At 60.5% G+C, this 47,161-nt stretch carries 35 protein-coding genes and 1 pseudogene; 20 read left to right on the top strand and 16 right to left on the bottom strand.

Annotation, left to right across the window (positions count from 1 at the left end; all coding sequences use genetic code 11):
- Positions 1 to 112: 112 nt before the first annotated feature.
- Positions 113 to 1,078, bottom strand: coding sequence for a LysR substrate-binding domain-containing protein (locus MSKU9_RS01310; protein WP_141259552.1), 966 nt, complete (start codon positions 1,076 to 1,078; stop codon positions 113 to 115).
- Between the two features lie 171 nt (positions 1,079 to 1,249).
- Between MSKU9_RS01310 and MSKU9_RS01305 the strand changes: the two genes are divergently transcribed.
- Genes MSKU9_RS01305 through MSKU9_RS01295 form a run of 3 tightly spaced genes read left to right on the top strand, consistent with a single transcriptional unit; the run spans position 1,250 to position 5,486 of the window.
- Complete coding sequence (locus MSKU9_RS01305; RefSeq protein WP_141259551.1) at positions 1,250 to 2,845, top strand: MFS transporter; 1,596 nt, start codon at positions 1,250 to 1,252, stop codon at positions 2,843 to 2,845.
- Positions 2,846 to 2,863: 18 nt separating this feature from the next.
- Positions 2,864 to 3,940 (top strand): HlyD family secretion protein, encoded by a 1,077-nt coding sequence (locus MSKU9_RS01300; protein WP_141259550.1) that lies wholly within the window; start codon positions 2,864 to 2,866, stop codon positions 3,938 to 3,940.
- Positions 3,927 to 5,486 (top strand): efflux transporter outer membrane subunit, encoded by a 1,560-nt coding sequence (locus MSKU9_RS01295; protein ID WP_193557603.1) that lies wholly within the window; start codon positions 3,927 to 3,929, stop codon positions 5,484 to 5,486. Before MSKU9_RS01300 ends, MSKU9_RS01295 begins: the two co-directional genes overlap by 14 nt.
- A 108-nt stretch (positions 5,487 to 5,594) precedes the next feature.
- Here the strand turns inward: MSKU9_RS01295 and MSKU9_RS01290 are convergent, their stop codons facing one another.
- On the bottom strand, positions 5,595 to 7,664 hold the full coding sequence (locus MSKU9_RS01290) for an FUSC family protein (RefSeq protein ID WP_141259549.1): 2,070 nt from the start codon (positions 7,662 to 7,664) through the stop codon (positions 5,595 to 5,597).
- A gap of 84 nt (positions 7,665 to 7,748) precedes the next feature.
- On the bottom strand, positions 7,749 to 9,470 hold the full coding sequence (locus tag MSKU9_RS01285) for an NAD-dependent malic enzyme (protein ID WP_141259548.1): 1,722 nt from the start codon (positions 9,468 to 9,470) through the stop codon (positions 7,749 to 7,751).
- Positions 9,471 to 9,587: 117 nt separating this feature from the next.
- Between MSKU9_RS01285 and MSKU9_RS01280 the strand changes: the two genes are divergently transcribed.
- Positions 9,588 to 10,493, top strand: coding sequence for a LysR family transcriptional regulator (locus MSKU9_RS01280; protein ID WP_141259547.1), 906 nt, complete (start codon positions 9,588 to 9,590; stop codon positions 10,491 to 10,493).
- Positions 10,494 to 10,537: 44 nt separating this feature from the next.
- Here MSKU9_RS01280 and MSKU9_RS01275 read toward each other — a convergent pair whose 3' ends face one another.
- Together MSKU9_RS01275 and MSKU9_RS01270 are read right to left on the bottom strand one after the other, a co-directional pair.
- Positions 10,538 to 11,563, bottom strand: coding sequence for an isopenicillin N synthase family dioxygenase (locus tag MSKU9_RS01275; RefSeq protein ID WP_141259556.1), 1,026 nt, complete (start codon positions 11,561 to 11,563; stop codon positions 10,538 to 10,540).
- Positions 11,564 to 11,825: 262 nt separating this feature from the next.
- Positions 11,826 to 13,016, bottom strand: coding sequence for a sensor histidine kinase (locus tag MSKU9_RS01270; protein WP_141259546.1), 1,191 nt, complete (start codon positions 13,014 to 13,016; stop codon positions 11,826 to 11,828).
- Positions 13,017 to 13,332: 316 nt separating this feature from the next.
- Here MSKU9_RS01270 and MSKU9_RS01265 point away from each other — a divergent pair, with 316 nt between their 5' ends.
- The 5 genes from MSKU9_RS01265 to MSKU9_RS01245 all read left to right on the top strand — a co-directional run bounded on the left by MSKU9_RS01265 (position 13,333) and on the right by MSKU9_RS01245 (position 19,234).
- Complete coding sequence (locus MSKU9_RS01265) at positions 13,333 to 15,060, top strand: carbohydrate porin (protein ID WP_141259545.1); 1,728 nt, start codon at positions 13,333 to 13,335, stop codon at positions 15,058 to 15,060.
- Positions 15,061 to 15,256: 196 nt separating this feature from the next.
- Positions 15,257 to 17,671 (top strand): TonB-dependent receptor, encoded by a 2,415-nt coding sequence (locus MSKU9_RS01260; RefSeq protein ID WP_141259544.1) that lies wholly within the window; start codon positions 15,257 to 15,259, stop codon positions 17,669 to 17,671.
- Positions 17,672 to 17,701: 30 nt separating this feature from the next.
- Positions 17,702 to 18,391 carry a Fe2+-dependent dioxygenase gene (locus MSKU9_RS01255; protein WP_141259543.1) on the top strand — a complete coding sequence of 230 codons (690 nt, stop codon included), beginning with the start codon at positions 17,702 to 17,704 and terminating at the stop codon, positions 18,389 to 18,391.
- A gap of 224 nt (positions 18,392 to 18,615) precedes the next feature.
- Positions 18,616 to 18,822 carry a cold-shock protein gene (locus MSKU9_RS01250; protein WP_007398099.1) on the top strand — a complete coding sequence of 69 codons (207 nt, stop codon included), beginning with the start codon at positions 18,616 to 18,618 and terminating at the stop codon, positions 18,820 to 18,822.
- Between the two features lie 64 nt (positions 18,823 to 18,886).
- Positions 18,887 to 19,234 (top strand): hypothetical protein, encoded by a 348-nt coding sequence (locus MSKU9_RS01245; protein WP_227000722.1) that lies wholly within the window; start codon positions 18,887 to 18,889, stop codon positions 19,232 to 19,234.
- Between the two features lie 15 nt (positions 19,235 to 19,249).
- Here the strand turns inward: MSKU9_RS01245 and MSKU9_RS01240 are convergent, their stop codons facing one another.
- Together MSKU9_RS01240 and MSKU9_RS01235 are read right to left on the bottom strand one after the other, a co-directional pair.
- Positions 19,250 to 20,152 carry a LysR family transcriptional regulator gene (locus tag MSKU9_RS01240; RefSeq protein ID WP_162851908.1) on the bottom strand — a complete coding sequence of 301 codons (903 nt, stop codon included), beginning with the start codon at positions 20,150 to 20,152 and terminating at the stop codon, positions 19,250 to 19,252.
- 33 nt (positions 20,153 to 20,185) lie between these two features.
- Complete coding sequence (locus MSKU9_RS01235) at positions 20,186 to 20,458, bottom strand: hypothetical protein (RefSeq protein ID WP_141259541.1); 273 nt, start codon at positions 20,456 to 20,458, stop codon at positions 20,186 to 20,188.
- A gap of 42 nt (positions 20,459 to 20,500) precedes the next feature.
- Between MSKU9_RS01235 and MSKU9_RS01230 the strand changes: the two genes are divergently transcribed.
- From MSKU9_RS01230 to MSKU9_RS01210, 5 genes are all read left to right on the top strand, one after another.
- Positions 20,501 to 21,454 (top strand): LysR substrate-binding domain-containing protein, encoded by a 954-nt coding sequence (locus MSKU9_RS01230; RefSeq protein ID WP_141259540.1) that lies wholly within the window; start codon positions 20,501 to 20,503, stop codon positions 21,452 to 21,454.
- A 110-nt stretch (positions 21,455 to 21,564) separates the two neighbouring features.
- Positions 21,565 to 22,851: a 4-aminobutyrate--2-oxoglutarate transaminase gene (gabT, locus tag MSKU9_RS01225; RefSeq protein ID WP_141259539.1), complete on the top strand. Its 1,287-nt coding sequence runs from the start codon at positions 21,565 to 21,567 to the stop codon at positions 22,849 to 22,851.
- Positions 22,852 to 22,891: 40 nt separating this feature from the next.
- On the top strand, positions 22,892 to 24,361 hold the full coding sequence (locus MSKU9_RS01220) for an NAD-dependent succinate-semialdehyde dehydrogenase (protein ID WP_141259538.1): 1,470 nt from the start codon (positions 22,892 to 22,894) through the stop codon (positions 24,359 to 24,361).
- Positions 24,362 to 24,447: 86 nt separating this feature from the next.
- Positions 24,448 to 25,707 carry a metallophosphoesterase family protein gene (locus MSKU9_RS01215; RefSeq protein ID WP_227002297.1) on the top strand — a complete coding sequence of 420 codons (1,260 nt, stop codon included), beginning with the start codon at positions 24,448 to 24,450 and terminating at the stop codon, positions 25,705 to 25,707.
- Positions 25,694 to 29,218, top strand: coding sequence for a YhaN family protein (locus tag MSKU9_RS01210; RefSeq protein ID WP_141259536.1), 3,525 nt, complete (start codon positions 25,694 to 25,696; stop codon positions 29,216 to 29,218). The genes MSKU9_RS01215 and MSKU9_RS01210 overlap by 14 nt, the downstream gene beginning before the upstream one ends.
- Positions 29,219 to 29,348: 130 nt before the next feature.
- On the opposite strand, the gene MSKU9_RS01205 is transcribed toward MSKU9_RS01210, so the two are convergent.
- The 6 genes from MSKU9_RS01205 to MSKU9_RS01180 all read right to left on the bottom strand — a co-directional run bounded on the left by MSKU9_RS01205 (position 29,349) and on the right by MSKU9_RS01180 (position 35,384).
- On the bottom strand, positions 29,349 to 29,837 hold the full coding sequence (locus MSKU9_RS01205; RefSeq protein WP_227002296.1) for a hypothetical protein: 489 nt from the start codon (positions 29,835 to 29,837) through the stop codon (positions 29,349 to 29,351).
- 22 nt (positions 29,838 to 29,859) lie between these two features.
- On the bottom strand, positions 29,860 to 30,714 hold the full coding sequence (gene nadC / locus MSKU9_RS01200; RefSeq protein ID WP_141259535.1) for a carboxylating nicotinate-nucleotide diphosphorylase: 855 nt from the start codon (positions 30,712 to 30,714) through the stop codon (positions 29,860 to 29,862).
- Entirely contained in the window at positions 30,711 to 32,273 is a 1,563-nt protein-coding gene (locus MSKU9_RS01195; RefSeq protein ID WP_141259534.1) for an L-aspartate oxidase, read from the bottom strand. The genes nadC and MSKU9_RS01195 overlap by 4 nt, the downstream gene beginning before the upstream one ends.
- The gene (nadA, locus tag MSKU9_RS01190; RefSeq protein WP_141259533.1) at positions 32,270 to 33,250 is read right to left on the bottom strand and encodes a quinolinate synthase NadA; all 981 of its coding nucleotides are present in this window, start codon (positions 33,248 to 33,250) and stop codon (positions 32,270 to 32,272) included. The genes MSKU9_RS01195 and nadA overlap by 4 nt, the downstream gene beginning before the upstream one ends.
- Before the next feature lie 142 nt (positions 33,251 to 33,392).
- Positions 33,393 to 34,283, bottom strand: coding sequence for an NUDIX hydrolase (locus tag MSKU9_RS01185; RefSeq protein ID WP_141259553.1), 891 nt, complete (start codon positions 34,281 to 34,283; stop codon positions 33,393 to 33,395).
- A gap of 162 nt (positions 34,284 to 34,445) precedes the next feature.
- Complete coding sequence (locus MSKU9_RS01180; protein WP_141259532.1) at positions 34,446 to 35,384, bottom strand: LysR family transcriptional regulator; 939 nt, start codon at positions 35,382 to 35,384, stop codon at positions 34,446 to 34,448.
- 295 nt (positions 35,385 to 35,679) lie between these two features.
- Here MSKU9_RS01180 and MSKU9_RS01175 point away from each other — a divergent pair, with 295 nt between their 5' ends.
- The 4 genes from MSKU9_RS01175 to MSKU9_RS01155 all read left to right on the top strand — a co-directional run bounded on the left by MSKU9_RS01175 (position 35,680) and on the right by MSKU9_RS01155 (position 42,295).
- A complete protein-coding gene (locus MSKU9_RS01175) occupies positions 35,680 to 37,068 on the top strand; it encodes an amidase (protein WP_141259531.1) in 1,389 nt (462 codons plus the stop codon).
- Positions 37,069 to 37,135: 67 nt separating this feature from the next.
- A complete protein-coding gene (locus tag MSKU9_RS01170) occupies positions 37,136 to 39,430 on the top strand; it encodes a TonB-dependent receptor (RefSeq protein WP_141259530.1) in 2,295 nt (764 codons plus the stop codon).
- Between the two features lie 313 nt (positions 39,431 to 39,743).
- Positions 39,744 to 41,117, top strand: coding sequence for a sodium:solute symporter family protein (locus MSKU9_RS01160; RefSeq protein ID WP_141259528.1), 1,374 nt, complete (start codon positions 39,744 to 39,746; stop codon positions 41,115 to 41,117).
- A gap of 56 nt (positions 41,118 to 41,173) precedes the next feature.
- Positions 41,174 to 42,295: a P1 family peptidase gene (locus MSKU9_RS01155; RefSeq protein WP_141259527.1), complete on the top strand. Its 1,122-nt coding sequence runs from the start codon at positions 41,174 to 41,176 to the stop codon at positions 42,293 to 42,295.
- A gap of 194 nt (positions 42,296 to 42,489) precedes the next feature.
- Here MSKU9_RS01155 and MSKU9_RS01150 read toward each other — a convergent pair whose 3' ends face one another.
- Positions 42,490 to 43,359 carry a diacylglycerol/lipid kinase family protein gene (locus tag MSKU9_RS01150; RefSeq protein ID WP_264371829.1) on the bottom strand — a complete coding sequence of 290 codons (870 nt, stop codon included), beginning with the start codon at positions 43,357 to 43,359 and terminating at the stop codon, positions 42,490 to 42,492.
- 490 nt (positions 43,360 to 43,849) lie between these two features.
- Between MSKU9_RS01150 and MSKU9_RS01145 the strand changes: the two genes are divergently transcribed.
- Positions 43,850 to 45,220, top strand: coding sequence for an amino acid permease (locus MSKU9_RS01145; RefSeq protein WP_141259525.1), 1,371 nt, complete (start codon positions 43,850 to 43,852; stop codon positions 45,218 to 45,220).
- A gap of 97 nt (positions 45,221 to 45,317) precedes the next feature.
- On the opposite strand, the gene arsC is transcribed toward MSKU9_RS01145, so the two are convergent.
- A complete protein-coding gene (gene arsC / locus MSKU9_RS01140) occupies positions 45,318 to 45,683 on the bottom strand; it encodes an arsenate reductase (glutaredoxin) (protein ID WP_141259524.1) in 366 nt (121 codons plus the stop codon).
- Positions 45,684 to 45,884: 201 nt separating this feature from the next.
- On the opposite strand from arsC, the gene trhO reads away from it, so the two are divergent.
- A complete protein-coding gene (gene trhO, locus MSKU9_RS01135) occupies positions 45,885 to 46,913 on the top strand; it encodes an oxygen-dependent tRNA uridine(34) hydroxylase TrhO (protein ID WP_193557602.1) in 1,029 nt (342 codons plus the stop codon).
- 131 nt (positions 46,914 to 47,044) lie between these two features.
- Here trhO and MSKU9_RS18005 read toward each other — a convergent pair.
- Positions 47,045 to 47,161: pseudogene (locus MSKU9_RS18005) on the bottom strand (IS5/IS1182 family transposase); the annotation flags it as partial.

Below are 47,161 nucleotides of genomic sequence, written 5' to 3'. Positions count from 1 at the left end.
TCCGTCAGTATGAAGCGATCCATATGGTCTTTGAAACACATCATGGCCCTTTAGAAAACTCAATTCCCAACAGCCCCCGAAAAGGCGGTGTTCTTTGAAGCTTTTTTATGTCTCAGGTTCTGGTTTCAGCCGCCACCGTGGCGGGGGAAAACCCGTCAGGCAGACCGCCCCCACGCTGGCGTACGACCTGATAGACCATATTGCGCAGCCAGCGATGCACCGGGTCGCTGTCGCGCCTTGGATGCCATGCCTGAAATGAATGCACCGGGGGCAGCTCGAACGGAAATTCGAACTCCTCAAGGTGCATCGACCTTATGGGCAGGTAATCAATGGCGATACCCGGCAGCGGCAGGATCATGTCCGTCATGCGCAGGGTTTCAACCATGGCATAATAGGTGGGCACGACCATCACCACCCGCCGTTTCAGCCCGAACCGTTCCTTCAGCACCGCATCAATCGGCCCATGCGGCCGTCCCCGGCGTGACACGCTTATATGTTCGTACCGTGCGACCGATACGGGCGTAATCCCTTCCGTCAGGATGGGATGGCCCGCACGCACCAGTGCGCGGAAGGACGTGGGAAAAATACTCTGCCGCCGTATTTCCGAACGCATGTCATCGGACGCACCCAGATAAAGGTCAATGCGCCCTTCGCGCAGGTCGTTGCTGGGTTCCTCATCCGTTTCCGGGGCGAAGGTTATGGTGCAGCCGGGACAGTCCCTTCGCAGTGCAGCAAGGATCGCGGCACCAAAGGCCCCCACGATCAGGTCATTCGCCCGCAGGGTAAAATGGGGGGACAGACCGGCAAGGTCGGGTGTGTCCTGTTCCTCCAGCAGGGAATCAGCGCCTTCAACCAGCGCCTGCACCCGTTCGCGGATGCCCAGCGCAAAGGTCGTGGCGACCAGCCTGCGTCCCGACGCCACCAGGATGGGGTCGCCAAAGACCACACGCAGCTTGGCAAGGGTGCGGCTCATCGCGGCCTCGCTCACCTGAAGCCTGCGCGCCGCGTGGGAGACACCTTCTTCCTCGATCAGGGCCTGGAGACTGCGCAGCAGGTCGAGATCGTAGCGTTTTCTCATGACCCTGCGTGACTTCCCCACAATGAAACCGGAACGCAGCCGTCCCGATTATCCTGAAAAAACGGATTTGACCAATCCGTAAAATGAAAGTGTCACCTTACGCGATCATGGGTATTCGCGCACGCCCCCTGCGCCGATCATATGTCTGTTTTCCCATCGGGACAGATAAATGTGAACGCCGCCCACGCCGCCCCTTCCTATATCCCGCCCTTTGGCATCCGCACGGTCGTGGGGTGCCTTGGGGTGCTGCTGGCCGTGCATGTCGCCGGTTTCAATGAACACATCACGGAAATCGGCCTGCCTGATATCCGTGGGGCAATGCATATCGGCCACGACGAAGGCACGTGGTTCATCTCCATCTATGAATGTTTCAACATCGCGGCGATGGCGTTCACGCCATGGTTCTATGTCACGTTTTCCATCTACCGCTTTACCCTGTTCATGACGGCGCTGCTGGGACTGCTGGCCATTCCTGCACCCTATATGCCTGACATGACCACGCTGTGCATCCTGCGCGCGGTGCAGGGGCTGTCAGCGGGATGCCTGCCGCCCATTCTCATGACCGTCATGCTCAAATACCTGCCTGCCCCGCTGCGGGTATTCGGCATTGGCGGATACGCCATGAGTGCGACCTTCGGCCCCAACCTTGGCGGCCCGCTGGAGGCAATGTGGTTCGAGCACGTCGGCTGGCGATGGCTGTACTGGGAAACGCTGCCGCTATGCGCGGTGGCAATACTGATGATCGGCTGGGGACTGCCGCGCGACCCGTCGCACTGGGACCGGTTCCGCAATTTCAACTGGCGCGGGTTCATGCTTGGTGTGCCGGCCATCATGTGCGTGGTGACGGTGCTGTATCAGGGTGACCGGCTGGACTGGTTCCGCTCCCCCGTCATCACGCACCTGACATTCTGGGGGGGGGCGCTGTTCATCGCCTTCCTGGCGCATGAATGGTTCCATCACAGCCCGTTCTTCCGCATCCAGTTCTGGGGTAACCGCAATATCGCCGCATCCCTGCTGACGCTGGTGGCGTCCCTCATGATCTGTGGCCTCATGACGGAAATTCCGTTCACCTACCTTGCCGACATACGCGGCTACCGGCCCATTCAGGCCGCACCGGTGGCGCTGGTGGTGGCGCTGCCGCAGCTGGTCCTGCTGCCGCTGACGGCGGCACTGTGCAATATCCGCGCGGTGGACTGCCGGTATGTGCTGGCCATAGGTCTTGTCTGCCTTGGCGTTGCGGCGTGGCTTGGCACATGGCTGACGCCGGACTGGGTACGCGACAATTTCATGGTCATCCAGATCCTGCAGATCTTCGGACAGCCGATGGTGGTGATTCCCACCCTCATGCTGGCGGCGCTGGGGCTGGGGCCTGCGGACGGGCCGATGATCTCGGGCATGGTGAACATGCTCAAGGGCATGGCCAACGCCATCGCCACCGCCTTGTTCGAAGTCATGCTGCGCCGGCGTGAACAGTATCATTCCACCATGCTGCTGGACCTGCACGGCACGCATGGCACGGCACTGTCCGGCATGGGCGACCCCATTTCCGGACAGATCGCCGCCACGTCACCCGATGCCGGGCACGTGGCGCGCAACGCACTGCAGATCTTCCATACCTACGTGCATGAACAGGCCACCGTGCTGGCGCTGGCGGACATCTATCTGCTGGTCATGTGGATCTGTGCCTTTTTCCTTGTCCTGGTGGCCATCCTGCCCGGACGTATCTACCCCCCGCGTGCGCCGGTCCCCGCACCCGCCGCGCACTGAATGATCGGGTCCGAAGCAATGCCCCATAAAAAACCCATCATCCTGGCTGGCGCCACGGTTGTTGTCCTGGTCGCTGCCGCCTGGACCGCCGACCGGCTGGTATCAGGCAATGGCACCAGCGAATATACCAACGATGCCTATGTCACGGCGGATTTCACCACCGTAGCACCGAAGGTACCCGGTCGCATCGACCGCGTGATCGCGCAGGATAACGAGGCCGTCCACCCCGGCGAGGAACTGGCCCATATCGAGGACGAAGACTATCGCGCTGCACTGGAAACCGCACAGGGCGAGCGGGAAGCAGCACAGGGTGACGTCGCGAACCTTGAATCCGAACTGGTGCGCCAGTCGGCCCTGATCGCGCAGGCGCGCGCCAGTGTCAGCGCTGATCAGGCGCAGCTTGTCTTTGCCCGGCAGAACGCACGGCGTTACCGCAACCTGTCGGCGGACGGGTCCGGCACACTGGAACAGAACCAGGACAGCGCTGCCCGCCTGCTGGAAGCGCAGGCACGCCTTGACCATGACAATGCGGCGGTTGATGCCGAAACCGATCAGGTCGGGGTCCTGCGGGCACAACTGCTGCATGCACAGGGCGCCCTGGAACAGGCACGCGGGCGGGAACATACGGCAGCGCTCAACCTGTCCTACTGCACCATTCCCGCCCCGGTTGAAGGCGTGGTGGGCGAACGTGGGGTGCGCGTGGGGGCCTATGTCCATGCGGGCACGGCCCTGCTGGCGGTGGTGCCGACACAGGCAGCCTATGTGCTGGCCAATTTTCAGGAAACGCAGTTGACCCATGTCCGCACCGGCCAGCGCGCGACAATATGGGTCGATACATTCCCCGGCCACCCGCTGCATGCCCATGTGGACAGCCTTGCACCGGCCACCGGCGTTGCTTTCGCCCCGATCCAGCCGGACAACGCCACCGGTAACTTCACCAAGGTGGTGCAGCGCATTCCCGTCAAGCTGGTGTTCGATCCCGGGCAGAATCTGGCTGCGCTGGTACGCGTCGGCATGTCGGTTGAAGCCCGTATCGACACCGTGACCGCGCCTGACGGTCCCCACGCGACGGAGGCCCGCTATGCCTGGCAGTAACGTCATGCGGACCACACGCCGCCAGCGCGCCGCACTGACCTTCGGCATGATCGCGCTGCTGGCCACCGGGTGCACGGTTGGCCCCGACTACCACCGCAGGCCCCAGCCCGCGCCTGCGACGTGGCATGACAGCCTGCCACCCGCCGAAAGCCATGTGACCGACGCCACGATGGGCGCGCAGTGGTGGACCATTTTCAATGACGCCACCCTGACCGCACTGGAAGCACAGGTGGCACAGGACAACCTTGACCTGCAGGCCGCATCATGGCGCTTTGCCCAGAGCATGGCCGAACGCCGTATCGCCAGTGCCGCCCAGTTTCCCCATGCCGAAGCCAATGCGTCCTATGCCCGCGAACGCGCCAGCACCAATGGCGTGCTGGGCCTGCTGGGCACCATGGAACAGCAGGGTGCGGGCACGATCGCCAGCGGCACGCAGGGTTTTGGTCCCACGGCCATGCCCGGATCAGTTGGCAACCCGTCTTTCAACCTGCCCCAGTATGGCATGAACGCGGCATGGGAAGTGGACCTGTGGGGGCATGTGCGCCGTCAGGTCGAAGCCGCCACCGCCGCCATGCATGCGACCGAGGACATGCGGCGAGGGCTTATGGTCTCGCTCATGGCGGAAACGGCGCAGGACTACCTTGACCTGCGTGGCGTGCAGGCACGCATGGCCATTGTCCGGCAGAATATCGATCTTGCCAGCCACACGCTGCACCTGACCACGCGCCGCCTGAACGAAGGGGCCGCAACACGCATGGATGTGGCCGACGCAGCAGGTCAGTACGAGGAATTCCGCTCGCGCCTGCCGGTGTTGCAGGACCAGGAAGCACATCTGCTCAACGCCCTGAGCTTTCTGGTCGCCCGCGAACCCGGCGCGCTGACCCGGACCCTTGGCCATGGTGGCGACGTGCCGCCGGTTCCGCATGAAATCCCGGTAGGGCTGCCATCGCAACTGGCGGAACGCAGGCCCGATATCCGCATGGCGGAAGAACGGCTGCATGCCGCCACCGCCAGCATTGGTGTCGCCATTGCCGATTTCTTCCCGCGCGTGACCCTGTCAGGCAGCCTTGATGTGCAGGCGCTGCAGTTCAGCGGGCTGGGAAGCTGGGCATCGCGCCAGTACGGTTTTGGCCCGACCGCGACCTTTCCCATATTCGAAGGTGGGCGGCTGACGGGGCAGTTGCGCCTGCGCAAGGCGCAGCAGAAGGAAGCGGCGATCATGCTGCAGCGCACGATGCTCAAGGCATGGCAGGAAATCGATGATGCGATGGCCGACCTGTCATCGGCGCAGAACCAGCACGACCGGCTGGCCGCCGCCGTGGACCAGAACCAGATTGCCGTGCGTACCGCCCAACGCCAGTATACCGAAGGTTCGGCCGCATTCCTGAACGTGCTGGAAATGCAGGACCGGCTGCTGGATACCCAGTCGCGCCTGATCGAGGCGGATGTCGCGGTTTCGACTTCCGTCACCCATCTGTACCGCGCGCTGGGTGGTGGATGGGAAAGCCGTTATCCCCTGCCCCAGCCCCGCCGGAAAAAGGTTTGAAAACAGAAGAAGTTTCTGGTGAAGTTTTTCCAAAAAGCTTCAAAAAATACCGCCTTTTGTAAAAGGTGGCATCCAAAAACTTCTATCGGTTTCCAGATATAACAGGTATTATTCCACTCCTGCCGCCATGGCAGTGACGCAGGCTGCAGCCGTGCGGCTGATCCCGTCAAGACAGGCCAGTACCTCCAGCAGCCTGCCATTGCCGGGATCGGCCTTTTCCATATGGGCCAGCCGCCTGCGCGTGGCCCGGACCATGGCAATGCCACGCGGACTGACCGGCCGGTAGCGCACCAGCACGCGCAACAGTTCGGTAATGATATCCGACACCGTATCGCGCCGCTGCCGCTTGATCTGGCGCAGCAGCAGGATATTCAGGCCTACGGAAGAAAACATGAGCATAAGCCGGATACCGGCAATGGCGGTGTGATCCCCCTCCTGCGTTGCATGGCGCACCATGCGCCCTATCCGGTCCACACTTGTGCCGATCCACCACTGGGGGGACGGCGGCAGGGGCACAAGGCACAGCCGCCGCAGTTCGCCACGTATATGCACGCCAAAACGCAGCCGTTCATCCCGCGCACGGAATGGCAGGACCAGCCGGAACACCAGCACGCTCAGCCCCACCGCCAGAACCGTGTGGAAAGCACCATTCAGGAACGTGATTTCATCCACCCGGCTCTGGTTACCGGGCATGAGCAGGTTGGGCATGAGCAATCCGTAGGCCGCAGCAGCCCCCGCCGTACCCCGGTTGCATTTGGCCAGGCCGCCCACAAACAGGAATATGCCCAGAACGAAGGCAAATTCCTCATAATCCGTAAGATATGGCAGGATCCACAGGTCAAGGGTGCCTGCGGCAATGGCTGACCACACCGCCCCCGACAGGAACCGGGTCGTGCCCACCACCGGGTTTTCGCGCGTGGCGAACAGGCCGCAGACCAGCGTGGTAATGGCAATGAACCCCATGCCACCGGGCCATGCGGTGCATTCATAAACGAAAGCCGCCAGCATGATGGCAGCAGCCCCCCGCAACCCATTATAGAGCGCCAGCCGGATATCGCGGTGCCCCCCCAGATGGAACCGGAAACGGTCATGCACAGGCGGGCTGAAAATGGCATGGCAGTGATCCAGCGCCGTTTCCAGATCATCCATCGTGGCCGCCAGCACCCCATGGGTAATGCGGGCCGTTTCCTGCTCGCCATGCGCCGAGCGCCGTTCAAACAGGGTACGCAGGTGCTTCACCTGGGCCTGCACGGCATCCAGCGCACCGGCTTCCAGCCGACAGGTCACCAGCCGGTCACACAGATGCAGCAGTTGCCCCCGTGTATCCGCCAGCACCCCGTCATCGGCCAGCATCGCGCGTTCCGCCCCGCCAGACAGACCGACAAGGCGGGTGACAAGGATCGAGACCTCCGCCAGCACGGCGCGGGCATGATCGCCCGCATGCACCTGTCGTCCCATTTCAATGGCCGGGAATTCAAGTCCCTGATGGACCGATACCACCATGTCCGAGAACTCACCGGCATGGACCAGCGTATCACGGTCATGCAACACGATTTCGCGCAGCAGCGTCGCCAGGCGGTGCAGCACATTTTCCACCTGCGCCACCATGGTCGCCTGCGCGCGCGTGGACAGGCTGACGGTGAACAGCATGGCCATTCCCGCCTCGCACACCACACCCAGAATGATATAGGTGGCGCGTGAAATGCTGATGAAAAAGACGTTATCCGGCGCGGATGCCGCCGCCACCGCAATGATCGAACAGGTATAGCCCGACAGCACGAAAGCATAGGAACGGAAGTTCAGGCAGAACGTGGCAAGGAAGCTGCACAGCCCGATCCATATGGCCACGGCGGGAAAGAACAGCCATGACTGCTGCGGAAAAGCGGCAATGAACACCACCGCGGCAATCGCGCCAACCAGCGTACCCACGATACGCCACCGCGCCTTGGACATGCTTTCGCCACGACGCACCTGTGCCACCGACCATACGGTGGCGACTGCCCATTGCGGGCTGTCCAGTTCCATCCATAGCGCAATGGCCAGCGCCACGACGGAGGCAACGGTATTGCGCAGTGCGAACGCCACGGCCTGTGGCGTAGGACAGAACAGCCAGCGCAGCATGTCCACCCCCACAGGCCAACGCATGACCGGCCCGGGCGTGAAGCGGGAAATATTCATCTGATCCTGCCCGTCATGGCGTGGCGGACACGTTTTACTTCCCCTTACGGAAGCTGTTTGCCCATGAAAATCGTCGTAACTGCCCTAGGGAACGGAATCTGCCTTCTCATACGGGCGGTACCGTGCCGTCCAGACTGCGGCCTTCAGCGCGGCCTCGAGCGTTTCAGGCGTTGCCTGCGGGGCGACACCTTCCACCTGCCCCTGACGGATCACGGCCCGCGCCACCGCCATGGCCACGGTGCGCAGTTCAGATACGGGCGGCAGCAGGGGCACGGTCGCCTGATCATCCACCCCGGCGGCGGGCGAAAGCCCGGCCAGAGCGTGGGCTGCGGCAAGGAACATGCCATCCGTCATGCGTGTGATGCCGCCCGCCACAACCGCAAGACCAACACCGGGAAAGACATAGGAATTGTTGATCTGGTCCACCGGACGGAGGCACCCGTCATACTCCACGGGTGCGAACGGGCCGCCAGTACCGATGATCGCACGCCCGTCCGTCCATTCCAGCAGGTCCGCGGGGGTTGCCTCTATATTGGCGGTGGGGTTGGACAGGGCGAAAATGACCGGACGGACGGACTGCTGTGCCATGGGGGCCACGATGTCACGCGTAAAGGCGCCGCCCTGTCCTGATGTGCCGATCAGCATGGTGGGACGGACATTCTTCATGACCTCGGCCAGCGTGACATGGGCTGCATCGGCCACGTTCCACGTCGCCGCGATATCGGCAGGCTGCACGAAAGGATGCTGGCCTTCGGTCACACCATCCATGCCCGCGCGTACAAGGCCGTTGATATCGACCATGAAGAAACGGCGATTGGCCTCATCGGGCGTCATGCCCTCCGCCACCATCATCTGCGCCAGCAGGTCGGCAATGCCGCAACCCGCGCCGCCCGCGCCAAAAATGACGATCCGCTGCTGCGCCAACGGGGCAGCACCTGCACGGATCGCGGCCAGCAGCGCACCCGCCGTCACCCCTGCCGTGCCCTGTATATCGTCGTTATAGGTGCACATCCCGTCACGATAACGGCGCAGGATACGCAGCGCATCCGCGCCCGACAGGTCTTCCCAATGCAGGGCGATATTGGGCCAGCGCGCATTAACGGCGTCCACGAATTCCGCAATGAAGGCATCATAATCCGCACCGCGCACGCGCTTGTGCCGCCAGCCAATATATTCAGGGTCTTCCAGCAGCGCCACATTATCGGTGCCAACATCCAGCAGAATGGGCAGTGCGCGCGCCGGATCCAGGCCACCGCAGGCGGTATAGAGCGACAGCTTGCCAATGGGGATGCCCATCCCATTCGCCCCCTGGTCACCAATGCCAAGGATGCTGCCGCCATCACTGGCCACGATCACGCGCACCCCGTCCCATTGCGGGTCGGACAGGATTTCGGCAATGCGGCCCCGATCCGTGTAATTCAGGAACAGGCCACGCGGGCGGGTCCAGATATGGCTGAATTCCCGACAGGCCCGACCGATTGCGGGCGTGTAGATGATGGGTAGCCATGCCTCCAGCGCCTGATCGATAATGGCGTAGAAAAGCGTTTCATTCCTGTCCTGGATTTCACGCAGCGCAATATGTCGCGAAAAATTGTCCGGCAGCGCCGCCAGTCGGGCACGGGCAAGATCGGCCTGTTCTTCCAGCGTGGCAATGCGTGCGGGCAACAGGCCATGCAATCCGAACAGGTCACGTTCACGACTGTCGAATGCATTTCCCTTGTTCAGAACTGGACAGTCCAGAAGTTCCCTGCCGGACAGCGCCGTTTTGAGGGAAGTGTGACAGGTGGACTGGACTGTATCCGACATAAGAACCCGATATTGCGATAACAGTGGAAGGATGCGCAGGATACGTATCTGCACATCTTCGTGTAGGGTATGCGACTGCACGCCAACCGTACGCCAGACGCAATCATGGGATGACATATGCCGGATGAAATCAGTGACCTGAAGTTTTTCTGCATCCTGACCGCATCGGGCAGCATTGCCGGGTGCGCACGTGCCATGGGTATGTCGCCCGCCGCCATGAGCCGCCGCCTCAGCGCCATGGAAACCCGCCTTGGCACACGTCTGGTCACACGTACGTCGCGCCATTTCGCCCTGACGGCGGAAGGCCAGCGCCTGCATGAACACGCGGTCAGGATCATGCAGGAAGTGGAAGAAGCCGAGGCCGAACTGACCGCGCGCGCCGGTATCCCGCACGGGCTGCTGCGCGTGGGCGTGCCATCTGAAATCGGGCGCAAGCTGCTGGCCGGTGTCGTGGCCGCCTTTGTCGGGCAGTATCCTGATGTCACCGTGCACCTGACCCTGTCGGATGCGGGGCTGGATGTGATTGATGACGGTCTGGACATCGCCATCCGCCCCGGCATGCCGTCGGATCAGGAAGTCATGACCACCAGCCTGATCAACAGCCGCCGCGTGGTGTGCGCATCCCCCGATTATGTCGCGCGCAGGGGATTGCCCGCCACACCGCATGACCTGCTGAAACATGACTGCATCTGCCTGATCCGCCGCCAGCGCATATTCAATGAATGGGCCTATCTGGATGGAAAGGCGCGTAAGGAAATCCACGTCACTCCCCGCCTGGCCACATCCAGCAGCGAGGTCGTGCATGACTGGGCCGTAAGTGGGCGGGGCATTGCGCTGAAGGTGCTGTGGGATATTGCCGATGACCTGAAATGCGGTCGACTTATCGAATGCCTCAGCACCTATGCGTGGGAGGACGTGACGCTGTATGCCGTCTATCCGTCACGTGCGCACCTTCCCTCCCGCACACGGTTTTTCCTTGATTTTGTCAGGCGTGAACTGCGCCAGAACTATTTCGGGACATAAGAGGACATTTCTGATGAAGCTTTTTTCAAAAAGCTTCAGGATATTCATGTCCCTCCACCGTAATTCGCCCGGATACGTTCATCCAGATAATCCCGGGCAGTAATGGGTGCGTATTTCTTCTGCGGACCCTGAATGACCGCATCACGGTTGGCCTGACAGAAAAACGGCAACGACAGGCGGGGGCCAAGATATTCATCACGCCGGGGCATGCGCACCCGGTGCAGGGTGGATTTCAGGCGGTCGTCGCTCCAGCGCATCAGCATGTCACCAATATTGCACGTAACCGCACCCGCCAGTGGCGGTACGTCGGTCCATGCCAGTGCGCCCGCATCCTTCATATCCGCATCCCTGCCGGGGCAGACCTGCAGGCCACCCTGTCCCGGGCGTTGATGCAGCAGGGTCAGACAGTCGAAATCGGAATGGGCGCCAGCACGCCAGAAATCAAAATCCGTGCCGCGGGCATTTTCCATGCTCATGTAATGAATCAGGCGCAGGGTACTCTGGTACCGTGCTGATGCGGGATCATGATTACGGGTGAAAAAATCCGCATCAAACCCCAGCCGGATCGCGAAACACGACAGGATTTTCATCCCCAGTTCCCAGTTCTGGCGTTCGAAACGCCGCATCCGAGCCTGAAAACCGGGCAGTGCGCTTTCGGCAGGCCATAGGTCATTCCCCATCTGCGGCAGGGTGATCTGGTAGGATTCCTTGTTATCCGGCGTGCCAGTGGAAGGACGGACCTGCGCACGGTATTCCCACCCGACGTTCGAACCGGGACGGCGGGCATAATGCGCCTTTTCCCCCAGCGGCAGGTCAAAGAACCGCCTGGCTGCGGCAAAGGCGGCATCCACGTCCGCAGCGTCAATGCCGTGGTTGATGACCTGAAAGAAACCGACCTGTGTTGCGGCTTCCCATAATGCATCGGCAATGGCAGGTTTGCGCCGGTCATAATCCGACAGGTCAATCTGCGGGATATCACGGGTCATACAGGTGCCCTGCCCGCCAATCATGGACTCACGATCAAGTTCGGACCGTGCGTTGCCACGTGGGGGCATGAATGAAGGGGGCATGCGGTTTTCTCCGGCCAGAAGGTTTTTCCTGCCGGGCACGCACGAGGTACGGGGCATGGCGCAGTCTTTCCGATCCGGGGCAACCGGATTGTGAAGAAAAAACGCCACCATATAAAATGCCATGCACGCCAGCGGCCCACAAATCAGGAACTGATTGGTGAGGAGCAATGCCCAGGATAAAATCCCGACCGCTTCTACTCGCCCCGGAACAACAGCATGGCGGGATATTTTCCGTCAAGCACGAAAACCACGCGGGCAGGCATTACCCCTGTGGCAGCCAGACGGTGCAGCATGTGCCCTGCCCCGGTGTGCTGGTTATGTCCAGACGGCCACCGTGGCGGTCCACGATATGCCGGACAATGGCAAGTCCCAATCCCGTCCCCTGATCCCCCCCCTTACGCCCGGCAGGCTGGGATACGCGATAGAACCGTTCGGTCAGGCGCGGCAGGTGCTGGGCCGCGATGCCCGGCCCGTTATCACGCACCGAAATCGCCAGCCCGCCGGTTTCCAGCCATTGCGCCGCAACATCAATCCGCGCCACCGCCGGTGGTGACGGGCGGCCATAACGCAGTGCGTTTTCACACAGGTTGACCAGCACCTGCAAAATCTGATCCGCATCCCCCCGCACGGTACCGGCGGGGGGAGCGTGAATGATGACCGCGGCGCGATCTTCTGCCGGTTTGCCCTGCAGTTCATCAGTCAGGCGTGCAAACAGGTCAGGCAGCACGACCTGCCCCTGCGGGCGCTGGTGTTCCAGCATCTGCACGCGCGACAGGTACAGCAACCGGTCAATCAGGCGCTGCATGCGGGCTGCCTGCCGGGCCATGATGGCAAGAAATTTCTGCCTTGCTGCGGCATCATTCGCAGCAGGCCCCTGTAATGTCTCGATAAATCCGATCAGGGCGGCAAGCGGAGTGCGCAGCTCATGGCTGGCATGGGCGACAAAATCACTGCGCGCACGATCCAGCGCATCATGCGCCGTGGCATCCAGCAGCACCACCACACAGGCCGGATGGCCATGCCACGACCCAGCCTTCACGAAAGCCTGCACCACCCGGCGGACGGGCACATCGGCCTCAATCCGGACCTCGCTCACACCGCCAGGTTGCAGTTCGGCCACAGCGCGCTGCAGGGCGGGATGGCGGATCAATGTACCCAGCCCTTCGGCAAATTCGGCCTGGGCGCGGGTTGCCGCATGCAGAAGCCGTCCCCCGCGCGACAGTACAACCAGTGCGACGGGCAGTTCATCAACCGTAATCGTATCCGCATCCCCGGTGGCAACAGGGTCCGCCAGTGCGCGAGCAGGATAATAGGGCAATCGCCGCAGGCTGCCCGCGGAAGACGCAGCCAGATGCACGCCATATCCCCCCACGGCCGCACCGATCACCAACCCCACAACCATCAGAACAAGCGCCGTCACCCCATTCTCCCATTCCCGGCCTGCGCAGGGCACGACATGGGCGATACCATGATGCCGGAGCAGCGGAAAGCAGAATGATTTTTGTAATAAAATTACAATTTGTGCGATGCAAAATTAATATAATTCCACTCAATTTGACATTTTGATAATTTTAAAATATGGATCGATCATCATAAAAATAAAAACAATGGTTGCGAAAATCATGATCCACCCGGTCCTGCGCCCCACCGCATCTGTCTGCTTTCCCGAATGCGTCGTGTACGTGCCCTGACACGGCGCACGTACCACAGGCCTCCTTGCCGCGTTTTCACGCCCCGCCCATCCGGCCCGGCCACGAGAAAATCGACAGATGACACGACATACACACCATGCCCGTGACCAGCATGGCCACCATCCGTTCCCGCATGCATGCAGATGGCTGCTGGCGGTAAGCACCATGGCGCTGCCCGCCCACCGCATCCTGGCCCAGACCGCACCGCCTGCTGCGTCAGTGGTTCCTTCCCTCGTCACGTCCGGCGCGGTTTCCGCCATGCCTTCAACGGGGATAACGCCGGAACAGCAGATCAGCCTCAATCTGGATGTGGAGCGCCTCGGCCCGACGCCCGAGGCCATCCGCAGGCCCCCCAACACCCCCATTCCGCCCAGTGGCGTCCCGACCTACCCCTCCGCCGGACTGGCGACCATGAGTGTCGCCCCCGTCAGCAGTCCCGGCGATAACAGGGCGTTTCACAAGATCGAACTGGACGCCATCCTGACCCACCACGAAGGGCCGTCCGCCCTGCTGCCCGAATGGATCGACGCGCAGCATGACAGCGATCTGGAGGACCCGTACTACGTCCCCACCGCAGGTAGCGGCCATCTGGTCCCGCAGCTGAACCCGCTGCGTAGAAAACTGCTGGACCACGGCGTAAGCTTTGCCTTCACTTACAAGGGTGAAGCGATGGGCGTGATCAATGGCGGCGTGGAGCGTGGCATGAGCTACGTCCATGAACTGACCGCGCAGGTGAACTTCGACCTTGAAAAAATGGCGGGGATAACCGGCTGGTCGGTGCATACACTGGTGATGGAACGCGCGGGCCATGCCGTAAGCCATGACCGCGTGGGGGAATATTACGTCAACCTGCAGGAAGTCTATGGCCTGTCGGGCAATGTGGTGGCCCATCTGGTGGATTTCTATGCTGAAAAGAAGCTGCTGGACAACCATCTGGACATCACGTTCGGCCGCATGGCGCTGACCCATGTGTTTGCCACGTCACCGCTGCTGTGTTCGTTCATGGTCACGTGTTCCGCGCCCGTGGCGCTGAAGCTGGACCCCGGTTTCAGCGTGTATCCGAAGGCGACATGGGGGTCGCGCATCCGCATGCGGCCCACGCGTGATACCGCCATCCAGATCGGCGCGTATTCGGTCAGCGCCCTGACCGACAACCCCAGCGGCTGGGCCTGGGGCAGCGAGAAGGCAACGGGCCTCATGCTGCCCGTCGAGTTCACGTGGCAGCCCTTCCTGACCCGCAACCGCCTGCCTGGGCATTACGTGCTGGGCTACGCGCACGACACCACGCGCTATCCTGACCAGATCGGCATTGGCCTGTCCCCTGCCCTGCGCACGGCGGCGGGGCGCCAGCGATCGGCGCCGATGGACATGTTCTGGTTCGAAGGCGACCAGATGGTCTATCGCCGGGGTGGGCGTAACCAGATGGCGGGCGGCTACCTGATGGCAGGGTATATCCATAACACCCCGCATGTGACCTCGATTTCGGATGAAGCCTATGGCGGCCTGTCCTTTGCCGGGGTTATTCCGTCGCGGGTCACGGACCGGCTGGGCATCATGTATTCATGGTACCACGTCAGCCACCGCAAGGAGGAAGGGCAGATCCTGCAGTACGAAGCCGGTTATTCGCTGGGTACTGCCGTGCGTGCGCCCCAGACGGATTCCCATATCATAGAAGCCTATTACGCCATTGACGCGATGCCGGGGATGCTGGTCCAGCCGGAATTCGAGTACATGATCCGTCCGGGGGAGACCAGACATATTCCCAATGCAGCCCTGGTCGGGCTGAAGGTCATTGCCAACCTGTAATCCATTTCAGACACATGAATGAGGAAAAAGCCCTGCATTCCGGGTGGTGCAGGGCTTTTTTCGCGTCCGGGCCGTAATTGATAATGCGAATTTGTTGCATTTAAGAGACACCAGAGCAACGAACTGTTTCCGCATTATTGCGAATAATTATCAAAATAGATATGCAGCCTCCATGCAATTAAGAGGCTGTTGCAATATGAAAAACCAGACCATTCGCCAGAAACTCAGGCCTTTCTCCCTGCTCACCGCCTCCATGGCGCTGGCCTGTGCTGCCACGGGCGCGCAGGCCGCGGCACAGGATACGACATCCACTGCCCCCACCAGCAGCAGCAAACAGGCCCGAACGACCAAGACATCAGATACCGATACAACGGACCTGTACAACCATTCGTCCGATACATCCCATGACATGACCCATGTCACCGCATCCCCGATGAATGTCCTGCATGAATCCATCGGGCTGAGCCGGATGCCGCAGGACGCCATGCACACGCCACAGAACGTAAACGTGGTGCCGCAGGTGCTGATGCAGCAGCAGAACGTAAAGTCCCTTGATGAAGCACTGAAAAACGTACCCGGCATCACCGCATCGGTGGGTGAAGGCGAAGGCGGCATGGCGGGGGACCAGTTCCTGATCCGCGGATTTGCTGCCCAGAACGATATTTATGAAAACGGCCTGCGTGACTTTGGCGTCTATACGCGCGACAGCTTCTATTACGACCATGTTTCGGTCATCAAGGGGCCGTCATCGGAAGTATTCGGTAACGGCACCACTGGTGGCGCGATCAATATCGTGACCAAGACGCCGCATCTGGGCAACAGCTACCAGGCCAGTTTTTCGGGTGGCAGCGGGTCCTATTATCGCGGCACGCTGGATGTAAACTACCAGCTGAACAGCACCACCGCCTTTCGCCTGACGGGCATGGGCAACGAAAACAATGTCGTTGGCCGTGATGATATCTATTCCCACCGCTGGGGGATCGCACCCTCCATTGCTTTCGGGCTGGGCAAGAAGGTTTCGTTCGTTCTGGAATATTTCCACCAGAACGATAACCGCATTCCCGATTATGGCGTGCCGGTCGTCTATTCATCTGCTGGCGCCATTGGTCGCCCCGTGACCGAATATGGCGTCAAGCGCACCAACTGGTATGGCACCACCTATGATCAGGATGATTCCAGCACCGACATGATCACCGGCCGCCTGACGGCCAAGGTCAATCCGATCCTGACATTATATAACGACATGCGTGGCGGCATCTTCCACCGCTATTTCTCTGCATCGCAGGAAGCATGCTCGAACTTCAGCAGTGGCGCCGTCCTGACGAACAACACGTTCAACGGCGTGTCACCTTCATCCACCTGCCAGTCCGACTTCTTTTCATCCAATCCTGGCGCCGCACAGGTGGCGCGTAACGGCGGGGTCGGTGGACCCGAACCCTACCGGCAGAGCGACTGGTCCATACAGGATGTGTTTTCCGGTGTCGCACACCTGAAGACCGGGCGGATCCGGCACGAGATCATTGGCGGCTTCGACATTGAATACGTGACCGACCACCGCCAGAACTACGCCTATGGTTCCAACCGTCCCGGCACCAGCCTGCTTGACCCCTCCCCTTACGTGCCCGGCCTGACGCTGGGGGACTGTAACCAGTATCCGAACCGGCTGGTCAATATCGGCAATGGTGTGGGCCGCAAGTGCTACAAGGACAGTTCTGCACTGGATGTAGGCTTCTTCCTGTCGGACCAGATCTGGCTGACAAACTACCTGTCGGTAAAGGCCGGTTTCCGCTGGGATAACTGGAACAGCCATTACAGCGCGACCGGCGGCAGCACTGCAACACCCGATGTGCATTACGGGCAGAACGAAACCACCATCAACCCGTCCGTCAGCATCATGTACACCCCGCGCAACAACCTGATGGTGTATTTCAACTGGTCGGAATCCACCACGCCGCTGAGCATGTACGTCACCAACAGCTCCGAACCCATGAACGCCAAGAATGCAAGTGCAGCACCCGAACGCAGCAGGCTGTATGAAGTGGGTGCGAAATACAGCGCTTTCCATGACCGCATCGGCTTTACGGCTGCCCTGTTCCGTCTGGAAAAGAACAATTCGGTGCAGACCGATCCTTCCACTGGCGATATTACCGCCACCAGTGACCAGGAACGCAACCAGGGGCTTGAACTCAGCGCGTCAGGCACGCTGCTGCGCAACTGGATGTTCTATGGCACCTATGCGCTGTATGACCCCACCATTACCAAGGCTGGCTCCACGACATCCAAGCAGGGCGGACAGATCCAGTATGTGCCCCATAACCAGGCCACGGCATGGACCAGTTATGAAATCGCCCCGCGCAAGCCGTGGAACATGACCATTGGTGGCGGCATCACGTGGCGGCAGGGTGTGTGGCTGGATCAGGCCAATACGGCGCGCGTGCCCGCCACGGTGGAATTCGACGCCATGGTCTCGCACCATTTCGCCGACCACTGGAAAGTGGCAATGAACGCCTATAACCTTGATAACCGGCTGAATTACGGCAGCCTGTTTTCAAACCGGGTGACGCCTTCCATCGGGCGGTCGTTCCTGTTCAACATCTCGGCCCAGTACTGATCCACAACGCTACACGCCCAAGGTTCCGCCATGCTACTGCACATTCCCGCCCTGCTTACGGCCGATGAACTGGCCCATTGCCGCGAAACACTGAAAAACGCGCAGTGGACCGATGGCCGCGAGACGGCGGGCGCGCAGTCGGCCAAGGCCAAGAACAACCTGCAGCTGCCCCGGGATTCGCAGGCATGTCTTGAACTGGGGCAGCTTGTGCTGCGTGCGCTGGGCCGCAACGCCCTGTTCAACAGCGCGGTGCTGCCCTACCGGGTCAGCCCGCCACTGTTCAACCGCTATGAAAACGGCATGAGCTTTGGCGCGCATGTGGATAACGCCATACGCGGCATCCTGTCGGGGGGCATCCATACGCGTATCCGCACGGATGTTTCCTCCACGCTGTTTTTTTCCGATCCGGATGAATATGACGGCGGTGAACTGACCATTCATGCCAATGGCAATGAACAGACCATAAAACTGCCTGCAGGCGACATGATCCTGTATCCCACCACCGTGCTGCACAGCGTCACCCCGGTAACGGGGGGCAGCAGACTGGCGGCCTTTTTCTGGTCCCAGTCGATGATTGCTGAAGAGAGTCGGCGGCAGATCATGTTTGACCTGGACATGCAGGTGACATCGCTGCGCGAACGGCTGGGGGATGCCGATTCTGCCGTGCTGTCGCTGACCAATATCTATCACAACATGATGCGCCAGTGGTGCGCACTTTAGCCGGTCATCCGATGCCCGACAGGAAATATTTCCGCTTTTTTGAATATTTTCCGTGCTATTTGCGTGCAACTCCTCTACAAGCTGTCTCACGGCTGGACTTTTCAGCTACGGACAAGATTTCAATTGCAGCCACGCTACGCGGCCTTCTGGCATCCCCGATATAACGAAAAGTCTCGATTCCGCGCATGTTCGCGTGGGTGCCGGTTACGCAAGGAGGCCAACACATGGCCGCAGGAACAGTTAAATGGTTCAACGCCCAGAAGGGCTTTGGATTTATCCAGCCTGATGATGGAAGCGCTGACGCTTTCGTTCACATCTCCGCAGTCGAGCAGGCTGGCCAGCAGACCCTGAACGAAGGACAGGCTGTGACCTACGACCTCGAACGGGGCCGTAATGGCAAGTCTTCCGCAGTCAATCTGAAGATTGGCTGATAATTTCGGCAGGAACTCCGGTTCCTGCCGTTTTTATTTCTACCCTGTTTTACAGCCAGACAGCATGTTCCGGCTTCTGATACTGGCGCTGACCTGCCTGCCCTTGCATCATGCCATGGCGCAGATGCCCGGCGCGGTCCCCGGTGGCTGGAATGGCAGCGTGGCATTGCCCGCCCCATCGGGTCTGTCCATGCCATCCACACTCCCATTGGCGCATTTTGCCCCCCTGACCGGCCCCGGTCAGTCTGTCCGCATGTCCCCATACACGGGGCAGGAACATGGGCAGGCCGACAGTCGCGACATGCAGCCTGCTTCCCCCATGATTGACAATGACGCGCAGCGGGACTGGAATGCCTTCCAGCGGACTGAACGTCAGGTATTGCAGGACATGCACCACATGCCCCCGCCCTGACGGCGGGCGCGGTTTTCAGTCAACCGCAAAAATGTCGCGCATATCCATATGACTGGCAATTTCCCATACCCGCACCGTCAATGCAGTTGGCAGGGACTGGGTCAGGCGTACCAGACCAACCTCCGGCGCGCTACAGGGTCCAAGCGGGCGTACCTGCAGGCGGCAATGCCCGGTATGGGTTGGCAGGGCTACAACCGGCAATATGCTGGCCAGCCGCCCTGCCAGCAACTCGGCATACAGTACTTCCAGCGAATTCGTTTCCAGTACCACGGTGGGCGTTATCCCCGCGCCCCTGAACGCGGCGTCCACAATCTGGCGCGTCCGCATTTCGGGGCTGAGCAGGCACAAAGGCAGATCGGCCAGCGTGCTCCAGTCGCGTCGCCCCGCAGGCAGGACAAGGGGATCGGCCGCCACCAGCACGTGCTGTTCGGTAAAAAGCGGCAGGGTGTCAAAAGGGGCATCGGGCGGGAGCTGGTCCAGATAGACCAGCCCGAGGTCAAGCTGCTGCTGCCGCAGGCGGTGAATCGTATCCGCGCATGAACCAATCCGCACCTGCAGGTGCAGGCCGGGAATGGCGGTACGGAAACTTTCCAGCAACAGGGGAATGGCCTGCATCCCCGGCGGCATGGCGCCTATGGACAGCGTACCCCCCGCCACTTCCTGCGCGAAGGCCGCTTCCTGCCGCAACCCGTCCAGTGCCGCCAGCGTCTGGCGCGCCCACGCCAGCACCCGCCGCCCTTCATCCGTCAGGCCATTGAAACGCCGGGTGCGGCGGATAATGGTAATGCCCAGCTCGGCTTCAAGCTGGCGTATCGCTGCCGACAGCGCGGGTTGCGATACGCCGCAGCTTTCCGCCGCGCGGGAGAAATGCTGATAGCGGTCAAGGGCTATCAGGTAGGTCAACTGCCGCAGAAACACGCCACATCCGTCCTGACAAAAAACGTCACACTCTTATCGGACAACAACGACATCCACCAGTGACTGTCCAGATATCCCTGCCGTGGGGAGGAAACACGGACCACCTTGCCACGGGCTACCACACTGCCTGCATGGCTCCAATCCGGCAATCACCGGATTGACAATAATCCTTTGATAAAAATAATAAAAATCTTTGAGCGCTGCCTTTTTCCAAAAGACGGCATCTTCCGAAGCTTTTGAGAAAAAGCTTCGCCAAAAACTTTCCACGGTCTGCGCAATCTCCCGACAGCAGGCTGCCGCGATCATGCTGTTTTTGATCCAATCCGTTCATGCTAACATCCGCGCCGTATGGAATGGCGTTACCACATCCCGCCGCTTGCGGCCCTCAATGCCTTCGTGGCCTATGCGCGCACGGGAGGCATCCGTCGTGCCGCAGTTGCACTGGGGGTGGATCATGCTGTTGTCAGCCGCCACCTTCGTGACCTTGAAAACACCCTTGGCGTTGCCCTGCGCAACCGCAGCGAAGGCGGCCTGACACCTGAAGGGCATGATTACCATGCCCGCATCGCTCCCCTGCTGGACGGGTTGGCCCGCGCCACGGCGGACATACGCGGGCAGATGCCGCAGGTGACCCTGACGTGTTCACACGGCATTGCCTATCACTGGCTGTTGCCACGGCTGGCCAGTTTCCGGCAGCTATACCCCGGTGTGGAACTGATGCTGCGTCCGGTTGATTCCGACTGCCGGTTTGATCCCGACCGGATCGACACCGTGCTGCATGCCGATATCCGCTACATCAACGACCACAATCCCGTCCCCATCCCACCGCGCATACGGGCCCTGCCGGTGGCGCGACCACCGGTTTTTCCCGTCGCAAGTCCCGCCTGCCTGCACCGCCTTGCCCATCAGTTGCGCAATGCCGCCGACCTGCTACATGCGCCGCTGCTGATTGAGGACAACGATACGGAATGGCGGCTGTGGTTCGCGGGCCAGTCGGTCGAAGTCGCGCATGTGACCGGATGCAGCCGGTTATGGCAGGCGCATCTGGCGCTGGCGGCGGCGCGCGCGGGCGAAGGGATCGCGCTGGCCAATGCCTACCTGCTGGAAGATGACCTGCAGACCGGTCGCCTGGTCCGGGTCACCACCACGGACATCCCGCTACTTGATGTATCGCTGGGGGCCTATGTCCTGCGCGCGACGGAGCAGGCATGGCAGGCCCGGCCGATGGTGATGCTGCGCACATGGCTGGAAGCACAGCTTCATGCGGATACAGCGGAAGTGGTGACATCCAGTCACCACTGATCGCCTAAAAAGCCCCTCCCCACCCCGTTGCGAACCCGTTACGTGGAACATGACCAGAATGGCTGTACCCACAGCCCCACCATATACCCCCACAGGGATGAAAACAGGCCATGACACTGACCAACAAGGACCTTCTTGCCCGCCGTAACCACGCCGTGCCGCGCGGGGTGACGACATCCACCCCTGTTTTCGCCGACCGGGCGGAAAATGCCGAACTGTGGGATGTGGAAGGCCGGCGCTACGTTGATTTCGCTGGTGGCATCGCCGTGCTGAACGTAGGGCACCGCCACCCGAAGGTGCTTGAGGCCGTACGTGCGCAGCTTGACCGTTTCACGCATACCGCGTTCCAGGTCTCGGCGTATGAACCGTATATCGCGCTGGCGGAAAAGCTGAATGCACTGGCCCCGTTTGAAGGCCCGGCCAAGACCATTTTCTTCTCCACCGGGGGGGAAGCAACCGAAAACGCGGTCAAGATCGCACGCGCGGCGACCGGGCGTAACGGCATCATCGCCTTTACCGGCGGGTTCCATGGCCGCACGCTGCTGGCATCGGCCATGACAGGCAAGGTCAAGCCGTACAAGGCGCCGTTCGGTACCCTGCCGGGTGAAGTCTATCACCTGCCTTTCCCTGATGGGGAAGAGGTGCAGGTGGCGGACACGCTGCGCATGCTGGACTTCCTGTTCGCCGCCGACCTGCCGGCGTCCAGCGTCGCCGCCATCATCATCGAACCCGTTCAGGGCGAAGGCGGTTTCCGCGTGGCCCCCACCGAACTGCTGGTCGCCCTGCGCCGCATCTGTGACGAACACGGCATCAAGCTGGTAGCTGACGAAGTGCAGAGCGGCTTCGCCCGCACGGGCCGCCTGTTCGGCATCGAACATTCCGGCGTGCAACCCGACCTTGTCTCGGTCGCGAAGTCCATGGGTGGCGGCCTGCCGCTTTCGGGCGTGATCGGGCGCGCGGAACTTATGGACGCGGTTGGCCCCGGCGGCCTTGGCGGTACCTATGGCGGTGCGCCGCTGGCCTGTGCCGCGGGTCTGGCCGTGCTGGACATCATCCGTGACGAAAAGCTGGTGGAACGCGCCAACACGATTGGCGAAAACCTGCGTCGCCACATCGACCGCCTGCATGCCAACAGGAAGCTGCTGCCCGTCAGCCGCGCGCGTGGACTGGGGGCAATGATCGCCTTTGATATTCTGGAAGAACACGACAAGCCGGGTGTTCGCGCGGGTGCTGCCGCGGCCATCTGCGCGCGGGCATGCGAAAAGGGACTGATCCTGCTGTCATGTGGCACGCAGGGGGCAACCATCCGTATCCTTGTGCCATTGACGGCATCGGATGCGATCATTGATGAAGGAATGAACATCATCGAACAGGTTCTGGCAGAATCCGCAGCCTGAACCCGTTTCAATCGCCCGCCTGTTCGTACCGGAGACCGAAATGACCGTACACCTTTCCAACACATCCCTGTTCCGCAAGGATGCGTTCATTAACGGCACATGGTGCCCAGCGGCGGACGGTGCGCGCCGCCCCGTGCATAATCCCGCCACCGGCGCTGTCGTGGCGGAAGTGGCCGAATGCGGCGCGCAGGATGTCACCCACGCCGTTGCCGCCGCCGTCACGGCACAGGCGGAATGGCGCAACCGTACCGGGGCGCAGCGGCAGGTGATCCTGACGCGCTGGCACGACCTGGTGATGGACAATGTTGATGATCTCGCCACCCTGATCGTAACCGAACAGGGCAAGCCGCGCGCGGAAGCAGCGGGGGAGATCCGTTATGCGGCAAGCTTCCTGCTGTGGTTCGCGGCCGAAGCCATGCGCGCCTATGGCGATGTCATTCCGCCGACCAACCCGGCCACCCGGCTGAGCGTCATCCGCCAGCCCGTGGGCGTATGCGCCGCGATCACGCCGTGGAATTTCCCGGCCGCCATGATCACCCGCAAGGCCGGACCCGCACTGGCCGCAGGCTGCGCGATGATCGTGAAGCCCTCGGAAGACACGCCGCTGACCGCACTTGCGCTGGCGGAACTGGCCAAACAGGCAGGCGTACCCGCCGGCCTGCTGCAGATCCTGCCTGGTGACGGCGTAACACTGGGCAAGGCACTGTGCGCCAGCCCCGATATCCGCAAGCTGTCCTTTACGGGGTCCACGCAGGTGGGGCGTATCCTCATGGCGCAGTCGGCCACGACGCTCAAGCGCCTGTCGCTGGAACTGGGTGGCAACGCGCCCTTTATCGTATTTGACGATGCACATATCGAACAGGCGATCAAAAGCGCCATCGCCGCCAAGTACCGCAACGCCGGACAGACCTGTGTATGCGCCAACCGTATCCTGGTACAGGACGGCATTTACGACGAATTCGCCACCCGCTTCGCCCGCGTGGTGGAAAAGCTGCGGGTGGGGCCGGGCAGCGATCCTGATTCCGTCATCGGGCCACTGATCAGCGCAAAGGCGCGCGACAAGGTGGAAGAACACGTTGATGACGCGGTCGCTCATGGCGCGACCGTCATGTGCGGCGGCGCGCGCGACAATGCGGGCGAACTGTTCTACCGCCCCACCGTGCTGCGTGACGCGACCCCCGCCATGCGCATCGCCCACGAGGAAACCTTCGGCCCCGTGGCCCCGCTGTTCCGATTCCATACTGAAGCCGAGGCCATCTCCATGGCCAACGACACGGAATATGGCCTGGCCGCGTATTTCTTCACCCGCGACCATGCGCGCGCCTACCGCGTGGCCGAGGCGCTGGAATACGGCATGGTGGGTCACAACACCGGGCTGATTTCCAACGAGGTCGCCCCCTTTGGCGGCATCAAGCAGTCCGGCATGGGCCGCGAGGGATCGCGCTACGGCATGGATGAATACATGGAAATGAAGTATATCTGCACCGATATTACCGACCACTCAGCCTGATCGGCCGAAAGCGTGCCGCCCCCTTCGGGCATGAAGGGGAATAACGGGCGCATTTACTTCCGCTTTCAATGGACTACGATGGCGGCATGGACGAATTCCGCTTCCTTCATGCCGCCGACCTGCATCTGGACAGCCCGCTGCTGGGGCTTACGGAAAAATCGGGCGAATATGCCCGCCTTATCGCCGATGCCTCGCGGCGTGCCTTCAATGACATGGTCAACCTGGCCATCCAGACCGAATGCCGCTTTGTCGTGCTGGCGGGAGATGTGTTTGACGGTGACCTGCGCGATACGCAGTGCGGCCTGTTCTTCATCAGCGGCATGGCGCGACTGCAGCAGGCGGGCATCCGCGTTTTCATGATCCTTGGCAATCATGATGCAGAAAACCGCTTTGCCAGACACCTGCATGTAACGGACAATGTTCACCTGTTCGCCTCCAGCAAGGCCGAAACCTGCGTCATGGAGGGGCTGGGGGTTGCCGTGCATGGCCGCAGCTTTGGCCGCCGCGACGTAACCGACAATATCGCGCGCAAATACCCCGCCCCCGTGCCCGGCCTGTTCAACATCGGTATCCTGCATACCGCCTGCCAGGGGCGTGAGGGCCATGAAACCTATGCCCCCTGCACGGTGGAACAGCTGGTCAACCACGGCTATCATTACTGGGCGCTGGGCCATGTCCATACCCGCGAAATCCTGCATGAAAACCCATATGTGGTTTATGCAGGCAACCTGCAGGGACGCCATGTCCGTGAGGCCGGGCCGAAAGGCGCGTCACTGGTCACGGTGCGCGGCGGGGATGTCGCATCCGTGGAACATCAGGTGCTGGACGCCGTGCGCTGGGCCAGTGAGGTCGTGGACCTGACCCATGCCACGACGCCCGCCGAAATGACCGGGCGCATCCGCCGCGCAGGTCAGGACCTGATCGAGCAGGCACAGGGCCGGCCAATCGCCCTGCGGCTGGAACTGGTCGGCGCAAGCCCGCTACATGCCCACCTGATACGCGATACGGATACCGTACAGCAGGAAATCGAGGTTATTTTCGCCAGCCTGTCTGACGAGATATGGCTTGAACGGCTGAAGATCCGTACCCACCCACCCACCTGCCCTGCGGTTCTGGACCACTCCACCGGCGGGCGGATCGCAGCCGACATACGGCAGATGGCAACAGCCGAGGCATTGCAGACGGACCTGTCCGATATCCTGAAGACCATACTGGAGCGCGTACCCGCTCAGGCCCGGACGGATGAAATGCGTGAAAGCATTCTCAACGACGTGCCGACACGCGCGGTCGACCTTGCCCTGTCACTGGTGGAAAACCCGGAGGGGAGCGACAATGCGCATCAATGAATTCCGCATTGTCAAATACGGCGCCCTTGCCGACCTTGACCTGAATTTCGGGGATGGATACGGGCTGCATGTCATCCATGGCCCCAATGAGGCCGGCAAGAGCACCTGCCTGTCCGCGCTGTCGGATTTCCTGTTCGGCATACCCAACCAGTCGGGTGCAGGGGCCGTCTTTGGCAATGACCAGATCCGGCTGGATGCGTGCATACGGCTGGATGACGGGCAGACATTTGACCTGAACCGCCGCAAGGGCCGCAAAAATACCCTGTCCTCCCCGGATGGAAAGGCAATATCCGACAGCATCCTGTCACACCCGCTGGGGGCGATGACGCGCGAACGCTTCGCCGCCCTGTTCGGACTGAATGACGAAACCCTGCGCTCAGGTGGTGCGGAACTGCTGAAGGCGAATGGGGATATCGGCCGCCTGATCGTGGAGGCAGGTGGCGGCCTGCGCGCGCTTGTGGAACGGCTGGAGGAAATCGACACGCGGCGTAATGCCCTGTATGCCCCCCGACGGTCGGGCGAACGTGCGTTCTACAAGGCGCTGGATGCCTTCAACGCAGCAAAGGACAGCCTTAAGGAAGCCTCGCTCGGCCATGACGGCTATACCGAACATTGCCGCCTGCGCGACGAAGCCCGCCAGCAGAAGACCGACATAAGCCACGAACAGGACGAACTGCGCCGCCTGCAGGCCCACCATGAACGGCTGGAAAAAGCCGTGCCCCTGCTGCGCGAAATCAGTCGGCTGCAGGGGGAACTGGCCGCACAGGCTGATCTTGCCACCCTGCCCGTGGGCATGGCCGCCACCATTACCACCGTGCTGGATACATTCGACAGCGCGACGACCCGCCATGATGCTGCCGTGGCACAGGCCACGCAACTGCGACAGCAGACAGCCTTACTCCCGGTGCAAGCCGCCCTTGCAACCCTGCGTGATCCCATCATGCAGGCCATTCGCCTTGGGCAGGGTGTCCACCACCACCGTGCACTGAGGGAAGCACAGGACGAAAAATGGCGCAGCATAGATGAAAGTCTGGCCAGCCTGCGCCAGCGGCTGGGCAAGGGAACGGAGGCCGATTTACGCCAGTCCATGCCGGACCGCACGGTACTGGACAGTATCCGCGCACTGGCGGATACACAGACCCGCCTGCATAACCAGCACGCCAATCTGGAACAGCAGGTCCACCAGACAGACCTTGCCATCGCGCAGAAGCAGCGCCGCGTCGACAGTCTTCGCGCGGCTGGTCACGACCTGCCACTGAATGAAGATACAACCGCCTTTGCCGCACTGCCCACGGAAAAGGCGCGGCTGGAACTGCGCGCGGCAGGCCTTGACCAGCGTCAGGCCAGCCTTGAGACACAGGTACGGGCATTGGGGCTGGACACGGTGGACCAGCTGCGCCACCTGTCCTGTCCTACCGCCGATGGCGTGCGCGGTATCGCGGAAGGCCAGCATAAACTGCGCATTGAACGCGACCGTCTGGCCAGCACGCTGGCAGGCGAACGTGAACGTCTGACCACGTTACAGCCCGAACTGACACGGCTGGAACAGGCTGGTAGTTCGATCACGCCGGACATGCTGGCCACCGCGCGCGACCAGCGTGATGCATTGTGGCACGAAATCCGCGCCACTTACCTGCATCCCGATCCCGACACGCCTGCCCCCACGCGCCAGATCCGTGCCGCCGCACTGGATGCCGCCATGGAACGGGCCGACAGCCTGTCGGCACAGTTGATGACACAGGCAGACCGCATTGCCCGGATCGAGGGCCTGCGACACGACATCAGCCACTGCATGGAAAAAATCACCTTCCATGATCACAATCGGGCGGAGGTGGAAAATCAGATCACCCGCCAGTGGCAGGAATTCATTGCCCCCTTCCCCACCCTGCATGCCCGTGCCGCTACAGCCGAAGCCCTGCTGGCCTTCGTGCAGCAGCGCACGCAGTTACTGACCCACGCCGAACAGATCACAGCCGAACGGGCGACACTGGCCGAAGAACGCATCCGCCCCGATGCGGTGCATGACAGACTGCGGCGACTGGCCCGACGGCTGGGGATTGATCCGGCGCTGGACCTGCCCGCCTGCGTTGAGGCCGTCATCACCGCCGCGCGCATGCATGTCAGCGGGTATGAGGAATACAGCAGGCTGCAGCGTGAACTGGATGACCTGCTGCCGCTACAGGCACAGCTGCGCCAGCAGGGTGACGCGCTGATCGCTGCACGGCGGGCCTGGCAGCAGCAATGGGCCATCGCCATGCAGGCCATTGGCCTGGCAGCGGACGCCCTGCCTGATGTCGCACGTGACCTTGCAACCGAATGGGCTGCGGCCCCCGCGCATATCGAACGGCTGGCCGAACTGCACGATAGCCGTGCGCAGGCCCATGCAGCCGAACTTGAGCTGTCGCAGGTCATTGACAGCATGCGACAGCACCTGCCACTGACCCTGCCGCACGATGGGGTAGCAGCGGCCGAGGAACTGGATCGCCAGTGGCAGGCCGCGGAAAAGGCCCGGCATCAGCGCGAAGCCCTGCAGCCGGCACTGGCCGCGGCCAATCAGGATGTGATCGACAGCGAAGCGCGCCTTGCCCACGCCCGTACGGCCATTGATGCGCTGCTGGTCCGCACGCATACCGACAACATGGATACCCTGCGCCAGCTTGCTGCCCGGCTGGATCACCGCGACCGGCTGGAGCATGACCATGCGCAGGCACGCGATACCCTGTCGCGCATGACGGACGGCCAGTCCCCCGCCGAGCTGGAACGCGCCCTGGATGGACGTGACCTGCCGGAACTGAAGACGGAAACCGCACGGATCCATGACCGTCTGGCCGACCTGCAACGCCTGCGTGACAACGCCGTGCGCGCTGAACAGCAGCAGGATATGGCATTGCGCGCATTTGAACATAATACGGATGCCCAGCAGGCGGCGGCACAACGCGAGGCCGCCATTACCAGCCTTCACCAGATTGTGGAGGAATATGCCCGGCTGACCCTGACCCGCAAGCTGATCGCCGATGCGATTGACCGCGTGCGGGCAGCACAACAGGACCCGCTGGTCACGCGTGCTGGGCAATTCCTGTCGCTTGCAACGCTGGGGGCATTTACCGGTATCAGGACGGAGCTCGATACACAGGGTAACCCGGTCGTACATGGCGTGCGCCATGATGGCAGCACCGTGCCGGTCACGGCGATGAGTGCGGGCACACGCGATCAGCTTTTTCTGGCCTTCCGGCTGGCCAGCGTGGAAACCTACTGTAAATCAGCTGAATCCCTGCCCTTCATCGCTGATGACCTGCTGGTCCAGTTCGATGATGCCCGTAGCCTGAGCACCCTGCGGGTACTGGCTGATTTTGCCCGTACCACACAGGTGCTGCTGTTTACCCACCATGACAGCATACGCGACATGACCCGCGCCCTGCGCAGGGAAATGCGCGATGGCGATGTGCCCATAAACCTGCTGGAACTGCCCCGCGCGCCCGTTGCGGAACCTGTCATAATGACAGGGAAATGATACGGAAGCCGAAATCCGGCAGACAGTAGTCAAAAAACAACCCGTGGATCGTTAGAAAAAGGCAGTGCCTTTCGAAGCTTTTTTGGACAAAGCTTCACCAGAAAACTTCTTGATGCCTTACAGGCTTTTTTTACCAGTGCTGCGACCCCTGCATCATCTGCCTGCGCTGCTGGTCCTGCTGCTGTTCCATCTGGAAACGCTGCTGACGTAGCTGTTCGTCCTGCTGCTGGAACTGCTGGCGCATCTGCTGTTCCTGCTGCTGTCGCTGCATGCGGAACTGTTCACGCTGGCGGGCGATCTGCTCACGGCCGCCGGGCTGGTTGCCCATCTGGCGTTCCTGCTGGTCCAGCTGCATCTGCTGCTGACGGAACTGCTGCTGCATCTGTTGCATCTGCTGGTCGCGCTGCATGTGCATCTGCTGTTCCTGCTGACGTATCTGCATCCGCTGCTGCCCGAACTGCTGTTGCATCTGCTGCATCTGCTGGGCACGCTGCTGCGCCTGCTGCATGTCGGGCTGGGCCTGCGCGCCCACCGCCATGATGGTGGTTCCCAGCAACAGGGCGCAAAGACAGCCGGTGCGGGTGGTGATGGTGGACGCCATTGTGGTTCTCCCCTGCATGAACGGTTTCCTTCCTACAGGATCACGGCTGGTAATCCAGCCCGATATCCATGACGCGCACGGTATGCGTCAGCCAGCCAAGGGAAATCAGGTCCACCCCCGCCTGTGCCACGGCAGTGACCGTCTGCGGCGTTATCCCGCCTGAAGCTTCGGTCACGGCGCGGCCATCGACAATGCGCACGGCCTCACGCAGTACGTCGGGCGGCATGTTATCAAGCAGGAAGACATCGACACCGCCGGTCTCCAGCCCCTCACGCAACTGGGTCAGTGTATCGACCTCCAGCTCGATACGTACCAGATGTCCCGCGGCACGACGCGCGCGTTCCACCGCGGGCGTGATACCGCCAGCAAAGGCGATGTGGTTGTCCTTTATCAGGATCGCATCATCAAGGCCGAAGCGATGGTTGCTGCCTCCCCCGGCGCGGACCGCGTATTTCTGGATTGCCCGCAGGCCGGGCATGGTCTTGCGCGTGCAGGTGATGCTGGCGCGATAGGGCCGCACCAGTTCCACCAGCTGCGCCGTAGCGGTCGCGATACCGCTGAGATGCGACAGGAAATTAAGCCCAACCCGCTCCCCCGACAGGATACCACGCGCGGGTCCACGCACTGTGGCAAGGCACGTGCCACGCGTCACCGCCTGACCATCATGCACATGCGCCTCGAACACGATACGCGGGTCCATAAGCGCAAAGGACAGCCGGGCCATGTCCAGCCCGGCAATCACCCCGTCCTGTCGCGCGGCCAGCACGGCAGAAACGACGGCATCCCCGTCCACGATCACGGCGTCGGTCGTCAGGTCGCCCGCGCGGCCCAGATCCTCCAGCAGGCCCGCACGTACAAGCGGTTCCAGCATGATGTCTGGCAGGGGATGGATCATGAGGGCATTCTTTCATTCAGGATGGCGGGAGAAAACGTATCACGCATTTCCGCCAGCCGGGCATCAAGGTCCGTCAGGCTGAAGCGTGACGGCGTGGCCATGGCCCCGGCATGGGGACAGTCACTGCGGAAATGGCCACCCCGGCTTTCACCCCGCAGCAGGGCGGCAAAAAGGATCGCGGCACAGACAAGCCCGGCATCCGTATTCACAATGGGCATGATCTGTTTCAGGCCATCGCGCAGTCCGTCGCCCGACCGGATGACCCCGGCATGGCGGCTCATGATCCGCCGCAGGTGCAACGATGGTGGAGTGGGGGGCGGATCGGACGGAAAAAGCGAACCATCGGGCAAGGTTGCAGCCTGCGGCAGGCCGCCATCCAACTGCTGCCCGATCCATGTGCCGAACGCCACAGCTTCCAGCAGGGAATTGCTGGCCAGCCGGTTGGCGCCATGCAGGCCGGTACACGCGACTTCCCCCGCCGCCCACAGGCCCGTAACCCCGGTGCGCCCCATATTGTCCACCATGATGCCGCCCATATGATAATGGGCGGCGGTACGCACGGGAATCGGCTGCGTTGCGGGATCAATGCCATGGACCGCACACAGCGCGGATATGGCGGGAAAATGCTGAGAAAAGTCTGTCCCCAGCGCCGTGCGGGCATCCAGATACACGCTATGGCCACCCATCATGTGCCGCCAGACCGCGCGGGATACACTGTCGCGGGTCGCCAGTTCATCGGTAAAGCGTTCGCCGGTCTCATCGATCAGGGTGGCGCCTTCACCCCGCACGGCCTCGCTGACCAGGGACAGGCGCTGCCCTTCAGGCCCGGCGGAAAGAGCGGTCGGATGGAACTGCACGAATTCCATATTGCCCAGCACGGCACCCGCCCGCGCGGCCATGGCCAGGCCACGCCCCACGGCCCCGGCGGGATTGGTGGTATCGGCAAACAGGCCGCCCACACCACCCGTGGCCAGCACGACGGCCGGGGTGGACAGCGTGACAGTCCGACCGCCAGCAACAACGACGCACCCTACGACCCCGCCATCACGTACCAGCAGGTCACGTGCATGAGCATGTTCCACCACCGTAATGTGCGAAGTCTGCCGCACGCGGGCAACCAGCGCGCGCATGATGGTGGCACCCGTCGCGTCTTCCCCCGCATGCACGATGCGCCGTCGCCCGTGGGCTGCTTCCAGTCCCAACTGCAGGCTGCCGTCGGCCTGCCTGTCCCACTGCACGCCCAGACCGGTCAGGCGTTCAACCGCAGCCGGACCTGCCTGTGTCACGTTATCAACCACCATGGCATCACACAGCCCGGCCCCTGCCGCCAGCGTATCCGCCGCGTGCAGCGCGGGCGTGTCATCCGCGCCCATGGCCGCCGCCATGCCACCCTGCGCCAGCATGCTCGCGGCAAGGGGGGGACGTATTTCATCCAGCCGTCCCGGACAGACCAGCACGCATGGACGCCCGGTGGACAGCGCGGTCATGACGCCCGCCAGTCCGCCACCGATAATCAGCGGCTGTCCGGCAAGCTGGCCCAGCGGCGGAAGGAAAGTCATATCGCCAGCATGCGCTCAACGGCACGGCGGCCACGACTGGCCAGTTCCGGGTCCAGCGTGACTTCATGCGTCATGTTTTCCAGCGACTGGCGGATATTGGACAGGGTAATACGCTTCATGTGTGGACACATGTTGCAGGGCCGCACGAATTCGGTCTGGGGATACTGAACCGCGAGATTGTCGCTCATGGAACATTCGGTCACCAGCAGGATACGGCTGCCCGTATGGTCGCGCACGAAATCACCCATCATGGCGGTGGAGCCACTGAAATCGGATACCGCAACCACTTCGGGCGGGCATTCGGGATGGGCAAGGACGACAAGACCGGGATGGTCGGCGCGCATGCGTTCGATTTCCTGCGGGGTGAAGCGTTCATGCACCTCGCAATGGCCGGCCCATGTGATCATCTTGATCCCGGTCTCGGCTTCGATGTTACGGGCCAGGAATTCATCTGGGATCATGATGACACGGTCGGCGCCAAGGCTTTCCACCACCCGCTTCGCATTGCCGGACGTGCAGCAGATATCGCTTTCGGCCTTTACCTCGGCCGAGGTGTTGACGTAGGTCACAACCGGCACGCCGGGATAGCGTTCGCGCAGCAGGCGCACGTCCCGCCCGGTAATGGAATCCGCCAGCGAACAGCCCGCATGCATGTCGGGGATCAGGACCGTGCTGTGCGGGTTCAGCATCTTGGCCGTTTCCGCCATGAAATGGACACCGGCCATGACGATCACATCCGCGTCCGTGTCCTGCGCCTCACGCGCCAGGGCAAGGCTGTCGCCACGGATATCGGCCACGCAATGAAAGATTTCGGGCGTCTGGTAGTTATGCGCGAGGATGACGGCGTTGCGTTCACGCTTGAGCGTTTCGATCGCACGGATATCCTCGACAAAGGTCTCCCATTCCATTTCCGGGACCAGATGCCGCACCCGGTCATACAGCCCGTCTGTTCCGCCACGCGGCGTAATCTGGTTCATGCCTGTTCTCCCTTCGGCCGTTCCTGCCGTGCCCTTTATGCTCATATTGAGTATAAGCCAAGCAGCAGGGACCGGTGCGACAGTTGCAGAGACAAACAAGCCTCTTGTCAATCAGGTTTTTCGTGAGGTGCCTTTTTTTCCATCAGGGCTGGAACAACGGAATCTTGGTACCGACAAACTGTCGCGCCTGCCTGACCTCCCCGCAGAAACGGTACAGCCGGGCGGGGCGGCCGCCGGTATTTTCTTCAATTCCGCCTGTTTCCTCAACCAGTTGCTGCTGCATGATCAGGCGGCGGAAATTCTGTTTATGGATATGGATACCCGACAGGCTTTCCATCACGCGCTGTAATTGCAGCAGCGTAAATTCCTCCGGCATCAGTTCAAACACAACAGGCCGGTAACGTATCTTTGCACGTAACCGGGCCATGCCGGTAGCCAGTATGCGCCGGTGATCATGATGCATTGCCTGTCCCGGCACGGCGTTTTCGGGTGCGCAACCCGCTTCCGCAACCAGCCCTGCCTCATACAGCAGTTCATAGCGTTGCAGCACCAGCTCGTCATTCCACACCACCATGTCGCCAATGGCGAACAGGCTGACGCATCGCTGCCACTGCCGCACGCGCACGGCCGCATTGCCCATGTCCGCCACCCACCGGCACAGCAGGCGTTCGATAATGGCCAGGCAGTCCCGGCCTTCATCCGTCTTGCAGTTTTCCCACGGGAAATAGTCATACCAGTCCCGCCAGCCCGTTTCCCCTGCGTGGCTGCGGGTCAGGGCCAGATAGGAAATGGCGATCAGCCTGCCCTGCCCCGTGGCCAACAGCCGGTCATGGTCGGCAAAGGTATATAGCTGTTCAACATGCCCGATGGGGTGACCGGTCTGGCGTTCCACCCATGCCCTGACCCCTGCCTGCAGGGAACGGTGGGTACTTTCCAGCGGCCCGGACGGCAGCAGGCGACCATGGTCGATCGTCATGACCTGTGGCACATCGTCACGCACGGCTGTCAGGACGGCAATCAGTTCGATCATCATCTGGGTTGTCATGTCGAAGACAGATGTATCATGCAACCCGCTGGTCTGGGGAGTACATTTCCCGATACCCGGCAATACGCCGCGCCCGGCGCGCATCACCATAGCATTCCATGTCATATACAGTAAATATCTCCGATCTACTGCCGCATCGGTCGGGGAAGATCATGCCCGTGAGACTTCATTCACCCGTTCCAGCTCGCCCGTCGTGAAACCGCTGTGCATCTGTTGCGCCAGCGCGTCAAACAGCGCCTGACAGGCAAAGGACTTACGCCGCTGGGGCAGGCTGCACAGGTCCAGCCGCGCGCTGATGGCATTGGCGGGCCGGATGGGAATGGCGCATAGCAGCCCGTCCTGTATTTCCCGCCGGCAACATTCCGGGGGCAGCACCAGGGCCGCCATGCCACGCATCGCGACTTCTTTCTGCATGACCAGCGAGCCCGTCACGAATGCAGGGTCAAGGCTAATGCCGCAGGCCCGCGCCGCACGGTTGAGTTCGCGGCGCACGCCGAAGGATTCATCAGGAATGGCCAGCGCATGGCATGCAAGTTCCCCGATGGTCACGTGCGGCCTGCAGGCCAGCGGATGATCCGTGCTGACGATCACGCTGTGCCTGAGCTGTATGCTGTGGCTGACAAAGGACTGGGCCGTCTCGGGGGTAAACAGGCTGACCACCAGATCGATCCCGCCATCAGTCAGGGCCTCGACCAGATCCGACGCCCTGCTTTCGAACACATGAAAGCGCAGGTTGGGATACTGTTCATGGACCGTGCAGATGGTGGGTACCAGCAGTTCAGCCACGATTGCGCCACCTGCCTGTATCCTGACCGTGCCACGTTTCAGCTGTTTCAGGTCGTCGATCTGTGTGCGGGTCACCGCAATATCATTCAAAATGCGCGCCGCCTGCCCCAGCAGCAGCTGGCCTGCCTCGGTCAGGCTGATGCCGCCTGCATTGCGGTCAATCAGTTCTGAACCGAAATAATATTCAAGACTGTCGATCTGGCGGCGCAGGGCGGTAGGGGTCATGTTCAGTCGCTGGGCGGCCTGGCGCAGGGATGCTGCCTGCGCCACGATCAGGAACAGTTGCAGGGCTTTAAGCGACATACATATTCCCCATTGATACGTACCGGGCCGATGGCGTCAAACATATACGTCAGGCGGTAATATTTTAAGGAAAAAGTAGGAAGCCAGAAAAATCATGCCCTGACTGGACAAAAAGACATGAATTTACAATATCGTTTCGATTGTAGATCGTTTTGTATCCCACCCTGCGCACAAATTTGGGATATTCATGCGCGACGGGCGGCCCATATCATTATGTTCTCGAAATAATATGTCCCTTCCCCGATATTTGCCCCGTCATTACGGGGTGGAAAGGGGAATAAAGGAACCTACGCCCATGATGGACCTGACGGCACGAGAACTCCTTTCTTCCTATCGGAAAAGAACCCTTTCCCCGGTTGAATACGCCAACGCACTGATCGCGCATATCGCACGATGGGAAAGCACGCTTGGGGCGCTGTACGCCTACGAACCCGACAGGCTTGTCAGCGAAGCACGCCAGTCGGAACAGCGGTGGATGAACGGTCGCCCCTGCGGCATTCTGGATGGCGTGCCCGCAACGCTGAAGGAACTGATCGCGACCAAGGGCCTGCCCATCCCGCAGGGCAGCATCGCCAGCAAACTGGTGCCCGCAACACACGACGCCCCGCCCGCCGCCCGGCTGAAGGAAGCGGGTGCGCTGATTTTCGCGAAAACCACGGTGCCCGATTTCGCCATGCTGTCGTCGGGGCTTTCGACATTCCACCCGCTGGCGCGCAATCCGTGGAACCTGGCCTGCAACCCCGGCGGTTCCAGCGCGGGTGCTGCTGCTGCGGCGGCTGCAGGTTACGGGCCGCTGCATGTCGGCACGGATATTGGTGGGTCCGTCCGGCTGCCCGCGGCATGGTGCGGACTGGTCGGGTTCAAGCCCTCACTCGGGCGCATTCCCATCGATCCCTATTACATCGGTCGCTGCGCTGGCCCCATGACCCGCACGGTGGGCGATGCGGCGCTGATGATGAACGTGCTGTCCCAGCCCGACGCACGTGACGCGACCAGCCTGCCTTATACGGATATTGACTGGGACAGCTATTACAAGGGCGTGGATGTACGCGGCCTGAAGGTCGGGCTGATGCTGGATGCCGGCTGCGGGCTGAAGCTGGATGACGAAATTCGGGTCGCGATTGAAAACGTGGCCGGTGTGTTTGCCGAAATGGGAGCCGAAATCATTCCCGTGGACCCGGTCATGACACCGGCGATGCTGTCGGGGCTGGACCAGTACTGGTCCGCACGCAGCTGGGCGGAACTGAGCCAGCTTCCCCCCGACAGGCTGGAAAAGGTGCTACCCTTCATCCGCACATGGGCGCAACGTGGGGAGAAGGTCAGCGGTGTTGCCGCCGTGGACGGGCTGGGGCAGACATTTGCCATGCGGCGCAAATGTGCTCAACTGTTTGAACACGTTGACATTGTTCTGTCGCCCACCACGCCTAACGTCAGTTTCCCCGCAGAATATCCGGGACCGACCAACGACCCGGAACGCTCCTTTGACCACATCGCCTTTACTGTCCCATGGAACATGTCCGAACAGCCCGCCATATCCATTCATTGCGGTTTTTCACAGGGCGGGATGCCAATCGGGGCGCAGATCGTAACCCCGCGCTTTGCGGACCTGCAGGCCATCCGGCTGGCAGCCCTGTATGAAACGGCACGTGGCCCCATGCCACACTGGCCGCTGCCCCCATCATGACCAGAGGAAACAGCTTCGTATTGTCGGCAACCGACCTTCCCATGATTTCTGACCAGGCGTGCGTGAAATGAAAAGATATGGAAAGATAACGACGATAGGCCGTGTCGCGGTCCTGTTTACCTGCGCCCTGCCGACCTGCCCCGATGCCTTTGCGGCATCAGTGACGACAAACGAACACAAACCCAAACCCGTACCGGGTAACCAGAAGGGCAGTGTCCAGGCAGCACTACAGCCTGAAACCATCCATGTCAGCGGTGCCAATGCCCATGCCGAACACCTGCAGCATGTCGGCGGGTCCATTGCCCATCTCAGCCGCGAGGCGCTGATACAGGCCCATGTCACCACCGTAAACGACCTGCAGAACGTCGTGCCCAACCTGCAGGTGGAAAATGCCTTTGGTGGCGGCCAGCCACAGTTTCATCTTCGTGGCATCGGTTTTTTCGATTACGGATCCAACAATACGCCTGATGTCATGACCTATGTCGATGGGGTCGCCTATCCCATCGGTGTCATGACGCAGGGGGTCATGTTCGACCTTGCAGGTGTGGATGTCGAACGTGGCCCGACCGGCTATACATCTGGGCGCAGCGTCACGGGTGGCAACATCATGATGCAGACAGCCGATCCGACCAAGACACTGACTGCCGGCATATCCGAAGACATCGCAAACCGCGCGCGCAGCAAGACGGACCTGTTCGTATCCGGCCCGATCACCAGACGCCTGTCCTACCGTATTTCGGCCGAGACGATCCACGGCGGCGCGTATGAATATAACCGCGCGACAGGTGAACATATCGGCAATGCCGATCTTGGTGCGGTGCGCGCCAAGCTACGGTGGGAAGCCAACGACACGACCACCATAAACCTGAGTGGCCATTACGGCATCGATCGTTCGGACTCCACGCCGGGTTATCTGATCAATTCAGTGACCAGTGGTGGCTACATTCCCGCTGATAGCGACCATTACGCAACCGGCTGGGGCATGTCCCGGCAGTTTGCAAACAATCTGCACCTGAATCCCAATGCCAAACCGTTCCGCAATAACCAGAGCTGGGGTGTTGATATTAACATCCAGAAGGAATTTTCCTGGGCGCGCCTGACCTCCATCAGTGCCTACGAGGTCATGTACCGCCGTGAACTGAATGACTGGGATGCCACGCCGGCGGCAAATGCCGACGAATATTTTGACAGCAACCTGTCGATCTTCTCACAGGAACTGCGCCTTGCCTCCCACGACCGGGGGCCGATAACGTGGAATGCAGGCCTGTATTACTTCAAGGAAGACCTGCAGGATGCCATGTATTCCAATTTCCAGAATGCATTCGGCTTCAATACCGAAACGCGATACAGCCAGCCGGATCAGGGGTTTTCCGAATTCGCATCCATCACCTATCGGCCCGTTTCCCACCTGCGCATAGGCTTCGGCCTGCGGCATGAGAACGAATGGAAGGAACTGGACAACTTCTATACCCAGCGATCAACCGCACTCGTTCCCGCAACCCATTATGACCGCAAGACCGGGATGGACCAGGTTTCGGGCAAGGCATCTATCGAATATGACATCAGGCCCAATGTCATGGCCTATTTCAATATTCGCCGCGGTGTGAAGGAAGGTGGCTTTTCTGCCTATAACGTTTCAGCACCGTCGCAGCTGACACCCTTCAAGCCGGAATGGCTGATGGCCTATGAACTCGGGTTCAAGAGCACGTTCTTCAACCATCGCCTGCGTATCAATGGCGCCGCGTTCAAGTACGACTACCATGACCAGCAGGTGCAGAGCGCGATTGAAGATCATACGATCGGCGCAATCGGCAAGATCGTAAATGCACCGCGCTCCTCGCTGTGGGGGGTGGAACTTGAAGCACAGGCCGAGCCGATCCGTGGCCTGCACCTGACCCAGAATTTCGGTTATGAACAGGGTCAGTATGAACAGTTCCAGGCACTGAACATCGCCGCATCGCAGGCCACTGGCGCAAGCGGAAACGGTTACCAGACCATAAACAAGAACATGCAGGGGAAAGACATGGGGTTCCCCAAGCTGCAACTGAGTGGATCCGCCAGTTATGATATCCGCCTGCCCGGTGCGCTGCGTGGCTATATACTGACGCCCGAAGCAAATTATTCCTACCGTAGCGAGGAATATGCCGTCATCCTTGGCCCGCTGTATAACATCAAGCCCTATTTCCTGCTGAACACCAGCTTGACGTTCCGGCCAAAAAACGGAAAATGGAGTGTAACGGGTTATGTTCAGAATGCACTTAACCGCACCTATGACCTGACGCGTAATTTCTTTACAACGTCCAATTTCGGCATTGTCGGGCCGCCGCGCTTCTACGGTGCCCGTATCAGCTATACATATTGATGACATCATAAGGCCATTACCAACAGGACAGGGTCAGACAGGCATGCACGATCAGGACAGACACGGTGACAGCACGCAGGCAGTCCCTGCCATTTCCCTTCCCGCGCTGCTTGCGGGCCTTGTCCTGCCTTTCTGCCTTGTCATCGGCGGTGGCCTGGCCCTGCAGGCACAAAGGATGGCGGTATTCGGCGTTCCCCTTGAAATAATCTGGATGTTCGCATGCTTCATCCTTGTTCCCGCATGCCTGACCATATGCTGGAACCTGCCATCACATGCACGATCTGGTACAGATACAAAGCAGGTAAGATAAGGGATGGAAGTTTCCATATTCCTGGCTGTCATTACGGCTTCGGTGCTGATCGCCGTTTATTCACGATATCGCCACGCCGCCCGCAACGCGCGCGATTTCTTCGTGGCGTCGGGCCAGTTCGGGGCAGTCCTTATTTTCTTCCTGACCATTGGTGAGACATATAGCATTGGCAGCGTGCTGGGTTTTCCTGCCGGGATATACACCCAGGGCAGCGGGTTCGGGATGTGGTTTCTGGGGTATATCCTGCTGTCCTATCCGGTGGGTTATTTCCTGAACCCGCGTATATGGGCACTGGGACAGCGGTATTCATGCATTACAGTTGCCGATATTTTCCGCGACCATTACGCCAGCCGGGCGCTTGAAATACTTGTTGTGCTGAATACGGCGTTATTTCTGCTCCCGTTCGGCGAAATGCAGTTTGCGGGTCTTATGGTCGTGGTGCGCAATCTGGGCTGGCATATACCGGGCATGATGATGACGGGACTGTCCGCGTTACTGACCCTGGCGTGGATATTACTGTCGGGCATACGGGCGCCAGCCTATGTTTCCATACTCAAGGACGTGCTGATGGTGGTGGCCATCCTGCTGGGTGGATACGCAGCCATGCATGCCATGCACTGGCCTGTCGGCGTGCCGGATTTCTCCAGTCCCGATAACGGTGGGCATGGCCTGCCGGGGGGCAATGCCTTTATCGTGTCAACAATCATTTTGCAATCGATCGGGCTGTGTATCGCACCGCAGACGGTTGCCTTCCTGTTTACTGCAAAATCCCCCCGCACATTGCAGAAAAACCAGATTTTCATGCCACTCTACATGCTCATGTTCCCATTCCTGTTCATGATGGCACTGTATGTCCGGACATCGGGTGCAACACCTGCATCACCCAATGATGTCTTCATGGTCGCGGTCTGCACCACCCTGCCCGACTGGGCGCGGGGACTGGTGGCGGGGGGATGCGCATTATCGGCGCTGGTGATCCTGGCGGGGGTCTGTCTGGCGCTGGGACCGCTGGTTTCGCGCAACCTCATGCCCGGCCATTCGGACCGGGCGCAGAAAATCGGCGCACAGATCACAATTGCCATCTATCTTGTAATTTCGGTTATGGGGGGCGCGTCCCTGTCGGGACTGATGGTCATACTGAACAATCTGTATTATATCGGTGTTACCCAACTGGCGCCGGGTATTATTGTCGCCCTGCTTGATCGCAAGGTACCGGCCATTCCCGTTATTGCCGGGCTGTTATGTGGCGACCTGGTCGGGATGGGCCTGTTTTTCCTTCATATCATGCCAGCCGGGCTGAACCCTGGCATGATCGGGCTGATCATCAATGCACTGGTTGTATGGGCTGGTATATCACGCACGCCGCGAACCGCATGAAACATCCACGATCTTCATCATGACAGACAACAACAGAACATTATTATTGAAAGGTAATGACAGTGTATAGACGCCAACTGATCAAGGCCATGCTGGCCACCGGCGGCATGGCGGTTGCCCCCCGTGCCGTTTCAGCAGCCAGTCCCATACGCATTGGCACACCAGGCAGGCTGAACCTGATGACGGATGTTGCGGGCCTGAAAATCGGGCTGGCCGATGATCCTGGGGCCTATACGGGTGTTACAGTCATCCTGCCTGACCAGCGTGCGGCCTGTGCGGTGGATGTGCGTGGTGGGGGCCCCGGCACGCGTGAGACGGATGCGCTGAGTGCGGGAAACCTTGTCCGCAGCGTTGACGCGATCGTCCTGTCCGGTGGGTCGGTTTATGGTCTGGCAACGGCGGATGGCGTAGCGAGCTGGCTGGGTGCGCAGGGGCGTGGCTTCTCGCTTATTCCCAAAAAGGGCGTTCCCCCCTCCCCCATCGTGCCCACGGCCGTGCTGTATGATCTTGCCAACGGGGGCGACAAACAGTGGGGTACCAATCCCCCCTACCGTCGGCTGGGGGAACAGGCAGTCCGCCATGCCAAGGCCGGGCCGTTTGCGCTGGGGACAGCAGGCGGCGGATATGGCGCGGGGGCAGGCAGCCTGAAGGGGGGGCTGGGTTCGGCTTCGTTCCAGACGGGCGATGGCATGACTGTTGGCGCGCTGGTCTGTGTCAACAGCCTTGGTTCGGTCGTGGTGCCGGGCACGCGCAATTTCTGGGCGGGGCCGCTGGAAATCGACAATGAATTCGGTGGGCTGGGTGCATCATCCCGTTCGGTCTATGGCGAAGACTGGGGAGAAGCCAAACTGAACCCCGGCGCGCGCGCCAATACCACCATTGCCTGTATTGCCGTGGATGTACGGCTGGATGCAGATGAACTCAAGCGCGTTGCAATGATGGCGCAGGACGGTCTTGCCCGCGCAATCCGCCCCATCCATTCACCGTTTGACGGGGATGTCGTCTTCGCCCTTTCAACCGCGCAGAAGGAAATACCCGGCCAGAACCGCGAACTGGTCATTGCCCGACTGGGGTCCGTCGCAGCGGATACCCTTGCCCGCGCGGTCGCACGTGGCGTGTATGCCGCGACCCTTCCCCATCACCGGGCAGGCAGGACGTGGCATGACCTGCCTGCCTGAGGGATCATAAACTTTACCGGCCAGCCTATAGCCCAGTGGGAAAACACAGGCTGCGCCGGATAGAGTATTGCATGACACCGGAATATATAAAGAGCGTTTGCAACACTACATAAATCATAAAAATTTTTAGTGAGGCTTTAAAAAAAGGCAACATCAAAAAACTTTTACTGTTTCCAATAAAAATTATTACATCTTTATACCGCGATACGTAGGGCACGGTCAGGCATATCAATCCGTATGGGTGTAAGACCACGTGCGTCTCCGTCACTTTGCACGGGCATGTTGCATGGAATGGTGATTTCAACCTTCTGTGCCATCAGGATCGTGACATCTTTCTGGCGTGACAGGTTCCCGCGCAGCAAGGCTATGGCATAACGAATACTGCTACCAATGCCCGCCGTGCCAAACAGGACAACCGAAAACTGCCTGTGTTCCTGCATGGACCGGGGTGTGAGGACATATTTTCCGGCGTACAACGCCCCTTTTGATACGATGACCGACGCTGCAGCATGAGAAACGTCATCAACGGATACGGTCATGGTCGGAAACCTGTATTTCCATAATGAACCCAGCGTCGCCAGCACATAAGCCGCCCGACCGATCGCCTTTTTCAGCCGGGTTGACACGACATGCACCACATGTGCGTCAAAGCCAATGCCGACCATCTGCACGAACAGACATTCACCTTCGCTGGACCGCAGGCGGCCGGGCCAGATAACGGTGCATGCACCACCTGCGATATTGCGGGCATTCTGCACGTCATCAAACGGCACGCGCAGTTCCCGGGCCAGCACATTTGCCGTGCCGACGGGCAGGATGCCCAGAATGATATCGGATCCCGCCATGCCCTCGGCTACCTCAGCCACGGTCCCATCCCCTCCTGCAGCAACGATATGGGTGCAGGTCCGTTCCTGCACCGCCATGCGCGCAAGGATTGTGGCGTGCCCCCGGTAACGGGTGGCCACAATCTGTGCCTGCAGTCCTGCCTGCTGCAACTGCCGGACAAAGCCCACGACACGCCCCATGCGACGACGCCCGGCTGCGGGATTCATGATAACAGTCACTTTTACATTCTGGTCGGGCATGGCGTGTATCTTCTGGAAAATCCTGAAATCTGTCAAAAATAAATAATATGATCCACGTGCTTACAATTCATTCCCGAAAATATCTACACCATACCTATCCTGTCAGATAAATTCATAAAATAATATTTTCTATATTGATATTTATAAATAATAACAAATTATTATTTTTATATTTTTGAATGCAACCATTCTTTCCATGTAAATGAATGTTTTGTCATATCCTATGCAAACACTGTAACCCCTTTACATACCCTGCGCGTTCCTGTCCTATGTTCGGGATGAAACTGAAACGATATCAGCATGATGAACGCCCCATGTATCGGGATGCCCGGACAGATCCCTGTCCGGTTGTGTCACAAATACCCCCAGGCCAGGGACGGGCTGTTCTGGCATGGCTGTCCTTTCGGACACGATTGCATGCGATACGGTTTACATCATTCCCCTTGCCATTCAGGAAATAACACACGGCATGTCTGACACAACGGGCACCCACCAGCCGCCTTCCCGGCCTGTTTCCACCCTAAAGCAACGCCATATCATCATGATCGCTCTGGGCGGCGCCATCGGGGCCGGACTGTTTGTGGGCAGCAGTGCCGCCATTGCCGCGGCGGGACCAGCCGCACTGCTGGCATTTGTCGCGGTGGGCCTGCTGGTCATGCTGGTCATGCGCATGCTGGGCGAAATGGTGACCGCCAGCCCCGGCAAGGGATCATTCGTGGAATATATCCGCATGGCCCACGGCAATGGAGCGGCCTTCACGACAGGGTGGCTGTACTGGTTCTTCTGGCTTGTTGCTCTGGGCAGCGAGGCCATAGCCGGGGCCATCCTGCTTCATGACTGGATCAACCTGCCGGTCTGGCTGCTGGCGACGGCGCTGATCGTGGCGCTGAACCTGATCAACCTTGCGGCGGTCCACATATTCGGGGAATGCGAATTCTGGCTTTCGCTGGTCAAGGTCGTCAGCATCGTGCTGTTCATCGGGGCGGGCACGCTGTACGTCGCGCATGTCTTTGGTCCCGGCATTCCGGTCGCGCAGAATGTCCTGGGACACGGGGGCATGTTTCCCCATGGCACAACAGCCATGATTTCCATCATTCCCACCGTCCTGTTCACCATGATCGGATCTGAAATCGCGACGGTGGCGGCAGGCGAGTCAGCAGAACCCGCGCGCAATGTGGCCCATGTCACACGCAGCCTGGGCACGCGCATCACGCTATTCTACAGCCTGTCCATCGCGCTGATCCTGATGATCGTGCCATGGACGGATATCGTGCCTGGTCATTCGCCCTTTGTTGCCGCCATGCAGGCCATGGGCATCCCCGGGGCTGCCACATGCATGCAGGTTGTGGTGCTGACAGCAGTGCTGTCATGCATGAATTCCAGCCTGTACATCACATCGCGCATCCTGGCAGAACTCGCCCGCCATGGTGATGCACCCGCCCTGTTGCAACGCTATGGACGGCAGCACACACCGGTCAATGCCATCATGGCCAATTCACTGGCAGGGGGTGTGGTGGCATTTTCATCCATTCTTGCACCGGGGACCGTGTTCGCCTTCCTGCTCAGTTGCAGCGGCGGCGTGATCCTGCTGGTCTATTCGCTGATTGTCACGTCCTATATGGTCTTGCGTCGGCGGGCATCCGGGACGGGGGAACAGCCATTTTTCCAGCTACCGTTTTTTCCGGCGATCAATATGGCGACGATGGGTGGTGTGATTGTCATTTTCGTAGCCATGCTGATCAATGACACGCAGCGCATGACCGCCATGGCCAGTCTTGGCACGACCCTGTTCTTTATCGTGATCCATGCCGTGCGCGGCAAAATGCGCCCCAAAATATAATGAAAGTTTTGGGTGTCGCCTTTTTTAAAAGGCGACGTTTCGCGAAGCTTTTTGAAAAAAGCTTTACCAAAATCTTCTTTATGATCTGAAACAACCATCAGGCTACACGCGTCTGCGGCAGGATCTCAAACAGCGTTTCCTTCGGTCGGCAGGGACGCGCCGCCTGATCGGTCATGACTACCGGACGATTGAGCAGCACCGGATGTGCGGCAATGGCGTCCAGTATGTCCCCATCCGTCAGCGCCGGATCATCCAGCCCCAGTTCCGTATAGGGCGTACCACGCTGGCGCAGCAGGTCACGCACCGGCACCACCAGGCGGCTGGCCAGCACGTCCAGATCAGCACGGGTTGGCGGGGTTTTCAGGTATTCCACGACGACCGGCTCAATCCCGGCAGCCCGAATCATGGCCAGAACGTTGCGCGACGTGCCGCAGACAGGGTTATGGTACAGGGTAACGGTCATCCACGGTTTTCCCATATGGTCAGGCAATACGCGCATATATAAACATGTCCCGCCCCCGATTGCAGCCTGTCCTGCGACACGGTGCCTGACACCGTGCATTCATGTGGAATTTCCGCTATGACTGCGTTGACAGCATGTGCGGGTAACCGGGCATGTCCTGTTAGATTGACGGGCTTTCGTCAGCGATCCCTTTTGAAGCGCATGGTTGCCATTGTGACAGATTCTTCCCCTTCCACCGCTCCCGCCGCGACAGCAGCCACGCTGCCCATCCGTGTGGCCGCACTCTATCATTTCACACCGTTCGCGGATTGTGCCACCGTGCGTGCCCAACTGCTGGATGCCTGCCATGAACTGGGCATACGCGGTATCCTGCTGGTGGCGCACGAAGGCATAAACGGCACCATTGCCGGGACGGATGAAGCGATTGACCGTATCCTTGGCATTATCCGCGCCCTGCCCGGCTGTGCTGATCTGGAAGTCAAGTTTTCCCGCGCGCCTGTTCTGCCCTTCCACCGCATGAAGGTGCGCATAAAGCGTGAAATCGTGACCATGGGGGTAGAAGGACTGGATCCGCGCCGCGATGTCGGCCATTACGTGGCGCCCGATGAATGGAATGCCCTGATTTCCGATCCCGACACCATCGTGATAGACACGCGCAATGATTATGAGGTCGCAATCGGCACCTTCCGGGGTGCCATTGACCCCGGTACGCGCACGTTCCGGGAATTCCCGCAATGGTTCCGCAGCCAGCGGCAAAACCTGCTTGAACAGGGGCGGACACCCAAGATCGCGATGTTCTGCACGGGTGGCATACGATGTGAAAAGGCGACTGCCTTCGTCCGTGCCGAAGGGGTGGAGGACGTGTTCCACCTTCAGGGCGGTATCCTGAAATATCTGGAAACCGTGCCGAAGGATGAAAGCCTGTGGGACGGGGAATGTTTCGTGTTTGACCAGCGCGTCAGCGTGGGCCACGGGCTGAAACCCGGCACATTCGACATCTGCCACGCCTGTCGCACCCCTCTGAGTAAAGCAGACCGCGCCAGCCCGGACTACGTGGAAGGTGTAAGCTGCCCCCATTGCGCCGACCAGCGCACCGAAACCCAGCGAAGGCGGTATGCGGAACGGGAGCGCCAGATTCAGCTGGCCACGCAAAAGGGCATGCACCATCTGGGCCTGCCCCAGCCCGGCATGGAACATGACAACCCATCCCGTGACAAGGAAACCACCTGAACAGTCAGCCCACGAAACAGCCTGTCACCATAAGAATGTTTTTGGTGAAGCTTTTTTGAAAAAAGGCGGCACCTGAATCTTTCCTTATGACATGCGGCTTCATAGACGTTTTTTTTGGGGCCTGTTGGGAATTATCTTGAATTGATGATTGCGCCAACGAGATAGATCATGGCTTCGAATGATCTGTCTGTTTTTTCGCTGCGCATGGCGATGCGCTTGAACTCCTTGAGCTTGCAGAAGAAGTTCTC

This window comes from Komagataeibacter diospyri, assembly GCF_006538165.1.
In the GTDB taxonomy this organism is placed as follows: Bacteria; Pseudomonadota; Alphaproteobacteria; order Acetobacterales; family Acetobacteraceae; genus Komagataeibacter; species Komagataeibacter diospyri.
The sequence above is the reverse complement of the archived record's forward strand: the minus strand, read 5'-3'. Positions and strand labels throughout refer to the sequence as shown.

Coding starts and splice junctions, on each gene's coding strand:
- MSKU9_RS01310 (WP_141259552.1), bottom strand. CDS start 1,078: ATGAGAAAACGCTACGATCTCGACCTGCTGCGCAGTCTCCAGGCCCTG.
- MSKU9_RS01300 (WP_141259550.1), top strand. CDS start 2,864: ATGCCCCATAAAAAACCCATCATCCTGGCTGGCGCCACGGTTGTTGTC.
- MSKU9_RS01295 (WP_193557603.1), top strand. CDS start 3,927: ATGCCTGGCAGTAACGTCATGCGGACCACACGCCGCCAGCGCGCCGCA.
- MSKU9_RS01290 (WP_141259549.1), bottom strand. CDS start 7,664: ATGAATATTTCCCGCTTCACGCCCGGGCCGGTCATGCGTTGGCCTGTG.
- MSKU9_RS01285 (WP_141259548.1), bottom strand. CDS start 9,470: ATGTCGGATACAGTCCAGTCCACCTGTCACACTTCCCTCAAAACGGCG.
- MSKU9_RS01280 (WP_141259547.1), top strand. CDS start 9,588: ATGCCGGATGAAATCAGTGACCTGAAGTTTTTCTGCATCCTGACCGCA.
- MSKU9_RS01275 (WP_141259556.1), bottom strand. CDS start 11,563: ATGCCCCCTTCATTCATGCCCCCACGTGGCAACGCACGGTCCGAACTT.
- MSKU9_RS01265 (WP_141259545.1), top strand. CDS start 13,333: ATGACACGACATACACACCATGCCCGTGACCAGCATGGCCACCATCCG.
- MSKU9_RS01260 (WP_141259544.1), top strand. CDS start 15,257: ATGAAAAACCAGACCATTCGCCAGAAACTCAGGCCTTTCTCCCTGCTC.
- MSKU9_RS01255 (WP_141259543.1), top strand. CDS start 17,702: ATGCTACTGCACATTCCCGCCCTGCTTACGGCCGATGAACTGGCCCAT.
- MSKU9_RS01250 (WP_007398099.1), top strand. CDS start 18,616: ATGGCCGCAGGAACAGTTAAATGGTTCAACGCCCAGAAGGGCTTTGGA.
- MSKU9_RS01245 (WP_227000722.1), top strand. CDS start 18,887: ATGTTCCGGCTTCTGATACTGGCGCTGACCTGCCTGCCCTTGCATCAT.
- MSKU9_RS01235 (WP_141259541.1), bottom strand. CDS start 20,458: ATGATCGCGGCAGCCTGCTGTCGGGAGATTGCGCAGACCGTGGAAAGT.
- MSKU9_RS01230 (WP_141259540.1), top strand. CDS start 20,501: ATGGAATGGCGTTACCACATCCCGCCGCTTGCGGCCCTCAATGCCTTC.
- gabT (WP_141259539.1), top strand. CDS start 21,565: ATGACACTGACCAACAAGGACCTTCTTGCCCGCCGTAACCACGCCGTG.
- MSKU9_RS01220 (WP_141259538.1), top strand. CDS start 22,892: ATGACCGTACACCTTTCCAACACATCCCTGTTCCGCAAGGATGCGTTC.
- MSKU9_RS01215 (WP_227002297.1), top strand. CDS start 24,448: ATGGACGAATTCCGCTTCCTTCATGCCGCCGACCTGCATCTGGACAGC.
- MSKU9_RS01210 (WP_141259536.1), top strand. CDS start 25,694: ATGCGCATCAATGAATTCCGCATTGTCAAATACGGCGCCCTTGCCGAC.
- MSKU9_RS01205 (WP_227002296.1), bottom strand. CDS start 29,837: ATGCAGGGGAGAACCACAATGGCGTCCACCATCACCACCCGCACCGGC.
- nadC (WP_141259535.1), bottom strand. CDS start 30,714: ATGATCCATCCCCTGCCAGACATCATGCTGGAACCGCTTGTACGTGCG.
- MSKU9_RS01195 (WP_141259534.1), bottom strand. CDS start 32,273: ATGACTTTCCTTCCGCCGCTGGGCCAGCTTGCCGGACAGCCGCTGATT.
- nadA (WP_141259533.1), bottom strand. CDS start 33,250: ATGAACCAGATTACGCCGCGTGGCGGAACAGACGGGCTGTATGACCGG.
- MSKU9_RS01185 (WP_141259553.1), bottom strand. CDS start 34,283: ATGATGATCGAACTGATTGCCGTCCTGACAGCCGTGCGTGACGATGTG.
- MSKU9_RS01180 (WP_141259532.1), bottom strand. CDS start 35,384: ATGTCGCTTAAAGCCCTGCAACTGTTCCTGATCGTGGCGCAGGCAGCA.
- MSKU9_RS01175 (WP_141259531.1), top strand. CDS start 35,680: ATGATGGACCTGACGGCACGAGAACTCCTTTCTTCCTATCGGAAAAGA.
- MSKU9_RS01170 (WP_141259530.1), top strand. CDS start 37,136: ATGAAAAGATATGGAAAGATAACGACGATAGGCCGTGTCGCGGTCCTG.
- MSKU9_RS01160 (WP_141259528.1), top strand. CDS start 39,744: ATGGAAGTTTCCATATTCCTGGCTGTCATTACGGCTTCGGTGCTGATC.
- MSKU9_RS01155 (WP_141259527.1), top strand. CDS start 41,174: ATGACAGTGTATAGACGCCAACTGATCAAGGCCATGCTGGCCACCGGC.
- MSKU9_RS01145 (WP_141259525.1), top strand. CDS start 43,850: ATGTCTGACACAACGGGCACCCACCAGCCGCCTTCCCGGCCTGTTTCC.
- arsC (WP_141259524.1), bottom strand. CDS start 45,683: ATGACCGTTACCCTGTACCATAACCCTGTCTGCGGCACGTCGCGCAAC.
- trhO (WP_193557602.1), top strand. CDS start 45,885: ATGGTTGCCATTGTGACAGATTCTTCCCCTTCCACCGCTCCCGCCGCG.